General features: G+C 69.5%; 51 protein-coding genes and 1 riboswitch (1 of these 52 running past the window's edge). Of the genes, 28 read left to right on the top strand and 23 right to left on the bottom strand.

The features are described from left to right. From ABD259_RS08400 to ABD259_RS08380, 5 genes are all read left to right on the top strand, one after another. On the top strand, positions 1-749 hold the 3' portion of the coding sequence (locus tag ABD259_RS08400; RefSeq protein WP_344161332.1) for a family 2B encapsulin nanocompartment shell protein. It extends 643 nt beyond the left edge of the window; 749 of the gene's 1,392 nt are visible here — the last part of the coding sequence; its start codon lies off the left edge, out of view; its stop codon occupies positions 747-749. Then, on the top strand, positions 750-1,802 hold the full coding sequence (locus tag ABD259_RS08395) for a family 2 encapsulin nanocompartment cargo protein polyprenyl transferase (protein ID WP_344161329.1): 1,053 nt from the start codon (positions 750-752) through the stop codon (positions 1,800-1,802). A 300-nt stretch (positions 1,803-2,102) separates the two neighbouring features. Continuing rightward, positions 2,103-3,935 carry an SGNH/GDSL hydrolase family protein gene (locus ABD259_RS08390; RefSeq protein ID WP_344161326.1) on the top strand — a complete coding sequence of 611 codons (1,833 nt, stop codon included), beginning with the start codon at positions 2,103-2,105 and terminating at the stop codon, positions 3,933-3,935. Between the two features lie 180 nt (positions 3,936-4,115). After that, positions 4,116-5,072 carry a chymotrypsin family serine protease gene (locus tag ABD259_RS08385; RefSeq protein ID WP_344108130.1) on the top strand — a complete coding sequence of 319 codons (957 nt, stop codon included), beginning with the start codon at positions 4,116-4,118 and terminating at the stop codon, positions 5,070-5,072. Continuing rightward, a complete protein-coding gene (locus ABD259_RS08380; protein ID WP_344108132.1) occupies positions 5,069-5,326 on the top strand; it encodes a hypothetical protein in 258 nt (85 codons plus the stop codon). Before ABD259_RS08385 ends, ABD259_RS08380 begins: the two co-directional genes overlap by 4 nt. Positions 5,327-5,366: 40 nt before the next feature. On the opposite strand, the gene ABD259_RS08375 is transcribed toward ABD259_RS08380, so the two are convergent. Next, entirely contained in the window at positions 5,367-6,275 is a 909-nt protein-coding gene (locus ABD259_RS08375; RefSeq protein ID WP_344108134.1) for a helix-turn-helix domain-containing protein, read from the bottom strand. Between the two features lie 63 nt (positions 6,276-6,338). After that, positions 6,339-6,590 (bottom strand): DUF397 domain-containing protein, encoded by a 252-nt coding sequence (locus ABD259_RS08370; protein WP_344108136.1) that lies wholly within the window; start codon positions 6,588-6,590, stop codon positions 6,339-6,341. A 528-nt stretch (positions 6,591-7,118) separates the two neighbouring features. Between ABD259_RS08370 and ABD259_RS08365 the strand changes: the two genes are divergently transcribed. The 4 genes from ABD259_RS08365 to ABD259_RS08350 all read left to right on the top strand — a co-directional run bounded on the left by ABD259_RS08365 (position 7,119) and on the right by ABD259_RS08350 (position 10,813). Beyond that, entirely contained in the window at positions 7,119-7,679 is a 561-nt protein-coding gene (locus tag ABD259_RS08365; RefSeq protein WP_344161323.1) for an ATP-binding protein, read from the top strand. Positions 7,680-7,843: 164 nt separating this feature from the next. Then, positions 7,844-9,082: an NAD(P) transhydrogenase subunit alpha gene (locus tag ABD259_RS08360; RefSeq protein WP_344105667.1), complete on the top strand. Its 1,239-nt coding sequence runs from the start codon at positions 7,844-7,846 to the stop codon at positions 9,080-9,082. Next, on the top strand, positions 9,063-9,401 hold the full coding sequence (locus tag ABD259_RS08355) for an NAD(P) transhydrogenase subunit alpha part 2 (protein WP_344105665.1): 339 nt from the start codon (positions 9,063-9,065) through the stop codon (positions 9,399-9,401). The genes ABD259_RS08360 and ABD259_RS08355 overlap by 20 nt, the downstream gene beginning before the upstream one ends. Next, entirely contained in the window at positions 9,398-10,813 is a 1,416-nt protein-coding gene (locus tag ABD259_RS08350; protein ID WP_344105663.1) for an NAD(P)(+) transhydrogenase (Re/Si-specific) subunit beta, read from the top strand. The genes ABD259_RS08355 and ABD259_RS08350 overlap by 4 nt, the downstream gene beginning before the upstream one ends. 73 nt (positions 10,814-10,886) lie before the next feature. Here ABD259_RS08350 and ABD259_RS08345 read toward each other — a convergent pair whose 3' ends face one another. Both ABD259_RS08345 and ABD259_RS08340 read right to left on the bottom strand, forming a co-directional pair. Then, complete coding sequence (locus tag ABD259_RS08345; RefSeq protein WP_344105661.1) at positions 10,887-11,510, bottom strand: TetR/AcrR family transcriptional regulator; 624 nt, start codon at positions 11,508-11,510, stop codon at positions 10,887-10,889. Positions 11,511-11,613: 103 nt separating this feature from the next. Next, positions 11,614-12,486 carry a glycerophosphodiester phosphodiesterase gene (locus ABD259_RS08340; RefSeq protein ID WP_344105659.1) on the bottom strand — a complete coding sequence of 291 codons (873 nt, stop codon included), beginning with the start codon at positions 12,484-12,486 and terminating at the stop codon, positions 11,614-11,616. Between the two features lie 268 nt (positions 12,487-12,754). Here ABD259_RS08340 and ABD259_RS08335 point away from each other — a divergent pair, with 268 nt between their 5' ends. Beyond that, positions 12,755-13,525 (top strand): DeoR/GlpR family DNA-binding transcription regulator, encoded by a 771-nt coding sequence (locus tag ABD259_RS08335; protein ID WP_344105657.1) that lies wholly within the window; start codon positions 12,755-12,757, stop codon positions 13,523-13,525. Positions 13,526-13,579: 54 nt separating this feature from the next. On the opposite strand, the gene ABD259_RS08330 is transcribed toward ABD259_RS08335, so the two are convergent. Both ABD259_RS08330 and ABD259_RS08325 read right to left on the bottom strand, forming a co-directional pair. Then, entirely contained in the window at positions 13,580-13,990 is a 411-nt protein-coding gene (locus ABD259_RS08330; RefSeq protein ID WP_344105655.1) for a VOC family protein, read from the bottom strand. Between the two features lie 324 nt (positions 13,991-14,314). Next, positions 14,315-15,538 carry an MFS transporter gene (locus ABD259_RS08325; RefSeq protein WP_344105653.1) on the bottom strand — a complete coding sequence of 408 codons (1,224 nt, stop codon included), beginning with the start codon at positions 15,536-15,538 and terminating at the stop codon, positions 14,315-14,317. Positions 15,539-15,913: 375 nt separating this feature from the next. Here ABD259_RS08325 and ABD259_RS08320 point away from each other — a divergent pair, with 375 nt between their 5' ends. From ABD259_RS08320 to ABD259_RS08305, 4 genes are all read left to right on the top strand, one after another. Beyond that, complete coding sequence (locus ABD259_RS08320) at positions 15,914-16,597, top strand: PhzF family phenazine biosynthesis protein (protein WP_344105651.1); 684 nt, start codon at positions 15,914-15,916, stop codon at positions 16,595-16,597. Positions 16,598-16,712: 115 nt separating this feature from the next. Continuing rightward, positions 16,713-17,327, top strand: coding sequence for a PadR family transcriptional regulator (locus ABD259_RS08315; protein WP_344105649.1), 615 nt, complete (start codon positions 16,713-16,715; stop codon positions 17,325-17,327). 95 nt (positions 17,328-17,422) lie between these two features. Then, complete coding sequence (locus tag ABD259_RS08310; protein ID WP_344105687.1) at positions 17,423-18,391, top strand: ATP-binding cassette domain-containing protein; 969 nt, start codon at positions 17,423-17,425, stop codon at positions 18,389-18,391. After that, a complete protein-coding gene (locus ABD259_RS08305) occupies positions 18,388-19,215 on the top strand; it encodes an ABC transporter permease (protein ID WP_344105647.1) in 828 nt (275 codons plus the stop codon). Before ABD259_RS08310 ends, ABD259_RS08305 begins: the two co-directional genes overlap by 4 nt. A 47-nt stretch (positions 19,216-19,262) precedes the next feature. Here ABD259_RS08305 and ABD259_RS08300 read toward each other — a convergent pair whose 3' ends face one another. Further along, complete coding sequence (locus ABD259_RS08300) at positions 19,263-19,700, bottom strand: Lrp/AsnC family transcriptional regulator (protein WP_344105685.1); 438 nt, start codon at positions 19,698-19,700, stop codon at positions 19,263-19,265. 251 nt (positions 19,701-19,951) lie between these two features. Between ABD259_RS08300 and ABD259_RS08295 the strand changes: the two genes are divergently transcribed. The 3 genes from ABD259_RS08295 to ABD259_RS08285 all read left to right on the top strand — a co-directional run bounded on the left by ABD259_RS08295 (position 19,952) and on the right by ABD259_RS08285 (position 23,654). Then, positions 19,952-20,824: a tryptophan 2,3-dioxygenase gene (locus ABD259_RS08295; protein ID WP_344105645.1), complete on the top strand. Its 873-nt coding sequence runs from the start codon at positions 19,952-19,954 to the stop codon at positions 20,822-20,824. A 79-nt stretch (positions 20,825-20,903) separates the two neighbouring features. Beyond that, entirely contained in the window at positions 20,904-22,145 is a 1,242-nt protein-coding gene (gene kynU / locus ABD259_RS08290; protein WP_344105643.1) for a kynureninase, read from the top strand. Positions 22,146-22,694: 549 nt separating this feature from the next. Next, positions 22,695-23,654, top strand: a complete 960-nt coding sequence (locus tag ABD259_RS08285) for a hypothetical protein (protein WP_344105641.1) — start codon at positions 22,695-22,697, stop codon at positions 23,652-23,654. A gap of 109 nt (positions 23,655-23,763) precedes the next feature. Here ABD259_RS08285 and ABD259_RS08280 read toward each other — a convergent pair whose 3' ends face one another. Genes ABD259_RS08280 through ABD259_RS08270 form a run of 3 tightly spaced genes read right to left on the bottom strand, consistent with a single transcriptional unit; the run spans position 23,764 to position 27,339 of the window. Next, positions 23,764-25,203 (bottom strand): dihydrolipoamide acetyltransferase family protein, encoded by a 1,440-nt coding sequence (locus tag ABD259_RS08280; RefSeq protein WP_344161319.1) that lies wholly within the window; start codon positions 25,201-25,203, stop codon positions 23,764-23,766. After that, a complete protein-coding gene (locus tag ABD259_RS08275) occupies positions 25,200-26,237 on the bottom strand; it encodes an alpha-ketoacid dehydrogenase subunit beta (RefSeq protein WP_344105637.1) in 1,038 nt (345 codons plus the stop codon). Before ABD259_RS08275 ends, ABD259_RS08280 begins: the two co-directional genes overlap by 4 nt. Before the next feature lie 4 nt (positions 26,238-26,241). Beyond that, positions 26,242-27,339, bottom strand: coding sequence for a thiamine pyrophosphate-dependent dehydrogenase E1 component subunit alpha (locus ABD259_RS08270; protein WP_344105635.1), 1,098 nt, complete (start codon positions 27,337-27,339; stop codon positions 26,242-26,244). A 133-nt stretch (positions 27,340-27,472) separates the two neighbouring features. Between ABD259_RS08270 and ABD259_RS08265 the strand changes: the two genes are divergently transcribed. Next, positions 27,473-27,922: an Lrp/AsnC family transcriptional regulator gene (locus tag ABD259_RS08265; protein WP_344105633.1), complete on the top strand. Its 450-nt coding sequence runs from the start codon at positions 27,473-27,475 to the stop codon at positions 27,920-27,922. Positions 27,923-28,092: 170 nt separating this feature from the next. Beyond that, positions 28,093-28,264: riboswitch (M-box (ykoK) riboswitch) on the top strand. Positions 28,265-28,630: 366 nt separating this feature from the next. Continuing rightward, on the top strand, positions 28,631-29,968 hold the full coding sequence (gene mgtE / locus ABD259_RS08260; RefSeq protein ID WP_344105631.1) for a magnesium transporter: 1,338 nt from the start codon (positions 28,631-28,633) through the stop codon (positions 29,966-29,968). A 69-nt stretch (positions 29,969-30,037) separates the two neighbouring features. Here the strand turns inward: mgtE and ABD259_RS08255 are convergent, their stop codons facing one another. The 3 genes from ABD259_RS08255 to ABD259_RS08245 form a co-directional block, all read right to left on the bottom strand. Beyond that, positions 30,038-30,799: an SDR family NAD(P)-dependent oxidoreductase gene (locus ABD259_RS08255; protein WP_344105629.1), complete on the bottom strand. Its 762-nt coding sequence runs from the start codon at positions 30,797-30,799 to the stop codon at positions 30,038-30,040. A 195-nt stretch (positions 30,800-30,994) separates the two neighbouring features. Beyond that, the gene (locus ABD259_RS08250; RefSeq protein ID WP_344105627.1) at positions 30,995-31,576 is read right to left on the bottom strand and encodes a TetR/AcrR family transcriptional regulator; all 582 of its coding nucleotides are present in this window, start codon (positions 31,574-31,576) and stop codon (positions 30,995-30,997) included. A 29-nt stretch (positions 31,577-31,605) separates the two neighbouring features. Further along, a complete protein-coding gene (locus ABD259_RS08245) occupies positions 31,606-32,304 on the bottom strand; it encodes an esterase/lipase family protein (protein ID WP_344105625.1) in 699 nt (232 codons plus the stop codon). Between the two features lie 117 nt (positions 32,305-32,421). Here ABD259_RS08245 and ABD259_RS08240 point away from each other — a divergent pair, with 117 nt between their 5' ends. Further along, a complete protein-coding gene (locus ABD259_RS08240; protein ID WP_344161316.1) occupies positions 32,422-35,211 on the top strand; it encodes an AAA family ATPase in 2,790 nt (929 codons plus the stop codon). Between the two features lie 472 nt (positions 35,212-35,683). Next, the gene (locus tag ABD259_RS08235) at positions 35,684-36,073 is read left to right on the top strand and encodes a VOC family protein (protein WP_344161313.1); all 390 of its coding nucleotides are present in this window, start codon (positions 35,684-35,686) and stop codon (positions 36,071-36,073) included. Between the two features lie 61 nt (positions 36,074-36,134). Here ABD259_RS08235 and ABD259_RS08230 read toward each other — a convergent pair whose 3' ends face one another. Continuing rightward, positions 36,135-36,821: a TetR/AcrR family transcriptional regulator gene (locus ABD259_RS08230; protein ID WP_344161310.1), complete on the bottom strand. Its 687-nt coding sequence runs from the start codon at positions 36,819-36,821 to the stop codon at positions 36,135-36,137. A gap of 138 nt (positions 36,822-36,959) precedes the next feature. Here ABD259_RS08230 and ABD259_RS08225 point away from each other — a divergent pair, with 138 nt between their 5' ends. Beyond that, positions 36,960-37,418 carry a nuclear transport factor 2 family protein gene (locus ABD259_RS08225; protein ID WP_344161306.1) on the top strand — a complete coding sequence of 153 codons (459 nt, stop codon included), beginning with the start codon at positions 36,960-36,962 and terminating at the stop codon, positions 37,416-37,418. Positions 37,419-37,465: 47 nt separating this feature from the next. Here the strand turns inward: ABD259_RS08225 and ABD259_RS08220 are convergent, their stop codons facing one another. Further along, on the bottom strand, positions 37,466-38,362 hold the full coding sequence (locus tag ABD259_RS08220; RefSeq protein WP_344105615.1) for a hypothetical protein: 897 nt from the start codon (positions 38,360-38,362) through the stop codon (positions 37,466-37,468). A gap of 836 nt (positions 38,363-39,198) precedes the next feature. Between ABD259_RS08220 and ABD259_RS08215 the strand changes: the two genes are divergently transcribed. Further along, entirely contained in the window at positions 39,199-40,731 is a 1,533-nt protein-coding gene (locus ABD259_RS08215) for a sodium/proline symporter (protein ID WP_344161303.1), read from the top strand. Positions 40,732-40,852: 121 nt separating this feature from the next. On the opposite strand, the gene ABD259_RS08210 is transcribed toward ABD259_RS08215, so the two are convergent. After that, entirely contained in the window at positions 40,853-41,344 is a 492-nt protein-coding gene (locus tag ABD259_RS08210; protein ID WP_344161300.1) for an ATP-binding protein, read from the bottom strand. Positions 41,345-41,429: 85 nt separating this feature from the next. On the opposite strand from ABD259_RS08210, the gene ABD259_RS08205 reads away from it, so the two are divergent. Beyond that, positions 41,430-42,269, top strand: coding sequence for a DUF5753 domain-containing protein (locus tag ABD259_RS08205; RefSeq protein ID WP_344161489.1), 840 nt, complete (start codon positions 41,430-41,432; stop codon positions 42,267-42,269). A 16-nt stretch (positions 42,270-42,285) separates the two neighbouring features. Continuing rightward, entirely contained in the window at positions 42,286-42,570 is a 285-nt protein-coding gene (locus ABD259_RS08200; protein ID WP_344105609.1) for a DUF397 domain-containing protein, read from the top strand. 47 nt (positions 42,571-42,617) lie between these two features. On the opposite strand, the gene cas6e is transcribed toward ABD259_RS08200, so the two are convergent. From cas6e to ABD259_RS08165, 7 genes are all read right to left on the bottom strand, one after another. Further along, entirely contained in the window at positions 42,618-43,358 is a 741-nt protein-coding gene (gene cas6e / locus ABD259_RS08195; RefSeq protein ID WP_344161297.1) for a type I-E CRISPR-associated protein Cas6/Cse3/CasE, read from the bottom strand. A 2-nt stretch (positions 43,359-43,360) separates the two neighbouring features. Then, positions 43,361-44,182: a type I-E CRISPR-associated protein Cas5/CasD gene (gene cas5e, locus ABD259_RS08190; protein ID WP_344161294.1), complete on the bottom strand. Its 822-nt coding sequence runs from the start codon at positions 44,180-44,182 to the stop codon at positions 43,361-43,363. Next, a complete protein-coding gene (gene cas7e / locus ABD259_RS08185; RefSeq protein WP_344161291.1) occupies positions 44,175-45,338 on the bottom strand; it encodes a type I-E CRISPR-associated protein Cas7/Cse4/CasC in 1,164 nt (387 codons plus the stop codon). The genes cas5e and cas7e overlap by 8 nt, the downstream gene beginning before the upstream one ends. A 22-nt stretch (positions 45,339-45,360) precedes the next feature. After that, positions 45,361-45,984, bottom strand: coding sequence for a type I-E CRISPR-associated protein Cse2/CasB (casB, locus tag ABD259_RS08180; RefSeq protein WP_344161288.1), 624 nt, complete (start codon positions 45,982-45,984; stop codon positions 45,361-45,363). A 62-nt stretch (positions 45,985-46,046) separates the two neighbouring features. Next, complete coding sequence (gene casA, locus ABD259_RS08175) at positions 46,047-47,789, bottom strand: type I-E CRISPR-associated protein Cse1/CasA (RefSeq protein ID WP_344161285.1); 1,743 nt, start codon at positions 47,787-47,789, stop codon at positions 46,047-46,049. Then, positions 47,786-50,647 carry a CRISPR-associated helicase Cas3' gene (cas3, locus tag ABD259_RS08170; RefSeq protein WP_344161282.1) on the bottom strand — a complete coding sequence of 954 codons (2,862 nt, stop codon included), beginning with the start codon at positions 50,645-50,647 and terminating at the stop codon, positions 47,786-47,788. The genes casA and cas3 overlap by 4 nt, the downstream gene beginning before the upstream one ends. 133 nt (positions 50,648-50,780) lie before the next feature. Next, positions 50,781-52,094, bottom strand: a complete 1,314-nt coding sequence (locus ABD259_RS08165; RefSeq protein ID WP_344161279.1) for a TrkH family potassium uptake protein — start codon at positions 52,092-52,094, stop codon at positions 50,781-50,783. Positions 52,095-52,691: 597 nt separating this feature from the next. On the opposite strand from ABD259_RS08165, the gene ABD259_RS08160 reads away from it, so the two are divergent. From ABD259_RS08160 to ABD259_RS08150, 3 genes are all read left to right on the top strand, one after another. Further along, positions 52,692-54,488, top strand: a complete 1,797-nt coding sequence (locus tag ABD259_RS08160) for an ABC-ATPase domain-containing protein (protein ID WP_344161276.1) — start codon at positions 52,692-52,694, stop codon at positions 54,486-54,488. 229 nt (positions 54,489-54,717) lie between these two features. Further along, the gene (locus ABD259_RS08155) at positions 54,718-55,638 is read left to right on the top strand and encodes a proteasome assembly chaperone family protein (RefSeq protein WP_344161273.1); all 921 of its coding nucleotides are present in this window, start codon (positions 54,718-54,720) and stop codon (positions 55,636-55,638) included. A gap of 4 nt (positions 55,639-55,642) precedes the next feature. After that, positions 55,643-56,776, top strand: coding sequence for a quinone-dependent dihydroorotate dehydrogenase (locus tag ABD259_RS08150; protein WP_344161270.1), 1,134 nt, complete (start codon positions 55,643-55,645; stop codon positions 56,774-56,776). Positions 56,777-56,871: the final 95 nt, after the last annotated feature.

Here is a 56,871-nt window from a genome sequence, read left to right as displayed (position 1 = left end):
GTCCGCACAACAGGTTCGGCGAGGCCGACATCGAACTCGCCTCGGGGCACACGGGCGAGCCCGACCTTCCCGGCACCTTCGTCGACTACGAGCTGAAGCCCCGCGAGTACGAGCTGGGCGTGGCCCAGACCGTGCTGCGGGTGCATAGCAGGGTGATCGACCTGTACAACCAGCCGATGAACCAGCTGCACCAGCAGCTGCGCCTGACGGTCGAGGCGCTGCGCGAGCGGCAGGAGCACGACCTGTTCAACAACCCGGAGTTCGGTCTGCTGCACAACGCCGACCTGCGCCAGCGCATCCCCACCCGCCACGGTCCGCCCACCCCCGACGACCTCGACGAGCTCGTCTCGCGGCGGCGGAAGACCCGCTACATCATGGCGCATCCGCGCGCCATCGCCGCCTTCGGCCGCGAGTGCAGCCGCCGCGGCCTCTACCCCGGCACCGCCGACATGGGCGGGCAGGCGGTCACTACCTGGCGCGGTATTCCCATGCTGCCCTGCGACAAGATCCCGATCTCGGCTACGGGGTCCACCTCCATCCTGGCGATGCGTGTCGGAGAAGAGGACGAGGGCGTGGTCGGCCTGCACCAGACCGGCCTTCCCGACGAATGCGAACCGGGTGTGTCGGTCCGCTTCATGCAAATCAGCGAGAAAGCGATCGTCTCCTACCTGGTCAGCACGTACTACTCAGCGGCGATCCTGGTCCCCGACGCGCTCGGGGTCCTGGAGAACGTCGAGATCGGGCGCTGAATGGGGAGCACACCCGCGACCGGCGACGCACGGGCCACCGACCGGCCGGTACGCGAGATCCTGGGGTGGAGCCGCGGCATCGTCGACCCCGCCCTGCGGGACGCCGTCGAGACGCTCCCCGCCTCGATGCGGCGCGTGGCCGGCTACCACTTCGGCTGGATCGACGAACACGGGCGGCCCGACGGCGCCCCCGCCGGAAAGGCGCTGCGCCCGGCGCTCGCCCTCCTGTCGGCCCGGGCCGTCGGCGGCAGCGCTAAGGACGCGGTACCGGCGGCCGTGGCGGTAGAGCTGGTTCACAACTTCTCCCTGCTGCACGACGACGTCATGGACCGCGACACCACCCGGCGGCACCGACCCACCGCCTGGACCGTCTTCGGCTCCGGGGCGGCGATCCTCGCCGGGGACGCGCTGCTGACCCTCGCCCTCGACGTCCTCGCGGCGGCCGCCCACCCCGAGGCCCCGAGATGCGTACGGACGCTCAGCGCGGCCGTGCAGTCCCTGGTGGGTGGGCAGAGCGCCGATGTGTCCTTCGAACAGCGTGTCGACGTCGGCCTCGCCGAATGCCTGACCATGGCCGAGCAGAAGACCGCCGCCCTGCTGGGCTGCGCGTGCGAGCTGGGCGCGGTGTTCGGGAACGGCGCCCCCGAGCGGGTCGGCCGCCTGCGCGGCTTCGGCGAGCGCATCGGACTGGCCTTCCAGCACGTCGACGACCTGCTGGGAATCTGGGGGGAGCCGGAGATGACCGGAAAACCCGCCCACAGTGACCTGGCCAACCGGAAGAAGTCGCTGCCGGTAGTCGCCGCCCTGACCTCCGACACCGCCGCCGGGCGCGAACTGTCCCAGCTGTACCGGGGCGAGGGCACCCTGTCCGGCGACGACCTGGCTCGGGCGGCCGACCTCGTTGACGTATCCGGTGGGCGGGCGTGGAGCCGCGCGCAGGCCGACCAGCTGACGTCCGATGGGCTGGCGCTGTTGGACCAAGCCGACCCGCCCGACGCTCCCGCGGCGGACCTGGCCGCGCTCGCCCGCCTGGTGGCGCTCCGGGACCGCTGACGGGCCGCGCCCGGCTGCTACCGGTCGCCCCGGCCCTTCGGCCGCCGCGGACCGCGCACCCCCGGCCTGGTGCGCAGCGGCGGGCCTGGGGCGGGGGCGAACGTCTCGCTTGCTTCCCCCGGCGGGACCCCATGGACGTCACGCACGGTGATGTATCCACTATCTTTCCGTCATTTTCCCCGCGCCCGTCCGCGTCCTGCACCATCTTGTCTCTGTGGTCATGTGCCTCCTCGGGGCGATACGCGGATGGGAAAGGCTGGTGTGGGCGTGGGCGATCAGGGCGTGGTCCGTCGATTTCGCATGGCACTCCTCTGGCCGGTGGCGCTGCCGCTCTTGCTCGTCCTCGGCGCACTGACCCCCCTCCACCTGGTCACCGCCCAGGCCGGGTCGCTCGACCGCGGTGTCCCCGCAGCGCGCCCCACACCACCACCACCACCGCTCGCCGAGCACTTCGACAACGCCGGGATCTCCGACGACACCGATACGGCGGCCGCCGACCTCGACGGCGCCGGCCGCAGCCTGTCCGCGGTCGCGCTCAAACGGGCAGGGTGGGGTCCCGGACAGCGGCTGACCCTGCACCGCACCCAGCTGACCTGGCCCGATACCGCGCCCGGAGAACCCGACAACGCCGTGGCCGATGGCCAGGAAGTCGGGGTCAGCGGGCGCGGGGACGCGCTCACCCTCCTCGCCGCGGCCACCGGCGGCACCGCTACCGGAAGCGGCCGGATCATCTACACGGACGGCACCTGGGACCGCTACACCGTCACCGTCCCCGACTGGGCCACCGGGCCGCACCCCACCAAGGCGATCGCGCTTCCGTACGCCAACGCCCCCCAGGGGCGGATCGAGCGCCCCGCCCTCCTCTACGCCCGCACCGTCCCGGCCGACCCCGCGCGCGAGGTCGCCCGGGTCGAACTGCCCCGGGCCGCCGACGACACGGCCCGCATGCACGTCTTCGCCCTCGGCCTGCGCGCTCCCACGTCGCGGTGGACCGGGACCTGGTCGACGAGCACCTCCGGGTACGCTGCGCTCGGCCCCTGGGAGGACCAGACGCTCCGCTTGGCCGTCCGGTCGACCACCGGAGGCCCGGCCGTGCGCGTCCGGCTGGACAACACCTTCGCCGCCGAGCCCGTGGCGATCGGCCGGGTGACCATCGCTCTGCGGCGGAGCGGCGCCGAGGCCGCCCACGCCCCCGTGCCGCTCACCTTCGGCGGTGCGCCCGGAACCCGGATCCCGGCGGGCGGGCAGGCGTTCAGCGACCCGGCCACGTTCCGCGTTCCCGGCGGCGGCGATCTCCTGGTCAGTATCCACCTGCCCGAGCCGGTGACGGCCGCCCCCGTGCACAGCGCAGCGACCGGTACCAACTACATCACCGACCCGGGGGCTGGCGACGCCACCCGCGCGGCCGGGGCCGGACCGTTCACCGGCACCATCGCCACCTGGCCGTTTCTCACCGGCATCGACGTCCTCGGCGGACCTGGGGCGGTGGTCGCCCTGGGCGACTCCATCACCGACGGCGTCGGCTCCACCCCCGACGCCAACCGGCGCTGGCCGGACGTGCTTTCCGAGCGACTGCGATCCCAGTCCTCGGTGCCCCATTACGGTGTGCTCAACCAGGGCATCTCGGCCAACCGGATCGTCACCGACCGCTACTCGGGCGACGGCGTCAGTACCGACACCGGCGGTGTCAGCGCCCCCCACCGGCTGGACCGCGACGTCCTGGCGCAAACCAGTGCGCACACCGTCATCGTTTTCGAGGGCGTCAACGATGTCCGGCACACCGGAACCACCCCGCGGCAGGTCACCCTGGGCCTCGCGGAGATCGCGACCCGCACGCGCGCCCACGGCAAACGCGTCCTCGTGGCCACCGTCGCTCCGTGCGGCGGGTTCCGGGACTGCACCGACGATGTCGACGCCAAGCGACGCGAGGTGAACGCGTTCATCCGCGCCAACGGGAAGCGCGGCGGGCTCTTCGACGGCGTTCTCGACTTCGACGCGGTGCTGCGCGACCCGGAAGCGCCCGAGCGGCTGCGGCCCGCCTATGACTCCGGCGATCACCTTCACCCCGGCGACGCCGGGCTGCGCGCGATCGCCGAATCGATCGATCTGGACATGCTCGGGACGCCCGCGTGAGCCGTGCTGGCGGGACGCGTGGGGTTGCGGATTACCCCTGTCGTCACGTGGAGTTTCCACCGATCACAGAATTGCCACTTCCGGCCGAGATTTTCCGGTGAATCCGGAGTTCGCGGAACTACGCTCGCACATGAGCATGGTTGTTATATCAACCGTTGATCCTTCATGTAAGGAGCCGCGATGCATCTGGATTCCTGCCGAGAACTCAAGCGGTCCCTGCGCGAACGGGCCACCAGTCTCGCGGTCGGCACGCAGGTGCCGTGGCTCGCCGTCGGTGTCGAGCGCACCGCCCCCCATACCTACGTGCTGGCGGTGCGGGTGCGCGACACAGCGTCGGCCCGCCCCCTGCTGGCGCGCATCGCCTCCGAGGCCCGCGACGAGGTCGACATTGTCGAGGTCGGCGAGATCCGGGCGCTGTCCGCGGCGCTCAGTCCCGAGGACCTCAGTCCCGAGGAGCTCCAAAAAAGCCAGCGTCCGCTGGTGCCCGGCTCCTCGGTCGGGCATCCGAGCGTCACGGCGGGGACGCTCGGGGCGTTCGTGGACGTCGGCGGCGCGGTGCACGCCCTGTCCAACAACCACGTGCTGGGTGACAGCGGGAGGGCCCGGCTCGGGGACGCGGCGCTGCAACCGGGTGTCGTGGACGGGGGGACGGACCCGCAGGACCGGTTCGGTGAGCTCGCGGCCATGAGCGAGCTCAGCACCGACCGGATCAACCTGGTCGACGCCGCCATCGCGCGGCTTGACCCGGGTGTCGGGCACGACGCGGAGCGGTATCCGGGCGGCCCCATCACCGCGACCGCCGAGGGGCCCACCGAGGACGCGGCGGTGGAGAAGCTCGGCCGGACGACCGGCCACACCCACGGTCGGATCACCGCCTTCGAGGTGGACGGACTGCGTGTCAACTTCCCCCACGGCGAACTGGTCTTCGACGACCAACTGGAGATCTCCGGCCGGGAGGGCGCCTTCAGCGACGGCGGCGACTCCGGGTCGCTGATCTGGACGCGTGAGGGCCGCGCGGCGGTGGGGCTGCTGTTCGCGGGCAGCCGGTTCGGGGGCCCCGACGGCACCGGGCTGACCTACGCCAACCCTCTTACCGCGGTGCTCGACGTCTTCAACGCCCGGCTGGTCGGCGCGTGATCACCCTCCACCAGGCCCGGCGGGCCAAACGCCTGCTGCGCGAACGGTTCGGCGCCGATCCCCGGATCCAGGGGATCGGCCTGACCGGTGGTCCCCGCACGGGCTACGCGGTGGAGGTGCTGCTGAAGCGTCCGATGGACCCGCCGGGGCCGAGTCGGCAAGAGGTCGGCTCGGCGGATGAGGGCGTGTGCGAGGTCCCCGTGTACTGGCGCGTTGTCGGTCGGGTCGGCCCGCTGGACCACCCGGAGGGGTGAGCCCCCCTTGGGGCGCGCTGTGTTGGGAGCGGTGGTCTCCTCAGCGGAAGTCGTCGAGGATCGTGGCAAGGTAGCGGGCGGACTCGGGGGCTGAGAGCGCCTCCAGGCACAGCCGGTCCATGACCTCCATGTACCGGTCGGTGTCGTCGGGCTTGTCGAAGTAGACCGCGCTGGTCAGCTGTTCGAGGTAGACAACGTCGGGCAGGTCGCTCTCGGTGAACCGGAGGATGCTGAACGGCCCGCCCGCCGCCGAGTGGCCGCCCTTGTGGAACGGGATGATCTGCAGCGTGATGTTGGGCAGGGTGGCCATCTCGATGAGGTGCTCGATCTGGGCGCGCATGGTCGCAGGGCCGCCGATGGGACGGCGCAGCGCGGCCTCGTCGACCACCGCCCAGAGCTTGGGCGGGGCGGGGCCGGTAAGGCGCTCCTTGCGGGTCATGCGCAGCCGGACCCGGTGGTCGATCTCCTCGACCGGGTCACCGCTGTGCCCGAGCAGGATGACGGCCCGCGCGTACTCCTCCGCCTGGAGGAGGCCGGGGACGAACTGGAGCTCGTAGGTGCGGATGACCGCCGCGGCCTCTTCCAGACCGATGTACACCTCGAACCAGGAGGGGAGGACGTCGCTGTACTTGTGCCACCAGCCGGGCGTGTTGGCCTGGCGGGCAAGCGCGAGCAGGGGGTCGCGCTCCTCCTGGGAGGTCACTCCGTAGAGGGTCAGCAGGTCGGCGACGTCGCGTTCCTTGAACTTGACCTGGCCGAGTTCGAGTCGGCTGATCTTGGCGTGGGAGGCCCGGATCTCGTACCCCGCGTCCTCCCGCGAGATGCCCCGGGCCTGGCGCAGGCGGCGCAGCTGGGTGCCGAGGAGGATGCGCAGCACGGTGGGTCCGCTTCGCGAGGGGGTGAGTACGTTGGCGGCAGGCGCGTCCGCCTCCGCCGGTCTGCTGTCCATCTGCCCTCCTGGCGTGGCCGAACCCCGGGTCAGTGAATCAGAAGTATGCCGGAGCGACAATGTTCAATCGATCGCGGAGGTCGCGATGAGGTGGTCGAAATCTCCCTGTTTCGCCCCTTCGACGAACGCCGCGAGCTCCGCGGGTGTGTAGATGAGGGCGGGTCCCTGAGGGTGGCGGGAGTTGCGCAGGGCGAATTCCCCGCCGGGCAGCCGGCTCAGTTCGACGCAGTTGCCGTCGGGGTTGCTGAGGCTGCTCTTGAGCCATTCCGCGCCGTTCAGTTCGGCGGCGGGGATGCCGTTGTAGACCTGCTGCATCTGTGCCTCCTCGTGGGGTGGTGACCCGGGGATCCGAGTTCGGGCTGGCCCGCGCCGAGCTCCCGGCGGCGGCGGTGGCCCGGGAGCGGTGAGTGCACGTGCATTCGTGCTTACATCGGCGGTTGCTCTTGCAAACTACGCTAACGGCGACGGAATGTGTCAAATGGTTGCATCGACAACAACTCGGGCGTGTAGCGGGGCGGCCCCGAACAGCGCGGTGGGGGCAGGTGTCAAGAAAAAGTTCGTCACGTGCGCACGTCGGGGCGCGACGGGGCCGATGTCCGGATCTAACGCGAGTGAACCAGACTGAACTGGGTAAACACGTTCATCGGTGGCGCACGGGACAACCCGAACGTATCCCCCGATCGTTGAACCACAATGAACAAAGCGCCCCCAAGTAGGATCTTGCGCTCACTGCGCACTAGACTGCGTGATGCACATGCATCCGTGCTTACACATGAAAGAACGTGCGGACGGGGTGCAAGCAGGACCATGTGGCGCGAAGAGTCCGACGATGCAAGGAACGCGATGAATGCGCACTCTGCATACTCCCGACCCGATGACCTGTTCACCGGGCTGACCCACCCCTCCGCTGGCAGCCACGCCCACGCCGCCGACCACGGACGGCGCCGCCTGCCAACCACCCCCCTGCCCATCGGCCACCACGTCGTCGACACCGCCACGGCCCAGCACGGACTCGGCTTCCACCCCGCCTCCGCCAAGGTGGCGCGGGACTTCACCGGCACCGTGCTTCGCGACTGGGGGCTCGCCACCATGGCCCCCGACGCCCGCCTGGTCGTCTCCGAACTGGTCACCAACGCCTGCCGCCACGCGGTCCCCACGGTGGGCGGCCGCCTGTCCGAGTGGTCGATCCAGTTCGGCATGGCCCGCGACGACGCCCACGTGACCTGCATGGTGTTCGACCCCAGCCGCCAACCCCCCGTACGCAACCACCCCGCCCAGTACGCGGAGGGCGGGCGCGGCCTCCCCCTCGTCGACTCCTTCAGCGCCGGCTGGGGCTGGGACATCCTCGAAGGCCAGGGCAAGGTCGTCTGGGCGGCCTTCGCCGTCCCCGAGTCCGCCGCCTGACCTCACACCCCCGGTTTCTCCGTTGATCTCGGCGATATCGACGGAATTCCCGCCAAAATTCCGTCGATATCGCCGAGATCAACGAGGGAGGGGCGGCGTCGGCCGAAAGCGGCCACGCATCCGTACCGCACACGGTGGGTACCTCTCCAGCGGAGGTAGCCGATATGGCCGTGTCGACCCTGCGGGCCGGTGTCGTCCGGCAGACCGCACCCGCGGAACGGCGGGTGGCGGTGGTGCCGACGGCCGTAGCCGGGCTGCGCGGCGCCGGGATCGAGGTGCTGGTGCAGGCCGGCGCGGGGGCGGGCGCCCGCTACAGCGACCAGGACTACACGGACGCGGGGGCGTCCGTTCTTTCCGAAGAGGACCTCTACGAGCAGGCCGACGTCCTCCTCTCGGTCACCGCCCCCGACCCCGCGGCGCTGCGGCTGCTGCGCCCCGGACAGGCCCTCATGGGTCTGCTGCGCCCCCTGTCCAACCCCCGTCTCGCCCGCGACCTCGCCGCCGCCGGGGCCACCGCCATCAGCCTCGACGGGGTGCCGCGCACGCTCAGCCGGGCCCAGACCATGGACGCCCTGAGCTCCCAGGCCAACGTCGCCGGGTACAAGGCCGTGATCGTGGCCGCCGAGGCCTACGACCGCTACCTCCCCCTGCTCATGACCGCCGCCGGGGTGGCACGCCCCGCCCAGGTCCTGGTGCTCGGTGCGGGCGTGGCCGGACTCCAGGCCATCGCCACCGCGCACCGCCTCGGCGCCGTCGTCTCCGGCTACGACGTCCGCCCCGAGGCGCAGGAGGAGATCCGCTCCCTGGGCGCCGACGCCCTGGACTTGCCGACGGTCACCGAAGCGACCGCCAGCGGCGGCTACGCCCGCGCGCTCACCAGTGACGAGCAGCGGGCCCAGCGGGAGGCGCTCGCCGCCGTCATGGGCCGTTTCGACATCGTGATCGCCACCGCCCAGGCCATCGGCGGACCACCGCCCCTGCTCGTCGACGACGACGCGCTGCGGGCCCTGCGCCCCGGCGCCGTGGCCGTGGACCTGGCCTCCGGGCCGCTGGGCGGCAACGTGTACGGCTCCCGGCCCGGCGAGACCACATACACCAAGAACGGCGTCGCCGTCATCGGCGCCGCCGAGCTGGCCGCAACCGTCCCGCGGGCCGCGTCAGAGGCCTACGCCCGCAACATCGGCGCGCTGCTTACCCACATGACCCGGGAGGGCCGGTTGCGCATCGACCTCGACGACGAGATCCAGGCCGGGGTCGTCATCACCCACGAGGGCAGCGTCGTGCACCCGGCCGCCGCCAAGGCCGTCGCCGCGCTGGCACCCGAGTCGGACGAGCCGGTCGACCAGGACATCGCGGCCGAGACGACCCTCGACGGAGGCAGGTATGGTCCCCGGAGCGCTTGACGACCTCACCGTCTTCCTGCTCAGCCTGCTGGTCGGCTTCGAGGTGATCAGCAGGGTCCCGGCGACGCTGCACACCCCGCTGATGTCGGCCGCTAACGCCATCCACGGCGTGGTCCTCGTCGGCGCCATGCTCATCGCCGTCACCGCCGACACCCCGGCCGGATACGCGCTGGCCCTGGTGGCCACCGCGTTCGCCGCCATGAACGCCGTCGGCGGCTACGTGGTCACCGACCGGATGCTGCAGATGTTCCGCGCCCCGGGCCGCGCCGACGCCCCCGACCGGACCGGGACGGACACGGGCGGGGGAGGAGACCAATGAGCGCCTTGGACATCGCCGTCCGCCTCGTCTACCTGGCCGCGGCGACCTGCTTCGTCGTGGGACTGCACCTGATGAACTCGCCGGCCACGGCCCGGCGCGGCAACATCTTCTCCGCCGCGGGCATGTGGGCGGCGGTCGTGGCGACCCTCGCGATCATCCTCGCCTCCGGCACCGTCACGCCCGTGGGCTGGACGGTGATCGCCCTCGGCACACTCATCGGGACCGGTGCCGGGCTGTACACGGCACGCAGCGTCGCCATGACGGCCATGCCGCAGCTGGTCAGCCTCTTCAACGCGGTGGGCGGCGGCGCCGCCGCCCTCATCGGCATCCACGACTACCTGCGCTTCGGTGGACCAGCGGGGGAACTCACCGGGGCGGCGACCACCGCCGTCACCCTCGACGTCGTCATCGGCACCGTGGCCTTCTCCGGATCCCTCGTCGCCTCCGCCAAGCTGCAGGGGTGGGTGGCGGGCCGCCCCCTGCTCCTGCCTCTGCGCGGCGCCGTCAACGCGCTGGTGGCGGCCGTCATCGTGGTCGCGGCGGGATTTCTTCTCGGCGGTCCCGGCGGCACGCTCGCGCTTGCGGTGATGGTGGTCGCCGCCCTCGTGCTGGGCGTGCTCGTGGTACTGGCCATCGGCGGAGCCGACATGCCGGTGGTCGTCTCCCTGCTCAACGCCTGCACCGGGGTGGCCGTCGCGATGGCCGGGTTCGTCATCGGCAACGCCATGCTCATCATCGCCGGTGCCCTCGTCGGCGCCTCCGGCGGCATCCTCACCAAGCTGATGGCCGACGCCATGAACCGGCCGATCCGCGCCATCCTCGTCGGCGGCTATGGCACCGGAGACACCGCGGCCGGGCTCCCCGCCGGCGCGGGCGAGGGCGTGCGCACCATCGACGCCGACGACGCCGCGATCCGCCTCGCCTATGCCGGGCGCGTCATTATCGTCCCGGGCTACGGGCTCGCCGCCGCCCAGGCCCAGCACGAGCTGCACGAACTCGCCGAGCTGCTGGAGGAGCGCGGGGTCCGCATCGACTACGCGATCCACCCGGTAGCGGGACGGATGCCCGGTCACATGAACGTGCTCCTCGCCGAGGCAAAGGTGCCCTACGCCCAGATGCGGGAGATGGACGAGATCAACCCCGAGTTCAACCGCGCCGACGTCGCTCTGGTCGTGGGCGCCAACGACGTGACCAACCCGGCCGCGCGTCGGCCGGGGACGCCGATCTCGGGCATGCCGATCTTGGACGTCGACCGGGCTGAGACCGTCATCGTGGTGAAGCGGTCACTCGGGCACGGCTACGCGGGAATCGACAACGAGCTCTACACCGATCCCCGGACACGGATGTACCTCGCCGATGCCAAAACTGCGCTCAGCGCGCTGGGGACGGCGGTCAAGACGCTGGTGGGCTGAGCGTCGCCGCGCTGCTCGGCGGCGACGGTGTGGGGGCCGCCCCCCACCGGGGGAGCGGGCGGCCGCACCCCCGTCACCTTCGCGGGCATCTCAGCTGGTGGTGGATGATCAGGTCAACGTAGACGTCGCCCAGCTCGGGCAGGGAGAGCCCGCCTTCGGGGTCGTACCAGTTGAGGATGGACTCCAGAGTCTCCAGCACCGTTCCGGCCGCGACTCCGGGACCGGCGACACAGAACTGGCGCTCGTCGACGCCGTCGGCGATGATCTCGCGGACGTGCTCGCGGTAGAGGCGCAATTGCTCGGAGATTTCCCGGTAGCGCACCGGGTGGATGGCCCGGAGGATGGGCAGCAGAGTGCGGCGCAGTTCCTCCTCGGTGCGGTGTTTCCAGCAGTGGTCGATATGTCGGCGGATCAGTCGGGAAAGGCGTGTTACGGGGGTGTCGGAAGCGGAGCAATCAGCAATTTGGCAGGTCACCAATTCCCGTGTGGAACGCAGGGCGACGGCGTACATGAGATCCAGCCGGGTGGGGAAGGACCGGCGGAAATCGCTGATGTCGGTTCCGGTTCGCTCGATGATCTCCCGGGTGAGTGAGGCCATGCCGAGGCCGTGCGGACCGTGGCGGGCGAAGAGGGTCGTCGCTGCGTCCAGGGTGTGATCGGCCAGGCGTGTGTCATGTGGTGAGAGGTCGGCCGTCATGATCATCTCTGGGCTGCGCCGGCCGGTGGGCGAGGCGCGGTCGAGGGGTGTGGCTGATTCGGTTACGAATCGAATTCGAGGATAGCGCCGCTCTCACGCCGATTCACTCCAGAACATGAAATCGGGGCTCGGAAATCGCGGGTCCGCCGCCCTGTGTTCCGGAAGTGAGAGATGTTCTGCGTCCGACCGTCACCCCGTTGACGCCATTCGCGCCGCGAGAGTGCTGATCATGGCCCGAGGACGGGGCGGAGGAGGCGACAGTGAACTCCTGCGAGGCACCCTGACCGTTCGCGTCGGCCGTGAGTTTCGCGAGTTCGGTCATGTGCTCGGTGATGATCGCGTCGACGCCCATGCCGATGAGCCGGGCCATTTCCGGAAAGTCGTTTACCATCCACGCGGCCACGCCGTATCCGTGCCGGTGCACCTCGGTCACCAGGTCGCGGGTGAGCAGCCGGTACTGGGTGCTGTAGTAGCGGGGCCGCAGGGTCTGCCACAGCTCCGCCGGAGGAAGCGCGTGCCGGTCCCAGGTCAGCACCAGCCCCGCTGAGGGCCGCCGCGCCCGTACCGCGCGCAGCGCCTCGACCGACCCCGCGTAGAGCACCTGGTCGGCCAGGCCGTGCTCGTGGACCAGGTCGTCGGCGGCCAGCACGGTGTCCACCGAGGTGGCCACCAGCATGAGCTGGGTCGGGCGCGGGTAGGACACCGCCGCCAGCACCTCCATCAGCGTGGGGATGCGCTGCTCGACCTCGACGCCCAGCGACGCGATCTCCGCCAGCGTCATCTCGGTGATGGGCCGTGGCAGCGCCCACAGACGTCCCTGGGCCTCCGCGTGCATCAGGACGACATGCCCGTCGGACGTGCGATCGAGGTCGATCTCGACCATGTGGGCGCCGTGGTCGATGGCCGACCTGATGGCGGGAAGAGTGTTCTCGCGGAATGCCGTGGTGTCACCGCGGTGCGCGATCGCCAGCGTCATCTCCGGACCTCCGTTACCACCGTGGCGGTGGGGGTGGACGACGGTGTCCCCCCGAGGGGACGTGCGACAAGCGTGCCAAAGTCAGTGCCCCGATGTAGGGAAGACCGGCGAAAACCACCCGGTGAAAGGTCGGCCGCGGCATCGATGCGAGCCGCGTCACCCGGGGCAGCGCCCCGCCACGCCGTCGGGACCTGGGAAACTGCTGGTGTAGGAAGTGCGTCGGTCACACTCGTGAACACGCACCACGAACCGATACCGAAGGCGAACGATGATCCCCGACCAGCGTCGCGAGCACATCCTCAAGCTCCTGCAGGAACGCCACGTTCTGAGTATCAACGAGCTCACGTCGATGCTGTCCGTCTCGCACATGACGGTGCGGCGGGACATCCAGGCGCTGGAGAACGACGGCAAGGTGCTGTCGGTCACCGGTGGCGTGCGCCTGGCCGCCCGCCTCAAGAGCGAGCCGTCCTACCTGGCCAAGGCGCAGCTGGAGGTACCGGCCAAGCGCGCCATCACCCGGGCGGCGGCGGAGCTGGTCCGGGACAACTTCACGATCTACCTGGACGCCGGCACCACCACGCTGCAGATGGTGCCGATGCTCACCGACAAGGTGGGGCTGACCGTTGTCACCAACGATTTCAACGTCGTCGGGCACCTGATGGAGTATCCGAACATCGAGCTGATCCACACCGGCGGTGTGGTCTCCCACGCCGACCACTCCTCGGTGGGGCAGTTCACCGCCGACTTCCTGAGCAAGGTCAACGTGGACATCGCGTTCGTCGCGAGCAGCTCGTGGGATGTGGAGCGCGGATCCACGACCCCCTCGGAGTCCAAGGTGGTGGCCAAGCAGCAGCTGCTGCGGATCGCGTCGAAGAGCGTGCTGACCGTCGACAGCACGAAGTATGGCAAGTTCGGCACATTCCGGGTCGCCCGCCTGGAGGAGTTCGACCTCATCGTCACCGACGACCGGCTGCCGCAGTCAGCGGTCGACGAGATGCGCGCCCGGGACGTGGAACTGAAGTTGGTGGCGCCGGAGTAGTCGGTCCTCCGGCGCGGATGTGCCGTGTTCGCGGGGTGGGCGGGGCCGGTCCGATCAGTCCTCGCCGGTGTCCAACTCGGCCGGGCAGTACAGTTCGAGCTGGATGCCGTCGGGGTCGGAGAAGCTGAGCATCGACCCGTGGTCGGAGTGCACGACCGGGGAGTGGTCGATGTCGAGCTCCGTGAGACGCTCCTCCCAGCCCTCCAACTCGCCCAGACAGCTCACCTGGAAGGAGATGTGGTCCACCCCGGCGTGCCGGTAGTCGAACCTGGCCTTGAAGTGGTCCGCGTGCTGGGTGAACCCCAGGACCACGCCGCTCGGGTGGCGGCACTCAGTGTGCAGCCACCGCTTTCCATCGCGCGTCTTGTGCTCCTTGAAACCCAGGACGGAGCGGTAGAAGGCGATGCTGGCGTCGCGGTCGCGCACGGAGAGCGTGAGGTGCGCGAGGCCGGTCACACTAGGCACAGAATCCTCTCTTCGGCGGTCCTGCATCCGAAGTTTGCGGGGAGGGAACAGCGTAAGCACAATTGCCGAGCTTACGCCTCGATTCCGGGTGGGCAGGCAGCTGTTAACGCGTGTTTAACGCGGTCGGAACGGATCGCTGTCCCGACATGGATGTGTGTACCCGCCCAGACCCTTGAAAAGCCCCGTCTACCAGGGCAATCGCGGGGGAGCCGGAGCCCGGGGCGTGTCGCGCGCAACAGTCCGGGCGGCCTGCTTATGAGGACTGTCACGCTCGGTGAGGGGCGCGGCGCGCGGCCTTCACATCGGCTCACGGCCCCCGAGCCGTCACACACCTGCCGGCTGTACGCGCCGATCGGCCTCCGCGTACCAGCGGGAGCGCACGATCCCGGTCGCGACCAGGGCGGCGGTGAAGGCGGCGCCGGTGGCGATCAGAAACGCGCCGTGGAATCCGAACTGCTCGGCGGCGTGGCCCGCGACCACGGATCCCAGGGCCTGGCCGAGGATCAGGCTGCTCACGATGAGCGTCATCGCCTGTCCGAGCCGGGCGGACGGCGCGGCGCGCTCGGCCAGCCCGAAGATCGTGACGACGTGTGGGCCGATGGCGCACCCCATCAGGAACATCGCGGCGGCGAGTGCGACCGGCCCGGGCGCGAGGAACAGCGGGAGCGACAGCAGGCCCAAACCCGTGGCGGCGACGCGTAGCCGGGTGGTCAGCGCCACCCACGCGGGCACCGACGCCATCAGCAGCCCGGCGGTCGCGCTGCTCACGCCCATGACGGCGTACATCAGGCCGGACAGGTCGGCGTGGCCCATGCCCTGGGTGTAGGCGGTGACTCCGGTAGCGGCGCCGCCGAAGAACAGCCCCTGGCAGAACATGGGGAGGATGAGTACGAGCAGGCCCGGCCGCATCAGTCCGTCCTCGCCGGGGGAGACGGGGGCGCCGGGAAGCGCGGTCGGGTGGACGGCGAACACCGAGCCGAACACGCCGATGAGGACGGCCGCGCCCAGGACGCTGACGGCGGGGTCTGCGAGCACCGCCAGCAGGCCGACGACCGCCGGCCCGATAACGAACCCCGTCTCGTCCAGGACGCCCTCGACCGAGAGGGCGGCGGCGATGGACCGCTCGCGGTCGTGGTCGCGGCGCTTGGCCAGGGCGATCCACCGGGATCGGGCCAGTGGGCCGATCTGCGGCATGCTCAGCCCGGCCAGGGCCGCCAGCGCGGCGAGCAGCCACACGGGCGCGCCGGCGAAGACGGCCGCGACCAGGACGACGAAGAGGGCGGCGTCGAGGAGGGAGGTGAGCAGCACCACCGGGCGCTGCCCGTGCCGGTCGGCGAAGCGGGAGATGATCGGCCCGCCGACGGCCTCACCGAGGGCGAGCGCCCCGGAGACCACGCCGCCCGCAGCCACGCTGTCGACCTGGGTGGTGACGAGGGTGAGCGTGCCGATGAGCGACATCGACACGGGGAGTCGGGCGAGGAACGAGGCGAGCAGGAGGGGGGCTCCGGCGATCGTGTGCATGCGTCGCAGCGTTGCCAGGGGGGACATGGAACTCCAGTTCTCTTCAGTCTTCCGGGCGCTGACGGGCGCGGCGGCACGGCGCGGTCGGCGCGTGTCGCACTCACCGGACGCTCGGGGCCGCGAGTGGCTCAGCGGGAGACGTCCAATGGGCGCGGGGACTATGAGGAGAAGGATCCGATAAAGGTCCCATCATCAGCTCAATGCTCAGAACACGATACTAGTGGCGCCGGATTCCCCCGCGATATTGGATGTTCCTCACAGTCCCTGCGGTGTCGTTTGGAGGGACGAGGCGCGGTCGCGTTGTGCACGCCCTGGTCGAGTCCTCTGTTTAACCCTGCTCAACGCAACATGCCACGAAAATTAACTGGTGCTTCAATAGTGATGCTGGTAGAAGTGTCGATCATGAGCGAGACGATCACCCTCCACATCGCGACCGTCTTCCTTGGCGACGGCGACACCGGCGGCAACGAGCTCGGCGTCTTCCTCGACCGCCCCGGCCTGCCCGCCGAAACCCGCCAGGCGATCGCGGCCGACCTCGGCTACGCCGAGACCGTCTTCCTGGAAGACCCCGCCACCGGTCGCCTGCACATCCACACCCCCGCCGTCGAACTGCCGCTGGCCGGACACCCTCTGGTCGGGACGTCGTGGCTGCTGCGCCGCGACGGCCGCGGGCTCGACACCCTCAACCCCCCGGCCGGACCCGTCGCCACCTGGACGGAGGGCGATCTGACCTGGATCCGCGCCGATCCCGACGGCGCACCGGTCTTCGACACCCGCCAGCTCGACTCCGCCGCCGACGTCGACGCGCTGGAGACCGGCGAACCCGGCACCGACCTGCACGTGTGGGCGTGGGAGGACGAGGCCGCCGGGCGCGTGCGGGTGCGGGTCTTCCCCGGCAGGATGGGCATCGTCGAGGACGAGGCGACGGGGGCGGCCGCGCTGCGCCTCGGCCAGCGGCTCAAGCGCCCGCTCATCATCCGGCAGGGCGTGGGCTCCCGCATCGACGTGCGCCCCGGCCCCGATGGCACGGTTGAGGTCGGCGGCCGCGTCGCCCTGCTGGGGCGGCGCGAATACACGCTGCCGTAGACGGCGTGTGGCCGCTCGCAGCGTCACGGCCTTCCGGGCGGCGGTGGCGCCGCAGCCTGCCGGTCGTTCTAGCCTTTCAAGCAGACGGGCGGAACAACGGGAGGACCACCGGGACATGTCGGCGACGCGGTTGCTGGTTCTAGGCGTGGTGCGGGCGTTTGGCCGGGCGCACGGGTATCAGGTGCGCCGGGAGCTGATCTCGTGGGGTGCGGAGCACTGGGCCAACATCAAACCCGGATCCATCTACCACGCGCTGCGCCAGCTCGTGAAGGCGAAGATGGTGACCGCGGCCGGTGTGGAGGACAGCGGGGAGGGGCCCGATCGGTTCCTCTACGAGATCACCGAGGACGGTGAGACCGAGTTCCGTCGGCTGCTGGGCAAGGCGCTTTCCGACGCGGACGCCAAGCCCGAGTTCTTCGGTGCCGGCATCACGTTCATGACGTGCCTGCCCCGCCGTACGGTCATCACCTACCTGCAGCACCGCCTGTCCCGACTGGAGGGCACCAACGAGCTGCTGCGCAGACTGCGCGCGAACGACGTCGCCGAGGACCAGAAGCCGGAGCACGTCTGGGAGCTGTTCGAGTGGTGGGTGGTCGAGGCGCAGGCCTCGACCGACTTCACCCGCGGCATGATCGAACGTCTGGAGCAGGGCGCCTACACGATGGCGGACGACGGGGGCGGGGCGGCCCCGTTCGGGGCGCCGCCCGCTGTACCTCCCGCCGTAGGGTGACGGGGCGCCGTTGGCGGCGATCTAATCAAGTTTGACTACCTACTCTCCCGTGTGCATTCTTGGCTAGGTAATCAAACTTGACTACCGGAGCCGAGATGATCCACACCCGAGCACTCACCCGGACCTTCCGAACCAAAGGAACCACCGTCGAGGCCGTCCGCGGCCTCGACATCGACGTCGAGGCGGGGGAGCTCCTGGCGTTCCTCGGGCCCAATGGCGCGGGCAAGAGCACGAGCCTGCGGATGCTCACGACCCTGCTGCTGCCCACGTCCGGCAGCGCGACCGTGGCGGGGTGCGACATCGTGTCCGACCCGCGGGGCGTCCGGCGCCGTATCGGCTACGTCGGCCAGGGGCGCAGCGCCGGTGTCGGCCAGCGGGTCCGCGACGAGCTCGTCACCCAGGGTCGCTGCTACGGGATGTCGCACGCCGAGGCGCGCACCCGTGCCGACGAGCTGCTGGAGGTGCTGGAGCTCGACGGAACTGCTGACCGGGAGGTCGAGAAGCTGTCCGGCGGCCAGCAGCGCCGCCTCGACATCGCGATGGGCCTCATCCACCGCCCGGCCCTGCTCTTTCTGGACGAGCCCTCGACCGGACTCGACCCGCACAGCCGCGCCAACCTGTGGGAGCACATCGCCCGGCTGCGCGCCGAGAACGGTATGACGATCGTGCTGACGACGCACTACCTGGACGAGGCCGACGCCATCGCCGACCGCGTCGTGGTCGTCGACCACGGCACCGTCATCGCCGACGGCACGTCCGACGAGCTCAAGGGCAAAGTGTCGGGGGACCAGGTCACCTTCACCACCGAAGCCGCCGAGAGCGCCCGCCGCGCCGCCGCGGCGGTCGAGCGCGTCCCCTCCGCGCACGCCATCGACACCGACGGCACCACCGTGCGGATGCGCGTCGAGCGCGGTGACGCCGTCCTGCCCGAACTCCTGCGGGTCCTCGGGGCGGCCGGGGTCGAGCCGCTGACCGTCCAGGTGCAGCGGCCGACACTGGACGACGTGTTCCTCACCCTCACCGGCCGCAGCCTGCGGGATGGCGACCAGGAAGGCGAGAAGTGAGCGCCACCTCCACCGCCACCTCCACCGTGACCCCCGCCGCCGAGACCCGCCCCGACAGGACAGGAATCATGCACGTCCTCCGCGACACCTGGATCATCTGCCTCCGCCAGCTGCGGCCCAGCCTGCGCAACCCCATCGCGATGTTCGTGTTCGGGATGCTGCAGCCGGTCCTCTACCTGGTGCTGTTCGGCCCGCTGCTCACCGCGATCCCCGGCGCCGTGGGTGACGACCCCTGGGGCTGGTTCGTCCCCGGCATCCTGGCCATGCTCGGCCTGTTCGGCACTGCGTTCGCCGGGTTCGGGCTACTTCCCGAGCTGCGCAACGGCTCGCACGAGCGGCTTCTCGCCACGCCCACGAGTCGGGTCGCGCTGCTTCTCGGCCGGGTGATGCGGGACGTCGTCGTGCTGCTGATCCAGGCGGTCGTCCTCCTCGTGGGTGTCACCGCCTTCGGATTTCGGGCATCGGTCCTCGGCGTCCTGGTCGGGCTGCTGCTCCTGGCTGTCCTGGGGGTGGGGCTGGGCACCTTCTCCTACCTGTTGGCCATGGTGCTCAAGGTGGAGCACATGTTCGCCGCGCTGCTGCAGACCGTCATCATGCCGCTGATCCTCACCTCGGGCCTGCTGCTGCCCATGGACCAGGGGCCGAGGTGGCTGTACATCGTCTCCCGGTTCAACCCGGTGACCCACGTCGTCGAGGCCGAGCGCGCACTGTTCGCCGGGCACTTCACCGACCCGTCCATCGCGATCGGGTCCCTGGTGGCCGTCGTCGTGGCCGTGCTCGCGCTGGCTCTCGGCGTCGGCTCGATGCGTCGGATCAACGCCTGACCGCGCAGGGTCCCGCCTGCCCCGTCGGCGCCGTCGACGGGGCAGGATCAATCCGGGCGGGCGACGGCGCGCCACGGCACGGGGCTGGACAGCACCATCGTGCTCGACGGTCGGCCGTGCTCGGCGAGGCGGTCGATGACCTCCTCGAAGTGGGCCATCGAGGTCACCCCGATGAACAGGACGCAGCAGGCGTCGCCGGTGACCCGGTGCAGCTGCAGGATCTCCGGGAGGGCCAGCGCCGCCTCGTCGCGCAGGAGGCACAGCGGTCCGAAGCACTCCATCCGCACCAGCGCGGTTACCGGCAGTCCGACCGCCGCGGGGTCGACGTGCGCGTGGTAGCCGGTGATCACACCGGAGTCCTGGAGGCGGCGCACGCGTTCGGCCACGGCCGGAGCCGACAGGTTCACCCGGCGGGACAGCTCGTTGAACGAGAGCCGCCCATCGGTCTGGAGCTCGGCGAGGATACGCCAGTCGACGCTCTCCATATCCGTTCCGATCATCAAGTAGGACGGAGAAATCCCTAACGATTGTTAAGCCGAACCTGCCAAATGGCAAGTACTGGCCCTTCTCTCTCTGCGCCTGTCTGCAGCATCCTGAGGTACAGGTCACATTGGAGAAGTGATCGCCGGGCGGCGCGGTCGGGCGGCCCGCCAGTCACGCCCTGGCGCACGGACGCGGCGACGCGGGACGGCGTGAGCGCACCGGTCGGTGGTCCGCGAGGATGAGGTGGCAAATCATGGTCGAGACCGCGGCACCGGCAGCCGAGCGGGAGCGCGCCGCCCGTGCGGCCCGCAACCGGGGCAGGCCCACCACCACCGTCGAGCAGGCGTGCGAGTACGTCCGCTATGGCGGGGTCGACACCCTGCACGACCTGCAGCGGCCCCGCACCGACGAACCGGCCGAAGTCTCCTTCATCATCACCACCCAGGTGATGGAGCTGCTGTTCACGCTGATCCGGCAGCGGTGGGAGCAGGCCCGTGACGCGCTGGACGCCGACGACGTTCCGGCGGCCCTTGCGGCGCTCAAGCGCGGCGCCGAGGCCCAGGACGTGCTGGCCAACTCCTGGGACCTGCTGGCATCGCTCACCCCCACCGAGTTCAATCGATTCCGCGACGCCCTCGGCGAGGCCTCCGGATTCCACTCCTTTGCCCACCGCCACCTGGAGTTCCTGCTCGGGAACAAGTCCGAGCGGATGATCGAGCCCTACTCCGCCCTGCCTCGGGTGCGCGCCGAGTTGGAGCACGCCCTGGCCGAGCCGAGCCTCTATGACGCCGCCCTGCGGCTGCTGCACCGGCGCGGCCTGCCGGTTCCCGACGAGCGGGTCGAGCGTGACTGGTCCGAGCGCTACACGCCGCATCCCGGTGTGGAACGCGCCTGGGCGGCGGTCTACGCCGACGACCGCCCCGGCAACGAGCTGCTCGCCCTGGCCGAGGCCCTGCTGGATACGGCCGAGCGCGTCACCCGGTGGCGGCACCGCCACCTGATGGCGGTGAAGCGGTCCATGGGCGCCAAACCGGGTACAGGAGGTTCCAGCGGCCTGGAGTGGCTGGCTGAGAGCGCGAACAAGGACGTGTTCCCCGAACTGTGGTCGCTGCGCACCGCCATGTGAGCCGGAGCGCAGCGCCCCTCTGAGTGACGAGCAGGACAGCGGCGGGCGCAGGGCCGGCCACAACCTTGAAAGAGCGAAGATGACGGAGATCACGCGCGAGGACTGCGCGAAGCTGGACGCAGCCGACCCCCTGGCCCCCTTCCGCGACGAGTTCGTCCTCCCCGACGGCGTCGTCTACCTCGACGGGAACTCGCTGGGCGCGCTGCCCAAGGCCACCCCGGGACGCGTGGCCGATGTCATCGAGCGGGAGTGGGGCCGCGACCTCGTCCGGAGCTGGAACACCGCCGGGTGGTGGGATAAGCCGCGCTCTCTGGGCGCCAAGCTCGCCCCGCTGGTGGGGGCGGCGTCGCACGAGGTGGTCGTCGGCGACGGCACCTCCGCCAACCTGTTCAAGGCCCTGATCGCGGCGCTGCGGCTCGTCCCCGACCGTCGCGTGGTGGTGGGGGAAACCGGAAACTTCCCCACCGATCTCTACATCACCCAGGGCGCCGTGGAGCTGATGGGCGCCACCGAGCGCCGGGTCGACCCCGACGGGCCGCGACTGGCCGAGGCACTCGCCACGGGCGACGTCGCCGCGGTCCTGCTCAGCCACGTCGACTACCGAACGGGCGCGCTGCGCGACATGGCCGGGATCACGCGGATGGTGCGGGAGAGCGGTGCCCTGATGATCTGGGACCTGTGCCACAGCGTGGGCGCGGTCCCCATCGAGCTCTCCGCGTGCGGCGCGGACTTCGCCGCGGGCTGCACCTACAAGTACCTCAATGCCGGTCCTGGCGCCCCCGCCTTCAGCTACGTGGCCGAACGCCACCACGCCACCGCCCGCCAACCGCTCAGCGGCTGGCACGGACATGCCCGTCCCTTTGACTTCACCGGCGACTACGTCCCGGTCGAGAGTGCCAGCCGCTTCCTCAGCGGCTCCCAGCCGCTGGTCGCCGACGCCGCGCTGGAAGCGAGCCTGGACCTGTTCGCCCGGGTCGACATGCGGCGGGTCCGGGAGAAGAGCGTGGCGATGACGGAGATGTTCATCGATCTGACCGCGCCGGCCGGTCTGGCCCTGGTGTCCCCGCGCGACGCGGAGCGGCGCGGCAGCCAGGTGGCGCTGTCCCACGCCGACCCTGAGGCCGGGTATCCGATCGTGCAGGCGCTGATCGCCCGAGGTGTCGTCGGCGACTTCCGCGCGCCCGACGTGCTGCGCTTCGGTTTCACCCCGCTCTACCTGCGTTACGTGGACGTCTTCGACGCCGCGATGGCGCTTGTGGATGTGGTGCGGACCGGGGAGTGGCGGGACCCCCGCTTCGCCGAACGGGCACAGGTCACGTGAATCTTGAACACTTACTTACCAGTAGGTCAAGAGTTGACCACGCGATTCTCGTGAGATGAGGGACACTCGTCCGTGTGACGAGCGTCCCTTTTTTGGTCTTTTGCGGTGCTGGATCGCCCGCGAATACGGGCGTTTTACCCTTCGTCTGACCCGTGTGGATCATGCCTGATCTGCGGTTTTACCTTTGAACCGCGTGCATTTTACCTTTTCGTTGGTTAGAGTCCTCCGTGATCGGTTCGTGATTCCGATGTGCGGTGCGGATGTGCGCCGATGGGATCACGCCGATGCCGAGCCCCGGGCCTCATGACGCCCCGGGTGATACGAGACCCCTGTTCTCCCACGGGCCTGGCCGCGCTGCTGAGCGCCTGCCCCTCGACTCGCGGTCCCCATCCGCGAGGACGGCCCCCTACGTCTGGCGATCCAGTCAGGCGGCCCCACCACAAGCACTCACGCAGCTGATTCCCGTGTTCCCACACCCGTGGGCGGAATCGGTCTCCGTCGTGCCCTCTGGTCTCTCTCGGCCCCTGTCTCCGACCTGGGTATCTATCGATGAGTTCTAATCCTGTGCAGTACGGCAAGGTCAAAGCGTCCTATTTTTGGGACGACGGATCTGGGATCAACGGCGACACGGGCGCCCCCGCATCGGGCAAACCGATGCAGAAAGGCCTGGCCGCCAGCCCCAGCTGGCCGCTCGGCACCAAGGGCTACGTTGTCTACAACGGCAAGAAAGCCGAGTTCTTCATCGGTGACCGCGGTCCCGGTGCCCCCGCCGAGGGCTGCAACGTCCTCCTCGACCTCGACGGCAAGACCTTCGCCGAGCTGACCGGCGAGTCCTGGAACACCAACAGCCTGACCGTCTCGGGCGGTAACGGCCACATCGACGTCGAGTACTACATCACCTCCTGGGGCGACGGTCACGGCACCGCTGGCCCGCCCAAGCCCATGAGCGGCTCGGAGACCTGCAACAGCGCTGTCTCTCCGATCCCCGCGTCCGCGAAGAAGGACGACGAGGCGGAGAAGAAGAAGCGCGAGGCCGAGAAAAAGAAGAAGGCCGAAGCGCAGAAGAAGCGCGAGGCCGAAAAGAAGAAGGCCGAGGCCGAGAAGAAGAAGGCCGAAGAGAAGCAGCAGGCCGAGCTCGCGAAGCGGAAGGCCGAGAAGGTCGACCAGCAGTCCACCAACGACGAGCAGGCGCACACCGCCTTCGAGACCGGCACGGCCGCCAACGACCTCTCCGGGGCGACCCTGGCCGGCAACGACCTGCCGATGGCCGCCGGCGTCCTTACCCTGGCACTGCTCCCGGCCCTCGCGGTGGCCTTCCTCGCCAAGCGCAACCGCCCGCTGGGCCTGCACGCCGCTGCCAAGGACGACGAGAACGCCGAGAACGGCACGGCTTTCAGCTGGGACTCCCTGCGCAACATGAACTGGCAGTCCCTGCGGTCCGTCGACGTCAAGAGCCTGCGGACCACCGACGGCTGGCGCAACCTCGTCTCCGAGCTGCGCCGGAAGTGATTCACCTCCGGACACGGTGACAGCAAGGGACACCCCGCCCTAGCCCCGCGGGGTCCGCGCTTCTTCCTCACCTGACCGGACCACCGGCAGGGTCTGACCGCACGCTCCGTCAGACATCGCCCAACAGCAGTGCCGGCCGCTCCACGCAGTCGGCCACGAAGCGCAGGAAGCCTCCGGCCTCCTCGCCATCGCACACACGGTGGTCGAACGCCAAGGTCAGCTCGGTTACCGGGCGGGCCACCACCTCATCGCCCACCACCCACGGACGCTTCACGATGCGTCCCATCCCGACGATCGCCACCTCCGGGTGGTTGATGATCGCCGCCGAGCCGTCCACCCCGAACACGCCGTAGTTGTTCACCGTGAACGTGCCGCCCGTCAGCCGGGACGGCGGAAGCGACCCGGCCCGCGCCGCCGACGTGGTCGCCGACAGCTCGGCCGCCAGCTCCCGCGTCGTCATCCGATCCGCATCGCGGACCACCGGCACCATCAGCCCGCGCGGCGTCTGCGCCGCGAACCCGAGATGGACATGGCCGAATCGCACCAGCTCGGAGCGTTCGGTGTCCACTCGACCGTTGAGCGCCGGATAACGCCGCAACCCCAGCAGGCAGAATCTGGCCAACAGCGCCAGCACGCTCACCGGCCGCTGCGGGTCGGCCCCGTTCAGCGTCGCGCGCAGCTCCAGCAGACCGGTGGCGTCGGCATCCACCCACACGGTCGCCTCGGGGATCTCCCGACGTGACCGCGAGAGCCGTTCCGCCATCGTTGCCCGTGCGCCGCTCAGCGGGATCCGCTCGGCCTCCTCCGGTGCCTCTGCGGGCAGCGCCCGCAGAGGCACCGCGGCTCTTCCGGCCGCGGACGCCGACTCCGCCGCGCCGGTCGGCGCGCTCGCGGCGGCGGATTGGCGTTCCGCGATGGCCGCGAGGACGTCGCGACGCAGCACCAGACCGCCCTCGCCGCTGCCCGCCAGCGACGCGACGTCGATGCCGTGCTCGCGTGCGATGCGCCGCACCAGCGGCGAGACCACCGGAGTGCGGTGCCGCGTTCCGGGCGGCGGGGACGGGGCCGCGGACGCCGTTGTCCGCGTCCCGTCCGCCGAGAGGGCACGCCGCCGACCACCGCTCTGCCGCGCGACCCCCTCTCCTGTGCCGTAGCCCACCAGGACCGCGCCGGATCCCTGCACCGCCGCGGTGGCGCCATTGCCACCGCCGCCGGACTCCGCGGACCCGCGGGCTTCGGGCACGACGACACCGGGCTCGCCGAAACCGGCGCCTGCTCCCGATGCCGCGGTATCAATGCTGATGAGCGGCGCGCCGACAGCGATCACCTCGCCGGGGCCGCCGTGCAGCGCGGTCACCCGGCCGCTGAACGGGCAGGGGACCTCCACGCTCGCCTTGGCCGTCTCGACCTCCACGACCGGCTGGTCGACGGTGACCTCGTCGCCGACCTCCACCCGCCAGTCGACGATCTCCGCCTCGGTCAGGCCTTCACCGAGGTCGGGCAGGACGAAGTCGCGCACGGACTCCGCGGAAGACGAACGCCCCGTCACGCCCCCACCCCCGTCTGGTGCAGCGGTGAGCGGCCCCCGCTACCGCCCGGCACCCATTCGGACTCCCACTGCAGCCGGTCGACCGCGTCGAGGATCCGGTCGGCGTTGGGCAGGTGGTAGGACTCCAGCTTGGGCGGTGGGTAGGGGATGTCCAGCCCGCCGACGCGCAGCACCGGCGCCTCCAGGTAGTGGAAGCACTGCTCGGTGACGCGCGCGGCGACCTCGGCGCCGTAGCCGCCGAAGGTGGACGCCTCGTGCACCACGACCGCGCGGCCGGTCCGGCGCACTGATTCGGCCACGGTCTCCTCGTCGAACGGGGCGAGGCTGCGCAGGTCGATCACCTCGATGTCGCGGCCCTCGCGCTGCCCGGTGTCGGCCGCCTCTAGCGCCGTGGCAACCATCGGCCCGTAGGCGATCAGCGTCACGTCGCCGCCGGGGCGCCGCACCACCGCCCGGTCCATGGGCTCGGTGCGCACCGGAAGCTCGACGTCGGCCGTGGCCCAGTAGCGCCGCTTGGGCTCCAGGAACACGACGGGGTCGGGGCACTCGATCGCCTCGCGCAGCATCGAGTAGCCGTCGGCGGGGGTCGCCGGTGTCACCACGCGCAACCCGGGGGTGTGCGTGAAGTAGGCTTCCGAGGAGTCGGCGTGGTGCTCCACGGCGCCGATCCCGCCCCCGTAGGGGATGCGGATGACCAGGGGCAGCTCCACCCGCCCCCGGGTCCGGTTGCGCATCTTGGCCACGTGCGAGACGACCTGCTCGAACGCGGGCAGGGCGAACGCGTCGAACTGCATCTCCACCACCGGGCGCTGCCCGTACATGGCCATGCCGATAGCGGTGCCGACGATGCCGGCCTCGGCCAGCGGCGAATCGAAGCAGCGGTCCTCGCCGAACGCTGCGGTCAGTCCGTCGGTGACCCGGAAGACCCCGCCGAGGGCGCCCACGTCCTCTCCGTAGACGAGCACGTCGGGGTCGGCGGCCAAGGCGTCGTGCAGGGCGCGGTTGAGCGCGCGCCCCATGCTGATCTCTGCCATCGGCTCAGCCCTTCCGCGTCTCGTCGAGCAGCTCCTGGCGCTGCCGCCGCAGCATCGCCGGTGCGGCGGAGTACACGTGGGAGAAGAGCTCCTCGGGGGTGAGCCGGTCCGGTCCGGAGAGCCGCTCGCGCACATCGGCGGCCACACGCTCGGCCTCGGCGCCCATGCGCTCCGCCTCGGCATCGTCGAGCAGCCCCTCGCCGCGCAGCAGGGCCTCCAGGCGGGTGATCGGGTCGCGCGCCTTCCAGTACTCCACCTCGGTGTCGTCCCGGTAGCGCTGCGGGTCGTCGGAGTTGGTGTGCGGGTCCAGGCGGTAGGTCTGCGCCTCGACGATCGCGGGGCCGCCGCCGGCCCGGGCCTCGGCGAGGGCGTGGCTGACGACGGCGTGGACGGCCGCCGCGTCATTGCCGTCGACGTTATAGCCGCGCATCCCGTACCCGATGGCCTTGTGCGCCAGCGTCGGGGCGACGGACTGCTTGTGCACCGGGACACTGATCGCCCACCGGTTGTTCTGGATCAGGAAGACGACCGGGGTGTTCCACACCGCCGCGAAGTTGTACGCCTCGTGGGCGTCGCCCTCGCTGGTGGCGCCGTCGCCCATGAGCACCAGCGCCGCCGCGTCCTCGCCCTTGCGCCGCGCGGCGTACGTCAGGCCGACCGCGTGGGAGGCGTTGGTGGCCAGCGGGGTGCACTGCGGGGCGCAGCGGTGTCGCTCGGGGTCATAGCCGCTGTGCCAGTCGCCGCGCAGCAGCGTGAGGACCTCGATGGGGTCGACGCCGCGGGTGACCAGTGACACGCAGTCGCGATAGGTGGGGAAGAGCCAGTCGTCGTCCGCCAGCGCCAGCACGCCGCCCACCTGGCACGCCTCCTGGCCATGCGAGGAGGGGTAGACCGCGAGGCGGCCCTGCCGGGCCAGCGCGCTGGCCTGACGGTCGAAGCGCCGCCCAATGAGCATCGCCCGTAACAGCGCCAGCAAGGTGCCGGGTTCGGGAGTGGGGTATTCGGCCTCGCCGACGCGGTGGCCCTGCGGGTCCACAAGGCGAATCGGCTCCCGGGATGGGAGTGGAGGAGCCGAGCCGGCCAACTCATCGGTGCGCTTCATGTCTTGAATATGAAGTGAATCACCCCATATTGTCCATATCCGGCGGGCGACCGTGGACAGATTGCCGTTCGCTGCCGCTGTCGCTGCAGATCGTCCTACTCGATCTCCGCTCGCGCGGTGTGAGGTGAGACACATGGCCGTGGATCTGGACCCGGTGGACCGGCACATCATCGAGCTGCTCAAGGCGGACGGCCGAATGTCCATCCGCGCTGTCGCCCAGCAGGTCCACATCTCCCGGGCGAACGCCTACGCGCGGCTCGACCGGCTCCGCGACCAGGGGGTGATCCGCGGGTTCACCGCCGTCATCGACCCGGAGAAGTACGGGGCCGGCCTCGCCGCCTACGTGTCGGTGCGGATCGAACAGCACTCCTGGGAGAGGTTCCGCGACTACCTCTGCGACATCCCCGAGGTCGACCACGCCGCACTGGTCTCCGGCGACGTCGACCTGCTCCTCCTCGTCCGCGTGGCTGACGCCGCCGCCCTGCGGACCTTCGTCCTGGAGCGCTTGCAGCGGCTCCCGGAGGTGCGCAACACCCAGACGATGTTCATATTGGACGAGCCACATATCAATCGACACCCGTGACTGTGGCCCGTGGCTATCGCGTGGCTCCGCGGCTTTTCGCGGTCGCGAATACCGAGGTGATCACGGCAATGACGGACCCCTTTCACGATGACCCCTTGCCGTGTCGAGGGCGGCATTGTCGATCGGACGCGGAATTTGACGAACTGCGGGCCGGGGTCCAAACTGAAACGGCAGTACCTCGTTCGGTGAGGCTCCTGCGCGAACACAGGCCACTGGTCCGCCGGTGTCGAGAGACACCGCCGGGCTAGGACAGGCCTCCCCGGCTTAAGGGGTGGCCCGAAGTGGCTTCCGGGCACCTGGATCACGTCGCGCAGTGCCAAAGCTCTGACGTGGAGGTCTTCTTCCTCCCTCGCTCTTGTCGAGGGGTGCGACCGCAGGGCGTTGCCCGCGGCCCTCACGTCACGGGCGGCGTTCACCGATCGCGGTGGTGCCGCCGCGGCTGACCGGTCCGCGGCGCAGGGGCGCACCGGCCGGTCCGGGCGCGACTGGGGGAGGTGATGGCAGATGAGTCCGGGTCGAAGTCCGCTCTCGGCGACCCTGCGGAATGCCGTCCCCCGAATGCGCGCATTCGTGACGCGGTGATTATCCGCGGGTTTCGCGTCCGCTTCCCGTAGTACCACGCCGTCCATTGACGGACCCGTCCGTTCCCACGCCGAACGGCTATTTCCGCGTGCCTGCGCATTCTTACCGCACCTCTGAGGAGACGCCATGACCCTCGTTCGCACGTCCCTGCGCACCGTTCTCAACGAGCCCCGCCCCGACGCGCTGGAGCGCTGGTTCGGTGACGTCACCGACCCCCACGAGCGCGGCGAGGAGCTGGCCCGGCTGGACCAGGACCGCGCCGCGCGGCTGGCCTACCTCATCGGTCCGCCCGCCACCGCCCGGCTGGTCGAGTCGGTGGACCGGCACACCGCCGCCGACTTCCTCGGGCAGCTCCCGCTGCCCACCCTGATCGAGACCATCGGCCGCATCCGGCCCGACCGCGCCGCCGCGATCCTGCGCGAGATGCCCTCCCCGCTGGTCGTCGAGGTCCTGGCGCGCCTGGACCGGGAGCGCTCGGCCCCCCTGCGGACGGTGCTCGCCCACCCGCCGACGAGCGCCGGGGCGCACATGACGCCCGTATTCATCGCCCTGCCCGCCGACACCCCCGCGGGGGAGGCCATCGAGCGGGTGCGGGAGAGCGCCGCCGACGGCGCGGTGGCATTCACGCTGTATGTCACCGGCGACCACGGAGAACTGCGCGGCGTGGTCCCGTTCCGCGAGCTCGTGCTCGCCCCGTCCGACAGGCCGCTCGGCGAGCTGATGCGGACCCGCGTCATCGACGTCACCGCCGACGCCGACCGCGAGGAGGCGGCGCGGCTGCTCAACGCGCACGACCTCGCGGCCATCCCGGTGGTGGCCGACGGCCGGATCGTCGGTGTCATCACCGCCGACGGCGTCGCCGACATCGTCGAGGAGGAGGCCACCGAGGACGCCGAGCGTCAGGGCGGCTCCTCCCCGCTGGACGTGCCCTACCTGCACGCTTCTCCGTGGAAGCTGTGGAAGAAGCGGATCCTGTGGCTGCTGGTGCTCTTCGCAGCCGAGGCCTACACCGGCACCGTCCTGCGGCACTTCGAGGAGGAGCTGGAGGCGGCCATCGCGCTCGCCTTCTTCGTCCCGCTGCTGATCGGGACCGGCGGCAACACCGGAACCCAGATCACCACCACCCTCATCCGGGCGATGGCCACCGGCGAGGTGGCCCTGCGCGACATGGGCCGGGTGATCCGCAAGGAGATGGGCACCGGCATGCTGATCGCGGTGGGGATGGCCGGGGCCGCGATGATCCGCGCCTGGATGCTGGGGGTGGGGCCGCAGGTCACCCTGGTCGTGGTGCTGACGGTCGCGGCGATCGTCCTGTGGTCGGCCCTGGTCTCCTCGATCCTGCCGCTGGTGCTGCGCCGACTCGGCATAGACCCGGCGGTCGTCTCCGCCCCGTTCATCGCGACCCTGGTCGACGGAACCGGCCTGATCATCTACTTCGAGATCGCCAAGGTGGTCCTGTGGTGACGCGTGGCGTGGCGGGCCGGTTGCCGCCCGGCAACCGGCCCGCCACGTGGGCACCGTGTGCGCAGCCGGTCAGGCGCTGACGCCCCCGTCCACTGCCAGGTCGGCACCGACGGTGTAGGCCGACTCTGGGGCGGCAAGATGCAGCACCGCGGCGGCGATCTCCTCCACGGCCCCGACACGGCCGACGGGGCTCGTCTCCTTGAGGCGGTCAGCGCGGTCGGTGCCGGACTCCCCCGGTAGCAAGGACATGGGTGTCGCCACCGGCCCCGGGCTCACGGTGTTGATCCTGACCCCCTCGCCCATGTGGTCCAGCGCGGCCGTCCTCGTCAGGGCCGTGACCGCCGCCTTGGTGGCCGCGTACCCGGCGACGCCGGCATGGCGCACGTGCCAGCCGAGCGTGGAGGAGATGTTGACGATGGAGCCTCCACCATTGGCCCGCATGTGCGCGACCTCGTGCTTCATCGAGAGCAGCACGCCGGTGACATTGATGTCGAGCATTGAGCGCCACTGCTGCTCGTCGATGTCGGCGAGCGGGCCCCGGGTGGTCAGTACTCCGGCGTTGTTGACGGCGACGTCGAGCGATCCGTAGGTCGCCACGGTCGTGGAGATGAGGGAGGCCACGGAGGCGGAATCGGTGACGTCCGCGGTCACGGCCGTCGCGGTCCCGCCGCCCTGGCCGATCAGCCGGGCCGTTTCCTCGATCGGGGCGCGGGTGCGCCCGGCCACGACGACGGACGCGCCTTCGCGGGCGAAGGCCAGCGCAATACCGCGGCCGATGCCGCGCCCGCTGCCGGTAACGAGAACGGTTTTTCCGGTGAATCGTGCGGTCATGAGCGAGAACTCCTGTCGATATCGGTGGGTCGTCTTCGGTCGGGGTCGGTTAGCGGTTCGCCGGGCACGAGTGCGACGAAATTTTAGATCGATCGTTCTTGAATTTGGCCATGCGTCGCCCAGGGAAGGGCGGTGCGAGGGGATAGCCGAATAGCGGCGGGACGCCGGGGCGCTTGTCCGCGGGTCGGGTGCGGGTCAGTCCAGCAGTGCCAGCGCCTGTTCGGCCGCGGCCCGTACACGCCCCGGGTCGGTGGAGGTCTTGCCCGCGACGCGGATGCCCTGCAGGAGTACGACCAGGCAGCGGGCGAGCCCGCGGGCGTCGCGGTCCTCGGAAAGCTCGCCCTGGGCCTGCGCTCGACTCAGCGCACCGGCGATGGCGGTCTCCTGGATCAGCCACGCCGCCTCGACCCGCTGGGCGGCCTGGGCGTCGTGCGGGGCGAGTTCGACTGCGGTGTTGGTGATGAGACAGCCGCGGCGGGCGCCCTCGCCCGCTGCCTCCTCGGCGAACCTGAGGATCAGGTCCCGCACAGCAGGCAGTGCGGGTCCGGGTTGGGAGAGCCGCTGGATGAGGTCGGGGTCGGCCAGCTCCCCGTAGCGGTCGAGCGCCTTGAGGTAGAGCTCGCGCTTGCCGCCGAACGTCGCGTAGATGCTCGCCCGGGCGACTCCGAGGTGCTCGACGAGGTCGGCCATGGACGTCGCCTCGTACCCGCGCTCCCAGAACATCTCGATGGCAGCGTGCAGCGCCGCGTCCGGGTCGAACTCCTTGGTTCGTGCCATGTCGGCGACGCTACACCTATCGGGAACGATCAGTCAAAAATAAGGGGTGAGGAGATCGTCTCGCGCACCGACGTGATGACGCTGGGCGCCCACATCATGGAGATGTGCTCCAGGCAGCGGGTGCGGTGGTTGGCCGCGCCGTCGAGGGCGGTGCTGCTGATCGGCGAGATGATCAGGTCGCAGGGGGAGCGGAAGGTCACGTAGTTCACGCCGTGCGGCGTCGGGTCGTCGGCGTTGAGATCGCTCAGGAACCCCGAGCCGCGCTTCATCTCCCGGCAGGAGGTGAACAGGGAGAAGCAGGCCCCGGCGACCGCGGTTCCGTTGTTCGGCCCTCCGATGGAGACCCAGTCGTCGACACGGTCGGCTCCGCCGAGGAACCTGATGTACCAGCGCGAGGGCAGCCCGCCCATGGAATGGGTCACCAGGTCGACTCTGTCCGCGCCGGTCGTGGCGAGCACCTCGTCGACGAACCCCGCGAGGCGTTCGGCGCTGGTCTCGTTCGAGCGCAGCGAGTTGTAGGTGAAGACGTGCAGCTGGTCCTCGGTATAGCCGTTGGCCAAAAAGTCCCGCCGCATGGCCCACCACTGGCTCCCCTTCCCGGCGAATCCGTGAACGAAGACGACGGGGGTGGTCTCGGGGGCCCGGCTCTGGGCCTGGGCGGGAGCGCCGGTGGCGAACACCAGGGCGGCCGCGGCGATGCCGCACAGGCAGGTGAGAAGACGACGCATCTGTACTCCCGGGGGTGGGGGATTTGTCAGAAGTGTCGGCTATGTACGGTGTTCGGTGCATCGGCGAAATCACCGGTCCGATTTACACGTCTTTTACTGGCGAGTAACTTTGACGGTGTGTTGGATGTGCCCCCCGTCACACGTTCGATCCGTCTACGCGGCCGCGACCGCGAACAAAGCGTTGTCCGGCGCCTCCTCACGGACGCCCGCGCGGATACGAGCGGCGCCCTGGTCGTCCTCGGCGAACCCGGGATCGGCAAGACCTGCCTCCTCGACGACGCCCTGAGGGCGGCACCCGAATTCACCTCCCTGGACGCCCGCGGCGTGCCCACCGAGACCGACCTGGCCTTCGCCGGGCTGCACCGCCTGCTGCGCCCCGTCATGCACCACTCGGCCGCCCTCCCCGACCCGCAGCGCGACGCCCTCGACGCCGCCCTCGGCCAGGCCGCCGCCCCGGCACCCGAACCCTTCCTGCTCTCCGTCGCCGTGCTGAACCTGCTCACCGAAGTAGCCCATGACGGCCCCCTCCTCATCCGCGTCGACGACGCCCACTGGCTCGACACCGCCTCACTCGACGTCCTGTCCTTCGCCGCGCGTCGGTCCGGGAGCGAGGGGATGGTCCTTCTGGTCGCCGCCCGCAGCGAGGCGCGGGCCACCGCCGAGGACCGGGTGCGCCTGGCCACGGGGATCCCCCTCCACCGCCTCGACCCCCTCGACGCCGACGCCATCCACGCCATCCTGGGCGACACCGCACCGCACCCGCTGAACGATGCTGTGCGCGCGGAACTCGCCGCCCTCGCACAGGGCAACCCACTGGCGGCCGTAGAACTGGTCGCCTCCCTGAGCCCCGCCCAGCTCGCCGGAGCCGACCCCCTGCCCTGCGTGCCCGAGCCCGGGGGACGGCTGGGGCGGACCTACACCGAACGCGTCGACCGGCTGCCGGCCGCCACCCGCACACTGCTGCTGATCCTGGCAGCGGGGGAGGAGCTGGACCTCCGGGTCCTGGTGCGCGCTGCCGAGCACGCCGGCGTCGACCTGGCCGCGCTCCACCCCGCCGAAGCCGACGGACTGGTGCGGGCCCACGAGCACGCGATCACCTTCCGCCACCCCCTCGTGCGGTCCGCCGCCTACCACACGGCCGGGCTCGCCCACCGGCACAGAGCGCACCGCATCCTGACCCGCGTCTACGACGAGACCGGCGACCTCTGCCGCGGCGCCTGGCACCGCGCAGCCACCGCACCGCACCATGACGAAGAATGCGGACGCGAGCTGGAGCGGGTCGCGGTGCGGGAACGGGAGAACAGCGGCTACGCGACCTCCTCCCGGCTCTTCGAACGCGCCGCCGAACTCACCCGCGACAGCGCCGCCACGGCCGACCGGCTGATCGAGGCGGCCCGCGACGCCTGGCTCTCCGGGCGCGCCGAACGGGCGCGTACTCTGCTCGACCGCGTGCGGGTACCGGTCGACAGTCAACAGCAGGAGAGCGTGCGGGGCCGCGCCGAACTTCTGCGCGGCCGCATCGAGCTGGGCGCCGGCATCGCCATCGACGCCCACACGGCGCTCGGCGGCGCGGCGGAACGCCTGCTACCCGAGCATCGCGATCTCGCCCTGCGCACCCTGCTCCAGTCGGCCGAAGCCAGCACCCTGGCCGGTGACCACCGCCGGTTCTGCCACACCGCCCAACGCATGGCGGAACTGCGCGGACTCGACGAGCCGCCGCGCACGCGCCTCATGTTCGACTACATCGCCGGGAAGGCGGCGATGTACCGGGGGCGCCATGCCGACGCCGTGGCTCCGCTGCGGCGGGCGCTCGACGACGCCGAGGGTATCGACGAGCCGGATGCCCTCATCTGGGGCGGGATCTGCGCGCTCCTGCTCGGCGCCCCGGTCCGTGCCCATGCCCTGGAGTCCCGCGCCGTGGCCGTGGCCCGCCGGACGGGGGCGGTGTCAGCGATCCCGCGCGCCCTGGCGTACCTGACCTACGCCGAGCTGTGGACCGGGCGGTTTGAGTTGGCGTCGTCCAACGCGACCGAGGGGCTGCGGCTTGCCGAGGAGACCGGGCAGCGCAACTGCGCGAGCCACCACCGCGCAACCCTGGCCATGGTCGCGGCCCTCCACGGGGAGGAGGGCGAGTGCCATCGCCAGGCGGACGCGGCGCTGCGCCACGCCCACTCCCACGATCTCGGTCTTTCCGCGGCACTGGCGACCTGGGCGCTGGCCTACCTGGACCTGGGGATGGGGCGGATGAACGAGGCGGTGGCCCGGTTGCGTGCGCTGGCGAATGCCGGACCGGGGCGGGGGCACGCGGCGCTCCGGATGCTCAGTGCCCCGCACTACATGGAGGCTGCCATGCGCACCGACGACCTGGAGCGTGCGGAGGGCGCACTGCGCACCTTCGACCGGTGGGCCGAGGCGACCGACGGCGACGGCGTGCGCGCCCTGGCTGCGCGGTGCCGGGCGCTGCGCGCGGAGGGGAGCCGGGCCGAGGAGTACTTCCAGGAGGCGATCACCCTGCACAAGAGCGGGTACTGCGACTTCGAGCGTGCCCGTACCGAGCTCCTGTTCGGCAGCATGCTGCGCCGTTCCCGCCAGGTGCGCCGGGCACGGGAGCACCTGTACTCGGCGCTGGAGACCTTCGACGGTTTGAACGCCGCGCCGTGGTCGTGCCAGGCGCGCTCGGAGCTGCGGGCGACGGGGGAAGCGGTCCGCCCGCGCGAACGGACCGCACCGGCGGGGCTGAGCCCGCGGCAGCTGCAGGTGGCCCGCTACGTTGCGGAGGGGGCCACCAACCGCGAGGTGGCCGCGCAGTTGTTCCTCAGTCCGCGCACCGTCGACCACCACCTGCGCAACGTGTTCGTGAAACTCGGAATTCGCTCTCGCGTCGAACTAGCGCGCATGCTCTCTTGAAACGCGGTGGGAGCGAGGGCTTCCGGAGCGAACATCTACGGCATAGCGGGATCATTCCGAGTGGTCCGGGATGAGGCTGGGGAAATGCCGTTTTCGGTCGGCTGGTCCGTCGACGACACCATTACCGGGATCAGGGTCGTGGTTGAATCCGTGACTATTGAGAGAGCGACCATGCGTGCGATTCGCTACATGAGTTGATCGTTTTCTCGTTGGTCCTCGTCGATTCTCATCGCTCCCCATACGACCACTTGTGACTTTCACTTCTCTTATGCGTGCCTGACGCGGCGTTGGGGCGGTGGGCAAGCGGCGGAAGCGGCGAGGCGCGCGTTTTCTGATGAGTTCCGATGAGTCGGCCGGAACTGGCCGCAGGAGGTGGTGGGTACGTTATTGACCTCAAGTGCGGTTGACGTCTTAGGTTCGTGATTCGTACGGGGCGACGCCCCCAGGACCTCGAAGAGGACGGGAGTTCACCATGGCCATCGAGCTGAACCACACCATCGTCGCCGCGCGAGACAAGGAGGCGTCGGCGCGGTTCCTCACCGAGATCCTCGGCCTTCCACCGGCCACGCCTTTTGGTCCCTTCCTGGCCGTCGAGCTCTCCAACGCCGTCACCCTCGACTTCATGGAAGTCGAGGGTGAGATCCGCCCCCAGCACTACGCCTTCCTGGTCAGCGAGGAGGAGTTCTCGGAGAGCTTCGCCCGGATCACGGGGAGGGGCCTGGACTACTGGGCCGACCCGCGCCAGGAGCGACCCGGTGAGATCAACACCAACGACGGCGGACGCGGTGTCTACTTCACCGACCCCGACGGCCACTTCCTGGAGCTCATCACCCGGCCCTACGGGAGCGGCGCGCGGGACTGACGGCGCGGTGCGCTCCGTCTCCGTGGGCGGGGTTGGGAGTGGGGCGCGCCCGCTTGCCCGGTCATGACCGGGGAGGTGTGTCCAGCAGCGGTGGCGGTGGAGCCGCCTCGGTGGGCGTCGGGGAGGGTGGCTCGTGCGGGGCGGGAGCAGGAGTGGCCCGCGCTTCGGGGAGAGGTGTGCCGGAGGAACGGGGCGAACCCGCGAGCAGTCCGGCGGCCACCGACCTGGCGTCATCGGCGGCGTTCGGATTGCCCCCCGTCGCCGCGCAGACGATGGCGCCATCGACGAGCAGGAGCAGCTGTTCGGCGAGCCGCGCCGGCTCGGTGATGCCGTCACGGCGCAGGAAGTCCTGGAGATGGAGCAGCAGTGTCCGCTTGTGCGCGTAGACCGCGTGGGCGACCGGCTCGGACCGTGCACCGAGCTCGCCGAAGGCGTTGATGAAGGAGCAGCCGCGGAAGTCGTCGGTGGTGAACCAGGCCGCCAGGAAGTCGAAGACGGCCAGGGTGCGCGGGCTGTCGGTGTCCGCGGCGTCGACGAATCGGACCAGCGCGTCGCGCCAGTTCGTGTCGCGCTCCGCGAGGTAGTGGGTGACCAGGGATTCTTTGCTGGGGAAACACTGGTAGAGCCGTTTGAGGGAGATGCCGGACGCGGCCCGGATGGCGTCCATCCCGACGGCCTGGATGCCGTCGCGGTAGAACAGCCGACCGGCCGCTTCCAACACCCGTTCTCTGACCTCGGGCAACTCCACGTCATCCAACTTTCGGCTCAGGGGCGCTTGCGGGTGAGAACGCTCGTTCTCTAGGGTACAGATCCGGGGGAGAACGACCGTTCCCTCTGGTTCGTGACCGCATGGATCGGTCGACGCATTCTCCCGGAGGTAGTACCTATGACCGCCCGTCCGCCCCTGCCGCCCTTCGACGAGGAATCAGCGCGGCGCAAGGTCCAGGCCGCTGAAGACGCGTGGAACACCCGCGACCCGGAACGAGTGGCCCTCGCCTACACTCCCGACGCCGTCTGGCGGAACCGCGACGACTTCATCACCGGGCGCGCCGCGATCATCGACTTCCTGGCCCGCAAGTGGAAGAGGGAGCTCGACTACGCCCTGCGCAAGGAGCTGTGGAGCTTCGGCGGGAACCGGATATCGGTGCGGTTCCAGTACGAGTGGCACGACGCTGAGGGGCGCACCTGGCGCAGCTACGGCAACGAGCTGTGGCAGTTCGATGGGCACGGCCTGATGAGCCGCCGGGAGGCGAGTATCAACGACATCGCCATCCTCCCGGAGGAACGCCGCATCTACGGGCCGCGCCCGGAATCGGAGTACGGTAACGCGCTCCCGATCCGCTAGTCCTCGCCACGACGTCGGCGCCGCGGGTCGCGTGGTGGTACCGGTGCTCATCCCACCAGCAGGAGGAAAAGCCGCCCCGGCATATTGACGAATCCGATGGCGGCGGCGAAGATCGCGGCGGCGATGAGCAATGGTGTCGTGACGAAGGCCAGAACGACCTCGAATGTCGAGGAAATGTCGTGGTGGTAGAGCTCGCTGGGAACAAAGCGGATGGTGCGGGACTGCTTCGGCGCCGACCTGTCGGCGTCGCCGGGAATGTGGGTGTACTCGCGAGTGATACCGCTCGGGTCGGTGAAGGTGTAGATCTGGTAGGTGGCGGAATTGCCCGCAGAGTCCCGCCGTTGCTCGGTGTGGCTGTACCGGGCTTCGGTTCGGACTCCCTTCGTTATCACCAGCCACGCACTGCGAATTCCGTTCACGGCGAGGGTGATGAGGGCGCCGGCGGCGTACCAGCCGATGAATCCGCACCATGACATCAATGCCCAGAACCACTCACCGAAGATGATGAGCCCCAGGGAATTGAGGGTGAAGAGCATGAGCAGAACGCGCGTGGCGAGTTCCTGGGGTTCGTGGCGCTCCAGCAGTGGCGGGTCGTCGCGCCGCGGGGCGACGGTGATGGCGCGCTGGTCGGATGGCGGCGGCCTGTCGCCGTTCCGGGGAATCTGAGCGGTGATCGCGGCGGCGAAGGCGGCGGCGTCGCGTGGCGAACAAAGCAGTTCGTAGACGGACGGGTGGCCGGTCCCGGTGTCGCGAACGGTGACGCGCAGACTGCTCGCGTAGGCCGGGAAGGGGTCGGCCTCGGCATCGGTGATCGCCGTGTAGGGAATGTGGCTCACCGTAACCGCATCCTCCCAGACCAGCGCGTGCGGCGTGAGTCGGATGGTCACCCCCGCCCTGCGGATACTCAACGAGGGCGGTGGCGAGGGGTAGGTCTGTTCGGCCATGGCGAGACTTCCTTTTTCCTCTTTAGAGGCAATGATGCCTGAGAAGAGGCTAATAGGGGACACCCCTAGTCGGATCAATGAGTGAACAGCGATCTGACTCACGTTCACAGGGTCGGATTCCGGACGAACGGAGGCTTTGTCCGCTCCCCTCGTCGCAACGGGTGGATGACCGGCGGGTGTCACTCTTCGTTTCCAAGCGAATTCCCCGCGTGATCATGTGTGTCGCTCTGCGTCGCGTATGCCTCGAACATGGGGTGTCGCTAAGGAGATTCGGAGGCTTTCGGGCACCGGTATTTTGGTAGAGCGATTCTCCATAAATCCATGGTGCGACGGGCGTCGATGAAGCATTGGTTATCCAAGGGTTAGAAAAAAGCGGCGGAGTCACGGTCGGGATTGGCCAGCCTAACCTCGGATAAACCAGCGGGTAGGGAGAACGACCGGTCGACGTGGACGTCCCATGGATGGATTGGTCCGCCGCGAACCGGGGACGCCAGTAACCATGTGACCACGAAGCGAAGAGGAGGGCGGCAGCCAATCGAACGTCATTACCGTCGCGGGCTCCGACACCGATCCGCCCAACCTGCCGGAACCATATCAACCGTCCCGGCAACGGCCTAACACGTCGCCCCGGACCCACCTACCCCAAACCTCGCAGACGCGGGGCGACCCGCTCTGCGGATCCCCGACCAGAACAGAGGCGATGACGTCATCATGATCCCCGCGCACCCCGCCCTTGTGCCGTTGACACCACCATCCGCCGCTTCGGAGCCCGCCACTGTAGGCGGCACCGAAACCCCGGCCGCGAGCGGCGGCCGCCGTCCGCCACGGGAGCCGTCATGACGGTGATCGCGACGGCCGCCGAAGCTCCAGAGGCCCAGGTCGCGGTCGACGCCGACTGGGCCGTCCTGGGCTCCTTCTCCCTGTATCTCCTTCTGGTGATTGGCATTGCTGTCTACGCCACGCGCGTGGGATCGGGATCTGCGGCCGGGTTCTTCCTCGGCGGACGGAAAATGAAGCACGTCGTCGTGGCCCTGAGCGCGGTCACCTCCGGACGCAGCGCCTGGCTCCTGCTCGGCATGACGGGCCTGGCCTTCGTGAGCGGGGCATCCGCTGTGTGGTCGGTCGTCGGCTACACGCTGATGGAACTCTTCCTCTTCCTGTTCGCCGCGCCCCGGCTGCGGCGGTTCACCGGCAGGCACGGCGACATCACGCTGACCGACTACTTCGTCAGCCGCCTCGGCGGCGGACGCGCACTGCGGGCGCTCATCGCCGGCGTCATCGTCCTCTTCATGACCTCCTACATCGCCGCGCAGTTCACGGCCGGAGGCAAGGCCTTCGCCAGCAGCTTCGGGCTGCCGGACATGGCGGGCGTGTGGATCACCGCGGGAATCGTGCTGCTCTACACGGTCGTGGGCGGGTACGTCGCGGTCGCGCTGACGGACGTCGTACAGGCCATGTTCATGCTCTTCGGCCTGGTCGTCCTGCCGCTCATCGCGATGGCGAGCATCGGCTGGGGCCCGATGATCGACACCCTCCGCGCCCTGGACCCCGCCCTGCTCGACCCGTTGTCCCTGGGTGTCGGCGCCCTGATCGGCGCTCTCGGGATCGGCCTGGGCTCGCCCGGCAACCCCCACATCATCATCCGCTACATGTCCGTCGACGACCCGCGCAGCCTCCGCGGCGCCGCCGTGTGGGGGACGGTGTGGAACGTCCTGATGGGCTGGGGAGCCGTCTCCGTCGGCCTGGTCGGACGGGCGATCTACGGCAGCGTCGAAGCGCTCCCCGGAGCCGACAGCGAACAGCTCTTCCCCTTCCTCGCCGCCGAGTACCTCCCGGCCTTCATCGCCGGTCTCCTGGTGGCCGCCGTCTTCGCGGCCATCATGTCCACCGCCGACTCGCAACTCCTCGTCGGAGCCTCGGGCGTGGTCCGCGACATCTACCAGGGCCTCGTCCTGAAGAACGGCGACATCAGCGGCCCCGACGCCGTGCGCATCAGCCGCCTGGTTGTCCTGGCCATGGTCCTCCTCGCCGTCGGCCTCCTCTATGTCCCCGGCATCGAAGACGTCGTCTTCTGGCTCGTCCTATTCACCTGGGCCGGCCTCGGCGCCGCCTTCGGCCCGTCCCTGCTGCTGTCCCTCTTCTGGCGAAGAACCACAGCCGCGGGGGCCGCGGCGGGCATCATCGTCGGCGCCGTGACAACGGTGACGTGGTACTACACCCTCAAGCCGTACATGTACGAGCTGATCCCGGGCTTTATCGCCTCGACACTCGCGGTATGGATCGTCAGCCTCCTTACCCGGAGGCCGACCGACACCGACGCGCTCATGCGGGACATGCGGGCCGCGAGCGACGAGCGCCCCACGACCTGAGGGTTCCTCCCCGCCCCTCCTCGCGGGGAGGAACTTCTCCTGGGGTGGTCTCTGGGATAATCGGAGCCGCCGTTCCGGCCCTGCTACGACCAGGGCCGGAACGGTTTCGTCGGTCTTCGGGTCACGTCTCCGGGGTGCCTTCGAGATCGAACCAGACTTCACGGCCGAGGTAGTTGCCGCGATGGCCGAACCCGTCGGCCATCGCCCGCACAAGCGCCAGCCCGCGCCCGCCGACGGCATCCGCGTCCACACTGTTGACGGTGGGCGTCTTCTCCGACCCGTTATCGCGGACGACCACCCGCACCAGCGAGGGATAGAACTCGACCCGCACCCACACCACCCCGCCGATCCAGCTGGACCGGGTGTGCGCGATGGCGTTGGTGACGAGCTCGCTGAGGCACAGCTCGGCGGTCCAGAGGAGGTCGCTGCTGTAGTCGCAGAGGATCATGCGCAGCCAGGCGCGGGTGTTCGGGACCTGGCTGACATCTCCCTCAAAGCAGCCGCACTTGATGCTGAGGAGTGAGAGGGACGAGGAGGAAGAGGACGTGAGTTGTCCGGTCACAGGAATCACCTGCTTGGAGTAGGGGTCCACACCCCGTGTGGGTGTGCTCACACTCCTAAAGTAGCTCCCAAATTTGCAGCCTGCAGTTGAATGAAGCACATGGGGACAACTTTTGTGGAGGGCTGCGGTGGCCGCCATGATTGACGCCATGGCGAATCCGACGATCGGGCACTGGCAGCTCGCCTACGAGCTGCGCAAACTCAGGGGCAATCGCACGCTGGAGACCGTTGGGCGGGACATCGAAGTGGCCCCGACCAGTGTCGGCCGCTGGGAGGATCCGACCCGGACATTGCCTCGGCTACGGGATCTCAAGGCACTACTCACGTACTACGAAGTGACTTCAGGGGAGACAGAGCGGCTTCTTGGGCTGTACACGCAGGCGAAGAAGCGCGGATGGTGGCAGAGCTATGGAGTCGGGAAGCGCTATGGCACCTATATCGGGCTGGAGGCCGCCGCGACACGTCTGGAGTTCTTTGAGAGCGAGCTGATCCCGGGCCTGTTTCAGACAGAGGAGTATGCCCGTGCGGTGTTCGACAAGAGTGCGCACAGCCGGTCGCCTGAGGAAGTGGATGGTCTCATCCGTGCTCGGCTGGACCGTCAGTCACTGTGGAGGGAACGGGCTCCGGAGACCTGGGCGATCGTCGCGGAGTCATCCCTGCGGCATCACATCGGTGGGGCTGAGGGGATGAAGCGCCAGCTTAAGCACTTGATCGAGTTGTCGGAGGACTCGAACGTCGAGTTTCTGGTCATCCCCTTCAGCTCCGGTGGCCACGCAGCTCTGGAACGAGGTTCATTCGTGCTTCTCCACCTGGAGCACATCACGGTCGTCTACACAGAGGGCGTCGCGAGCAATCTGTTCGAAGACCGCCCAGAAGACATCGAAGACCACCGAAGGATGATGGATAGGCTTCGAGCGGACGCGCTCGGCCCGGATCAAAGTCGTCAGATCATCCGGGCTGTGGCCCAGGAGATGTGATCACTTAGGAGAATCAGTGCAGTCCCCGAGCCCTTCTATCTCCATCTGGTACAAGTCCAGCTACAGCGGGACCGGAGGTCAGTGCGTGGAGGTGGCCGCTTTCGCCGACCAGCCGTCCATCCTTCAGGAGAACTGGCGCAAGTCGAGCTACAGCCAACCCCACGGTCAGTGCGTCGAGGTAGCAGCATTCCCGGGCCATCGCGCCATGCGCGACTCGAAGCAGCCGGACTCAGGCCACCTCACCTTCGCCGCTCAAGAATGGACCGCCTTCCTTCACGCAGCCAGGGGCGACGAGCTCTAGAATCTGGCCCGTCGCCCCTCAACGGCTCTCGTCGGCGTTGTGCTGGGTCAGCGTGAGGCGGCCAAGCTGATCAGGCCGCAGCCATACCCCTTGGCTCGGCCGATGCCGTGGGTGAGGGAACGCCGGAACACCTCCACGTCCTTCACCCGCAGCTTTCCCTCCAGAGTCACGGCGAGCAAAGTTACCCGTTCGCCCCGCCCCTCGCCCTTCCAGAACTTGAGCTTCCGGCTATCGCGGATCTCCACCGCATAGGCCGGTGGCGTGTTCTCCGGATCGTCGGTCTCCGGCATGGGAACCGATCCAGGCAGCAGCTCGAATCCCCATTTCGGGGCACGGTCGGCGAACCATGCGATCTGGTTGTTCGCACCGACCAGCGGGACAACCGTGCCGCGCTTCAGCTTGCCGTCACTGTCCCACTTCTCCTCTGAGCTGGGAACCTTGGCCTTGGCCGGATTCACCGTCACCCGGAAGACATACTCCTGGCCCTCGGCAATCCGATCCAGCAGTGGGGCATACTCCCTGGTTTCGGCCGGGGTACCGGAATTCGGCCATCCGTAGGGCTCCACCACGTGGCTGAAATCGGGACGCTCCGGTGACAGCGTCCACAGCACCGGCCGTCGCCAGTCGTCAGTGTCCAGCCGCCACAACACCCGCGGCCCCTCGGCTGCATCCGTCGGCGGGGTCTGCGGGAAGGCCTGAAGCACTGCCGCGTGGATCTTCTGGGGGTTTCCCAGGAACGGCACAGCTCCCTTCCGGCGCGGATTGATGAAGGTCCTGCTCAGATACATACTCATCCCTCCGCCCGGTCGAGCAGGCTCATGGCGTCGTCGCCGTCGAAAAGGGCGTCGGACTGTTCAGCGGTAAAGGAGAGAGCGGCGTGCCGGTGCCGTACCAACCGCTGGGAGAACGTCGGGTTGGATGCCCGCCCGCCCTCCGGCTGGTCCGGCAGCAGCTCCTCGTGTTCGCGTTCCGCACGAACCCCCTCGATGGGATGGTCCGCGGCTGCGTCGACGACGATGGCCAGCGGCTCCCGTGGCATGGCGTTCTCATCACGCCTCCGTCGCCAGGACTGCCACTCGATTCCACTTGCCAGGGCGTCGAGAAGCCGTGTCTCGTTCAGAAGCCCGATCAGAACCGGCCGGTCCGGCGGGCACGACCTTCGACCGAGGAACAGGGGGTAGCGGGGCCGACGCAGCGCGGCCTCGACCTCCCGAAGAAGAGCCCGTTCCTCCTCGCCTTCACCCGCGAACGCCGCAACGAAGACGGCATCCTGCAGGTAGTAGCGTCGGGAGATCTTGCCTTCGCCGGGTTTCAGTCGACCTCCATCGGCCGTTGGTAGCTTCTGCGCCTTCGGCTCCAGCGGTCCGTGCGAGGCCGCCGACATCGTATGGAAGTCCGTCAGCAGCGTCCCCGGCTGATCCACGCGGACGCCGAACCGAAGCGCCGCCAAGTCGGACAGATCCGCACCGCGCGGCCGTCCCAGCGCGGCGGCGCACAGCCCGATCACCCCCGACTTTGTTGGGTGGGTGAGCGTGCCCCGCGTGTTGTGCCGCGTCGCCGCGCCCCACGACTGGAGCGGGCCGCTCAGTCGCAGCGCGAGCACATCAGGCATCGGCGGCCCCCATCAGCTGGTTGATCTTCCCGCGGACCGCGTCCAAGGCGGAGGACAGGGGCTGGGATTCGGGAAGGCCGGTTCCGAACCCCGCCTCCTCGTCGGACAGCCACGCCGGGTAGGTGGCGGTACTCAGGACAGGTGCGGTCTCGTAGGCCTCATCCTGCTTCGCGTGATGCCTGAGCAGTCGTTTCACGGACGTCGCCACGTGGCCCGACTCGCCACCGACCGGTCGCTCGAACGCTCCTGCGAGGCTCACCGGCTGGTCGTCGCGCAACGACAGCAGAACGAAGTCCGGCCGGGTGTTGTTGGCGAACGTGTTGCGCTTACCGGTCGGCATGCTCAATAGGAACGCACGGGCGAACGCGATCGCGGTCTCCGTCGCGTAGTCGGTGTCCCCGCCGAGGTTGTCGGCCAGCGACCGCAGGTCGACTGTGGCGTACCGGTACATGGTCGCGGCGTTGAACTCGACGGTGCCGATCATCCCGGCGCCGGTCTCATCCGCCTCGCTGTCGATGTCGTCAACGGCCGTGTAGTAGTCGAACTCCGCCTCGACCGCGTGCGTTGAGATGGCGTGTGCGACCTGGCAGGCCGCATCGACATTCAGTGAGGGATCGTCGGCGATCATTCGCCCGAACAGGGCGACAGCTGGAGGATGGCCCGTGGCGACGGTGTCACGCAGCTTCAGGTCCTTCAGAACCTTCTCCAGGTTCTTGCTGTTTCCCGCCGCCCCGAGCAGGTCGGCTTGTGCCGCGAGGAGCTTGTCGACGAGACGTGCCTGCTGATCGACGCCCAGGAAGAGCAGGTACCCCGTGGAGACGCGCTCCCTGCCGTCCTTCTTCTTGGGTGTGCTCTTCACGCTGAAGATGTTGGAGAGAGCAGCCTGGGCGATCGCGCTGGCGTGCTCGGCGAGCGCGGGAGCGCGTGTGGCGATCTCCTCGGCGATCTCCTCAGGGAGCCGCTTGGTACGCCGCGACTCCGGGATGTCGGCGCTGCTGGACTCCATCTCCCTTCGTGCGGCTCGTTTCCAGGCCTGGGATGACACGCGCAGGCGCTGCGCGCCTCCGTACACGGCGGTCTTGGGGCTGCCGTTCTCATCCCGGTTGATGTTCGCGGGAGGGACGGACTGAATCGCGTGGATGTCCAGGAAGGGCATGGTCGAACTCCTTGCAGAGGCGTCAGGACGAGGTCGAGGAAGAAGCGTCCTCGGATTTGGGGAACGGGCGGTAGAAGTCGGTCCCCCAGCGGCGGGCGACCCGGCCGCGCCGGGTCGGGGAAGCCCACCCGTCGATATCGGCGGCCAGCCGCACATAGTCGAGCGGCAGCTCGGCCTTGCGAAGCAGCGGGACAAGTCCGCGCACGTGGCCGACGAGCTCTTTCACCGAACGGGCGCTGACGGTGGCTTCCAACCGGCGGACGACGCCTCTGCACTCGTCCGCGTACTGCGGCCCCCGTGCATCCCTCTTCGCCTTGCCGGTACCGCTCGCGTGTTCGGTCTCGATGCGTCGGCACAGTTCCCGGCACTGCGCACCGAGCGAGGGCGAGCCCTCGTTCTCGTGCATCGGCCGCGAGACGGACTGCTGATGGGCGGCGAGCAGAGCCAGAGAATGGTGGATCGCGTCCAGATTCGGTTCCCATCCGTCGTCATCGCCCGTGCCGATGATGCGGGCGATCTCCATGCTCAGGGCGGGGGATTGCTCTGCCGTCCGCCCGAGTGCACGCCGCCAGCGGGCCAGCGTTCCGGGCGCATCGTTGGTCAGGCCGCCCTCCTTGAGGTACAGCTCGTCGATGAGGTCACGCATCCTGCGCTGCCATGGCTCTTCTCGGGCCTGTCGCGCCTGCGCCGAAGGGGGTGTCGGCGTCGTCAATCCGCGTCTCCGTTCTGGTCGTCTGAGGGGCGTCGCTCAGGGGCGTTCTCCTGCCGTGGGTAGGCGTTCGGGAGCCGGTACCGCAGCCGTCGGGAGAACTCGTGCTCTGCAAGCGCGAGGTTCATCGGCAGTGGCTCTCCCTTCTGCCCTTTCGGCTTTTCCTTTCTTGGGCGGGAGCGCATGGCCCCGGGAGGGGCTTGACCGATCAGGTCGCTCGCGATCCTCCACACCGACTGCCACACAGTGCGGTGCCATGCGGCGCGGTAGTCCTCGATCCGAGACTCGTCCTGCAGGCCTGCGACCCAAGCGCGGAAGGGCTGGTCGAGTGCGACGTACAGTCGGTTCTTGGCATACTGCTCCCGTGCCTTCTGGGTGTCCTCATCGGCCCCGGACGCAAACGCGATGTCGGCTGCCAGCCTGCCCAGCGCCCAGGCCGCGTTGCTGGTGTCGGTAACGGCGGCTATCGCGAGGTTCGCGAGCTCCTGTTCGCCGTCCACCCCGAACAGAGCGACCGGCAACGGCAGTACGTCGTCGTAGGTCTCGTCGATGACCGCGTTCTGCAGGCCATAGGCGATCCCGGAGGCATGGACCCGTACGAGCTTCCGGCCGATCATGTTCCGGAACGTCCCGACCTGGCCCAACGCTTTCGGTAGGGGAGCCCCCTGGTCGCCGTGGCTCCCGTCCCTGCCGCGCCCCAGGATGCCGCCGAGACCGCGCCAGAGCTGTTGCCCCGGCTCGTGGCGGATCGGCCGGTAGGGGAGGACCGGTGCCTTCGCCGCCGACGTTGCGGATTGCGTCTTCTTGGCTGTGCTGTACCAGGCTGTGTGCGGTTCCTTGCCATGCAGCGGCTCGTCGGTTCTCAACCGGTCTCCGGCACACACCAACACCTCGCGCACCCGGACCTGGCCGTCCACCTGCTCGGGGAACAGCCGGATGCGCCGACTCGGCCAGGTGTAGAGGTCGAGAAGCCCACGCGGCGAGCGCTCCCGCCAGTTCGCGGTCAATGGAGAGTCGTGCTCCCACACCGGCACGTCGTGGTTGGGGGAAAGCGCGTCGTCGAGGACTAGCAGGTTGAACATCAGTGTCTCCCACAGGGTGTCCCCGGTGGGCACGATGACACCGAGACTGCCGAGCAGTCCGGTGCGGTTGCCGGTCGTCTTTCCGTTCTTGGCCTGGGTGTCGTGGGCGGCGCCTGTCTTGATCCCCGCCGTGTCCCACGCGTGCGCGTGGATCAGCCAACGAGCGGCTTGTGCAGGCGTCAGCGCCTCCGGTGCGGCGTCGCGGTGGGCCGAGAAGATCGGCGCGTTGTTGCCCGCCGCCGCGTAGGGGATGAGGAGGGTGGAGGGCTTTCGGTCGCCGTTGGTCGACTGCAGGTCGGACACCTGGAAGAACGGCGCCTCTGTGCTGAACAGGTCGAAGCGGTCCCGCCACGAGGCCAGGTACTCGTTGATCTGGGGAGCGGGAGGACCGCCCGTGTAGTGCTTCTTCCACCCCCGCTTGTCCCGCGGATAGGACCCGTGCTGTTTGCCGTGCGCCATCCCCATCGACCGGTGCAGCACCGCAAGCAGGAAGCGGAGGATCGCCGGGTACTGGGTAGGGGTATCGACGGTCAGGTCTTTGATGCCGGGGGAGTCGATAAGGACCTGGCGGAGGGACGCCGTACCGGTACCTCCGCCGCCGTCCACGTACGGAAGCCAGGGCTGGTCGACGAGGTTGAAAGTGGTGTGGTCGTCTCTCACGTGATGTCCGTCCATCCCGTCTCGGTCCTGTAGGTGGAGCGGCGACTGCCCTTTCGGGCCTCGCCGGTGGACGTATCGAGCAGCAGCACCTGGAGCCGCGAACACCAGGGAGCCCGCTTCCAGCCCGGTGGACTGGACAGCTTCGCGGTGTCCACCTGCCAGAGCGGTAGCCGGATGGACTGGTCGAGGATGGCGTGCTTCTCGGTATCCGATGGCATGCGGTTGAGCGGGACGCGCCGCCGTGGTGCGCCCTCCTGCGGCAGCGAGACGGTCTCAGCTGTGTGCTTGTCGACGCGGCGCAGAAGAATGACCTCGATGCTTGTCGCTCCGTGCCGAACGGGGAGCATCTGCGCGACCTTCTCCTCGTCCTCGTCGACGTTGTGGTCGCCGCCCAGGTGCTGAACCTCGCTGAGCCCGAACTCATCGAGATCAGGCCGGGCGATGAGGACGGAGCCTGCCTTTCCCGCCAGCTCCCTGACGTGCTGGTCGGCTGCCTCCGCCGCTGTACCCATGGCCTCCTGCCAGCTGGCGGGTCCGAGCGGATGGTCGCCGTAGACCGCCTCGATGAGGGAGGGGACGTCGTCGGGCACGTTCAGTTGGCCTTTGCGCTGACGATGTTCGGCGAGCCGGGCCAGCGTGCGCAGCAGTAGGTGGTGCAGGTAGGGGCGAGCGTCACCCGTCGGTAGGAGGGGAAGCGAGCCCTCAGTCGGCAGCTCGTGGTCGTGTCCCTCGGAGTCGGTGTAGCCCGTGACGATGAGGCGGGGTGTCTCCATGCCTGCTGGGCGTGGCCGCGGTCGGGCGTGGCGGTGACAGCGGCCGGCGCGCTGGAGCAGCAGGTCGATCGGGGCGAGGTCGCTGATGGCGACGTCGAAGTCGACGTCCAGCGACTGTTCTGCGACCTGGGTGGCGACCACGATGTGCCGTGTGGGTCGGTGCGGGTTCTCTGTGGCGGCGCCGGATTCGCCGTCGCGGTCCGGTGGCCCGAACCGGCGGGTTAGGTCGGCGTCCATGCGCCGCCGGTCTGCCGTGGTGAAGCGGGCGTGGGCAAGCGTGACCTCGCCGGGGAATCGCTCCTTGAGTGCGGCGAAGGTCGCTTGCGCGCGGGCCACGGTGTTCCTGAGGATGAGCACGGTCCCTGTCCCCGAACTCGGTGACGCGTCACCGACCATCTCGTCGACGAGAGCGGTGACGGCTTCCGGGGTGTCGGCGGGCTCGGGGTGGAACTCGATAGCGAGTTCACCGCCACGCGATGACGTCGTGGCCTGCGCCTGCAGTGGAAGAGACGGGTGGCTCTCCGCCTCGAAGGGGTCCGACGGATCGCCGAAGCGCTCCCGTTCACTGATGTCCAGGGCGGGAGCCCAGGTGATCTGGGGGTAGCCCGCCCCGGAGACCGCTACCTTGTGGGCGCCGGTGTAGGCGCGGAGCAGCGCGTCGCGCTGGGTCCTTGGAAGTGTGGCGGACAGCAGCACGACCGGGACGCCGTGCCAACCGAGCCAGTGCAGGACGCGGTGCAGGATCTCCGACATGTACGCGTCGTAAGCGTGGACCTCGTCAATCACCACGACCTTGTTGGCCAAGCCAGTGTGGCGGAGCATCACATGCTTGGCCGAGACCCCGGCGAACAGCAGCTGGTCGATGGTGCCGATCACGATGGGGGAGAGGAGCGCGCGCTTGGCGCCGCGCATCCACTGGGAGGCGGTGAGCGCCTCGTCGGTGTCCTCGCCGATGCCCTCCAGCAGTTTCTCGTAGCGTGCGTGCCGCTGGGCCTTGCCGTGCGCCAGGCCAATGGTGGGCTTCGGGGTCTGGGAGTGGATCCAGCCGTCGACTACCCGGTCGAAGATCTGGTTGGTCGTGGCCTGGGTGGGAAGCGCGAAGAAGAGCCCGTTGAACCCGAACCGGGCCGCCAGGATCTCGGCGGCGGCCAGTGCGGCCTCGGTCTTGCCCTCGCCGGTGGGTGCTTCGACGACCATGAGCCCTGGGCGCTCGGCGGCACGCGCCACCTCGTCGGCAAGGAGCTGGGTGCCGCGCGGCGCGGCGATACCGAAGCGGGTGGCGTACAGCTCCTCGGTGTTTTCGGGAGGGGCGGGGTGCCAGACCTCGCCCAGCTCCATGAAGGATCGAAACCCCGCGGCGGTCTTCTCCGAGGCCGCCTGGTACCCCTGCGGCCAGCCGCTTTGGTAGCCGAACATGTCGTCGTTGCTGGCCAGCCAGTCGGCCAGGATGACCGCTCCGGACAGCGCCATTTGCGCGCCGATGCCCGGTACGTGCTTGGCGAGTTCGCTGAGGTCGACCCCGGAAGCGCGCGTGGCGAACAGGAACAGCTCACGTTGCTGGGCACGCCAGGCGGCGTCGCCCAGACTCGCGATGTTCTTTGTCGCTGTGCGGAAGGCGGGCTTCGGGAAAACCCCATGATGCCCACCGACGATGTCGGCAACCCAGTCGATCGATTCGTCCGGCCACCGCAGCTCGCTGAGGAAGGTCCGCACCAGCTGCGCGGACATCAACTCGTGGCGCATGTGCCGGGGGGACGCCGAGCATGGCAGAAAGCGTCTCACCTGCTGAAAGTGCAGTTGACTGAGGTACTGGAACCCCGGGGCCGCCTTGCCCAGGTCGTGGAGGGACGCCAGCCAGCGAAACGCCTCCCGACCGAGCTCTCCTCCGTCCGTGTGGGGCAGGAAGCTCCGCTTGAGAGCGGACGAGAGGTAGTGCTCCCAGAGCTGGTCGGCGACATGCAGGGTGTCGACCATGTGCGCAGCGAGCGGATGCCAGTCGGAGGGCGTATACGTCCGGCTGCCTCTGCCGGTCTTGCCCCAAAAAACAGTCTGGTCGAGGGGAAGTTCAGGTGTCTCGCGGACCATGTGGATACGTATACCGCTGCGCTACGACACGTTCCGTGATTATGTCGGTATTGGCCATTTGTGGCCCAGTGTGAAGATGCACGCCTAGCGAGGCGGTACGATCACCCGCCGCTCGCCTTGGGTTCGTGTGCGTTCAGCCCACGATCGGGCGTTCCTCCGGCAGTTCGAAGCGGCGGACGTGGCGGCGCAGGGCCAGGGCCGAGGCGAGGGTGATGGGGCCGACGCGGCCGATGAACATCAGGGCGACGAGGATGAGTTCACCGGTCGTGCCCAGGTGGGACGTGATGCCCGTGGACAGGCCGACCGTGGAGAAGGCGGAGATGGCCTCGAAGAGGATCTCGTCCAGGGTGAACGGGGTGAGGGTCATCAGGGCCAGAGTCGAGGAGAACACCAGGCCGATGGCGAGCAGAACCACCGTGATGGCCTGCTGGGCCACTCCGACGGCCAGGCGGCGGTTGCCGACGTGGACGGTGGTTTCGCCGCGGATGTTGGCGTAGATGACGAAGGCGAGCAGGGCAAAGGTCGTGACCTTGATGCCCCCGGCGGTTCCCGCGCTGCTGCCCCCGATGAACATCAGCATGTCGGTGACCAGCAGCGTCTGGGTGTTCATCTCGCCGAACGGCAGCGAATTGAATCCGGCCGTGCGGGGCATCACCGACTGGAAGAAGCCGGTCAGGATCTTGTCGCCGACGCTGAGGCGGCCCATGGTCGCCGGGTTGCCCCACTCCAGCAGCAGGAAGGCCGCCCACCCCACCACCAGCAGGGCGGCGGTCGTTGCCAGGGTGATCCGGGTGTGCACCGTCCAGCTGTGGTGCTCCCTCCGGCGGCGGAAGTGGCGCCACAATTCCACCCAGACCGGGAAGCCTAGACCGCCCGCGATCACCGCTACTGCGATCGGGATGTTGATCCACGGGTCGGTCGCGAATCCCTCAAGGCTGTCGGAGTACAGCGCGAACCCGGCGTTGTTGAACGCCGACACCGCGTGGAACACTCCGAGGTAGGCGGCGCGCTCCGCCGAGGCGTCGTAGGCGCCCCAGAATCGGAGGGCCAGGATGAGCGCCAGGGCCCCTTCGAAGATCACGGTGACCCGCACGATGCCCGACACCAGCTGCCGGACGTTGCCCAGCGTCACGCTCTTGGTCTCCGCGCCCGCTGTCAGCTGCATCCGTAGCCGCAGGCGCCGCGTCACGACCAGGCTCAAGACGGTCGCCAGCGACATGATTCCCAGGCCGCCGACCTGGATGAGCGCCAGGACTACCAGCTCGCCGAACGCCGACCAGTGCCCAGCGGTGTCCACGATCACCAGGCCGGTCACACACACCGCTGACGTCGAGGTGAACAGCGCCGCCACGAATCCCGCCGACCGGCTGTCCGCTGATGCCTCCGGCAGTGCCAGCAGCACCGTTCCCACCGCGATGATCGCCGCGAACGCGAGGACGACCGACAAAGCGGGACGCCTCCAGGCGGAGAGGTCGCGCCTCCGGAAAGCGAACGTGCGGCGGGTGCGCCACACAGCCGGGGCGAACCAGGAGACAACCCTCGATGAACTGCGCGGACGCAACCGGGGACCCTCCGTGATCAAAAATTGGGTGCGCTGAGGTCGCGGGGGGATCGCCGTACGCACGGTCGGTGCACCCGAACATGAATCGGGCACGGCTAGACAAACTAAAGCACGCCCACCTCACGGGCAACGCGACGTCCCTGGTCGCAGGCGTGGCGAAAGCCCCGCATGCCACTGCGCAGGTCCAGGTGGCGGGCCACCGCTTCGACGGGAGGTGCGCAGGAGGAGGGAGGTGAATTTTATTGCGTTGTTTACGCCTCGTGGCAGCATCTGTGGGCGGCGGGCGTGTGCACCGCCCCACCAGCTTCACCCCCACCGTGCGGTGCGCTTGGCGACCCGAGCCCTCCCGTGGGAAGGCGCCCAGGGTACCGGGCACCCGCCCACCGCACGTTGCGGGGTGTGGAGGAGGGACCGGGCGGTGGGTCACGCATGGCATCCTTCGACAGGGACCTTGCAACCGGGGGAGAGAAGAGGAGCTCAGCGATGTCCGAACGGTACGGGGGTCAGGGGCGACGCTATGGAGGGCGCCCGGATCACCGTGGGCGGGCGCAGCAGGGGCGGCGCAACGACCGCGGTCCGCGGCCGGAGATCCGCGGCCGACGCGACGACGCCCGCCTCTCCGCCGAGCTGCGCGACATGTCCGGCGCCTCCTACGGGCGCTACAAGTCCCTGCAGGGCGACTGGGACTTCGGCGACTTCACCCTGACCATCGACAAGGTGCAGTCCGACCCGTTCGCCCCGCCCTCCCGCCTCTCCGTGCTCATCCCCGCCGACGTCGCCGAGCTGCCCGAGACCGCCTGGCACTCACCGGTGCGCCGCCGCGCCACCGCCGACTTCCTGGCCCGCCGCGCCTTCCGCACGCTCAAGGGCTCACGGCTGCGCATCGACGTCGGCGGACAGGAGGTCATCGACCGCGCCTCCGTGCAGATCGAGGAGGGCGACCTCCGGCTCCGCCTGGGCATCGAGATGCCCGGCCACGGCCGCCGCATCGACGGCCGCACCGCCGAGCACGAACTGTGCGAGCGCCTCCCCGACCTGGTCGACGCGCTGTGCTGGCCCGAGCTGGACACCCGCGCCGCCGTCGCCTTCGCCGACACCGTCGAGGACACCGCGGCCCTGCGCGACCAGCTGTCCGCCCTCGGCCTCGTCGCGTTCGTCGCCGACGGTTCGGTGCTGCCGCGCCGCAGCGGTGTCAGCGACCTCCCGATGGACGGCGAGGGCAAGGCCGTGCCGTTCACCGCTCCCGACAGCCTGCGGGTCACCGTCGACCTCCCGCACCGCGGCGAGGTCGAGGGCATGGGCGTGCCCGAGGGCATCACCCTGATCGTCGGCGGCGGCTTCCACGGCAAGTCCACGCTCCTGCACGCCCTGGAACGCGGCGTCTACGACCACGTCCCCGGCGACGGCCGCGAACTCGTCGCCACCCGTCCCGACGCCGTCAAGATCCGCGCCGAGGAGGGCCGCCGCGTCGAGCGCACTGACGTCGGCTCGTTCGTGCGCAACCTGCCCACCGGCGCCGACACCGGCGACTTCTCCACCGACAACGCTTCTGGCTCCACCTCCCAGGCCGCCAACATCTCCGAGGCCCTGGAGGCCGGGTCGACCACCCTGCTGGTGGACGAGGACACCACCGCGACCAACCTGATGATCCGCGACGCCCGGATGCAGAAGCTCGTCCACGGCGACCGGGAGCCGCTGACCCCCTTCGTCGACCTGGTGCGGCCCCTCCACCGCGACCACGGTGTGTCCACGGTGCTCGTCATGGGCGGCAGCGGCGACTACTTCGACGTCGCCGACACCGTCATCATGCTCGACGGCTACCGTCCCTACGACGTCACCGAGCGGGCGCGACGCCTCGCCGCGGAGCGCGTCGACGCCGACTTCACGCTCCCGGCCCACCGCGTGGTCGACCCCCGTTCCGTCAACGCCACGGCGCGCGGGCGCGCCCGGCTCAAGCGGCGCGACATGGACGTCCTCACCTTCGGTGAGAACGACATCGACGTCCGCAGCCTGGCCCAACTCGTCGACCCCGGCCAGATCATCGGCGTGGGCCTAGCGATGCGCCTGCTCGCCGAGGGCGGCCTGCTCGACGCCGGACGCACTCTGGCCGAAGCGCTCGACGCCCTCGACGAGCGGCTCGCGACGGGCGGCGTGACCGCCCTCGGCCGTGGCTACCTGGGCGACTACGCGCTGCCCCGCCGCTTCGAGATCGCCGCCACGCTCAACCGCCTGCGCTCACTGCGCATCACCCGCCTGGAGCGGCCCACCGAACACGACTGAGGCCGAGCCCCCGTCACGGCGACGGAATGAGCGACTCTCGGGCCGTGTTCGCTACGAATAAGGATGATGGAGTGGTGCCCCGCCACGGCACCGGACGGGACCGTCGCCCCGCGTCGCTATCCTGGGGCGTGGTCCCGCTGACCGCCCCGCGGGAACCGCTCCGCACACGTCGAGCCCGGGGCCACGGGCCCCGGTCCCCTTGCTCACTCGCGAATGGAGACCTGTCCAGGTGCGTGACCATGCCGACCTCTACGAGCTGCAACCCGGCTTCGACATCCGCGGCGCCGTCATGCTCGTCGTCCTCGACGGGTTCGTGGATGCGGGGTCGACCGGAAAGCAGGCCGCGAGCGCGCTCTTCGACGCGTACTCCGCCGAGGTGGTCGCGACCTTCGACATCGACCGGTTGCTGGACTACCGCTCGCGCCGTCCGCAGATGACCTTCGTCGAGAACGCCTACACCGATTACACCCCGCCCAAGCTCAACCTCTACCTCATGCACGACGACGAGGGCACCCCCTTCCTCCTGCTCTACGGCCTGGAGCCAGACGTGGAGTGGGAGGCCTTCACCACCGCGGTGCGCCGCCTCGTCGAGCACTTCTCGGTGAGCCTCACCGTGGGCATGCACGGGATCCCCATGGCCGTCCCGCACACCCGCCCCGCCACGGTCACAGCCCACGCCACCCGCCCCGAACTCGTCGCCGCGCACAGCCCCTGGATCGGCCGGGTCGAGGTGCCCGCCAGCGCCGCCGCGCTGCTGGAGTACCGGCTCGGCGAGGCTGGCCACGACGTCATCGGCTTCGGCGTGCACGTGCCCAGCTATCTCGCCCAGTCGGAGTACCCGCGCGCCGCCATCGCCGCCCTCTCCTACGTCGCCGGGGCCACCGGGCTGGCGCTGCCCGTCCAGAACCTGGAGGAGAGCGCGAAGGGCACCGACGCCGAGATCGACGAGCAGGTCGCCGCCTCCGAGGAAGTCCAGCGCGTGGTCAGCAACCTGGAGCGCCAGTACGACGACATCATGACGGCGCGCCAGTCCTCCGACAACGCGGACGGCCTGCTGGCCGGTGACGAAACCGCCCTGCCCACGGCCGATGAACTCGGCGCGGAACTCGAACGCTACCTCGCCGACCGCGAGCGTGGCTCGGAAGGTTAGACCCTTGCTGTACCAGATGCTCTTCCACGCCGTGTTGCGGCACACCGACGCGGAGGCGATCCACCGGCTGAGCTTCGCCGCGCTGCGCGGCGTCGCCGCCGTCCCCGGCGCCGCCGACGCCATGCGCCGGGTGCTCGGCCCGCGCGACCCGGAGCTGGCCGTCACCGCGCTCGGCCGCGAGTTCCGGGGGCCGCTCGGCCTGGCCGCCGGGTTCGACAAGAACGCCGAGGGCGTCGACGGCCTCACCGCGCTCGGCTTCGGCCACGTCGAGGTCGGTACGGTGACCGCGCACCCGCAGCCCGGTAACCCGGCGCCGCGGCTGTTCCGTCTGGTCGACGACCGCGCCATCGTCAACCGGATGGGCTTCAATAACCAGGGCTCCGTCGTGGTCGCCGACCGGCTGCTGGAGCGGAGCCGCAGGCGGGGCTCCCGCGGTGAGGCGATCATCGGCATCAACATCGGCAAGACCAAGGTGACCCCCGAGTCCGAGGCGGTGGGCGACTACACCACCAGCGCGCGCCGGCTCGCCCCCTTCGCCGACTACATGGTCGTCAACGTCAGCTCTCCGAACACCCCCGGCCTGCGCGACCTGCAGGCCGTGGAGCGGCTGCGCCCGCTGCTGTCCGAGGTTCGGGCCACCCTCGACAGCGAGGGGTACGAGGAGCTGCCGCTCCTGGTCAAGATCGCGCCGGACCTCGCAGACGAGGACATCGACGCCGTCGCCGACCTCGCTCTGGACCTCGGGGTCGACGGCATCATCGCCACCAACACCACCATCTTCCGCGACGGCCTGCGCTCCGATGAGGACCAGGTGCGCCAGGCCGGCAGCGGCGGGCTCTCCGGAGCGCCGCTGAAGTGGCGCTCGATGCAGGTGCTGAAGCGGTTGCGCGCCCGCGTGGGCGACCGCCTGGTGCTGATCGCGGCGGGCGGCATCGAAACGCCGCAGGACGCCTGGGAGCGCATCCGCGCCGGTGCCACCCTGGTCCAGGGCTACACCGGGCTTATCTACGGCGGCCCCCTGTGGCCCCGCTCGATGCACCGGGGGCTGGCCCGGTTGGCCCGCGCCGCGGGGTATGCCTCGATCGCCGACGCGGTGGGTGTGGACGCCGACGCGCCGGACGACCGGGTGCACGGCTGAGCACCGGCCCACGCGAGCCGATACGAACGGCGCCCCCGCCCGCGCCGATCCACTCGCTCAGGCCGCTCTCGCCGAACTGCGTGGACAGGCTCAGG

This window comes from Nocardiopsis rhodophaea, assembly GCF_039530945.1.
Classification (GTDB): domain Bacteria; phylum Actinomycetota; class Actinomycetes; order Streptosporangiales; family Streptosporangiaceae; genus Nocardiopsis_C; species Nocardiopsis_C rhodophaea.
Note: the sequence above shows the minus strand (reverse complement) of the source record. Positions and strands in the feature narration are given on the sequence as shown.

What these genes read in the sequence shown, in the direction of transcription:
- ABD259_RS08395 (WP_344161329.1), top strand. Translation starts at nt 750, where the DNA reads ATGGGGAGCACACCCGCGACCGGCGACGCACGGGCCACCGACCGGCCG.
- ABD259_RS08390 (WP_344161326.1), top strand. Translation starts at nt 2,103, where the DNA reads ATGGCACTCCTCTGGCCGGTGGCGCTGCCGCTCTTGCTCGTCCTCGGC.
- ABD259_RS08385 (WP_344108130.1), top strand. Translation starts at nt 4,116, where the DNA reads ATGCATCTGGATTCCTGCCGAGAACTCAAGCGGTCCCTGCGCGAACGG.
- ABD259_RS08375 (WP_344108134.1), bottom strand. Translation starts at nt 6,275, where the DNA reads ATGGACAGCAGACCGGCGGAGGCGGACGCGCCTGCCGCCAACGTACTC.
- ABD259_RS08370 (WP_344108136.1), bottom strand. Translation starts at nt 6,590, where the DNA reads ATGCAGCAGGTCTACAACGGCATCCCCGCCGCCGAACTGAACGGCGCG.
- ABD259_RS08365 (WP_344161323.1), top strand. Translation starts at nt 7,119, where the DNA reads ATGAATGCGCACTCTGCATACTCCCGACCCGATGACCTGTTCACCGGG.
- ABD259_RS08360 (WP_344105667.1), top strand. Translation starts at nt 7,844, where the DNA reads ATGGCCGTGTCGACCCTGCGGGCCGGTGTCGTCCGGCAGACCGCACCC.
- ABD259_RS08355 (WP_344105665.1), top strand. Translation starts at nt 9,063, where the DNA reads ATGGTCCCCGGAGCGCTTGACGACCTCACCGTCTTCCTGCTCAGCCTG.
- ABD259_RS08350 (WP_344105663.1), top strand. Translation starts at nt 9,398, where the DNA reads ATGAGCGCCTTGGACATCGCCGTCCGCCTCGTCTACCTGGCCGCGGCG.
- ABD259_RS08345 (WP_344105661.1), bottom strand. Translation starts at nt 11,510, where the DNA reads ATGACGGCCGACCTCTCACCACATGACACACGCCTGGCCGATCACACC.
- ABD259_RS08340 (WP_344105659.1), bottom strand. Translation starts at nt 12,486, where the DNA reads ATGACGCTGGCGATCGCGCACCGCGGTGACACCACGGCATTCCGCGAG.
- ABD259_RS08335 (WP_344105657.1), top strand. Translation starts at nt 12,755, where the DNA reads ATGATCCCCGACCAGCGTCGCGAGCACATCCTCAAGCTCCTGCAGGAA.
- ABD259_RS08325 (WP_344105653.1), bottom strand. Translation starts at nt 15,538, where the DNA reads ATGTCCCCCCTGGCAACGCTGCGACGCATGCACACGATCGCCGGAGCC.
- ABD259_RS08320 (WP_344105651.1), top strand. Translation starts at nt 15,914, where the DNA reads ATGAGCGAGACGATCACCCTCCACATCGCGACCGTCTTCCTTGGCGAC.
- ABD259_RS08315 (WP_344105649.1), top strand. Translation starts at nt 16,713, where the DNA reads ATGTCGGCGACGCGGTTGCTGGTTCTAGGCGTGGTGCGGGCGTTTGGC.
- ABD259_RS08310 (WP_344105687.1), top strand. Translation starts at nt 17,423, where the DNA reads ATGATCCACACCCGAGCACTCACCCGGACCTTCCGAACCAAAGGAACC.
- ABD259_RS08300 (WP_344105685.1), bottom strand. Translation starts at nt 19,700, where the DNA reads ATGGAGAGCGTCGACTGGCGTATCCTCGCCGAGCTCCAGACCGATGGG.
- ABD259_RS08295 (WP_344105645.1), top strand. Translation starts at nt 19,952, where the DNA reads ATGGTCGAGACCGCGGCACCGGCAGCCGAGCGGGAGCGCGCCGCCCGT.
- kynU (WP_344105643.1), top strand. Translation starts at nt 20,904, where the DNA reads ATGACGGAGATCACGCGCGAGGACTGCGCGAAGCTGGACGCAGCCGAC.
- ABD259_RS08285 (WP_344105641.1), top strand. Translation starts at nt 22,695, where the DNA reads ATGAGTTCTAATCCTGTGCAGTACGGCAAGGTCAAAGCGTCCTATTTT.
- ABD259_RS08275 (WP_344105637.1), bottom strand. Translation starts at nt 26,237, where the DNA reads ATGGCAGAGATCAGCATGGGGCGCGCGCTCAACCGCGCCCTGCACGAC.
- ABD259_RS08270 (WP_344105635.1), bottom strand. Translation starts at nt 27,339, where the DNA reads ATGAAGCGCACCGATGAGTTGGCCGGCTCGGCTCCTCCACTCCCATCC.
- ABD259_RS08265 (WP_344105633.1), top strand. Translation starts at nt 27,473, where the DNA reads ATGGCCGTGGATCTGGACCCGGTGGACCGGCACATCATCGAGCTGCTC.
- mgtE (WP_344105631.1), top strand. Translation starts at nt 28,631, where the DNA reads ATGACCCTCGTTCGCACGTCCCTGCGCACCGTTCTCAACGAGCCCCGC.
- ABD259_RS08255 (WP_344105629.1), bottom strand. Translation starts at nt 30,799, where the DNA reads ATGACCGCACGATTCACCGGAAAAACCGTTCTCGTTACCGGCAGCGGG.
- ABD259_RS08250 (WP_344105627.1), bottom strand. Translation starts at nt 31,576, where the DNA reads ATGGCACGAACCAAGGAGTTCGACCCGGACGCGGCGCTGCACGCTGCC.
- ABD259_RS08245 (WP_344105625.1), bottom strand. Translation starts at nt 32,304, where the DNA reads ATGCGTCGTCTTCTCACCTGCCTGTGCGGCATCGCCGCGGCCGCCCTG.
- ABD259_RS08235 (WP_344161313.1), top strand. Translation starts at nt 35,684, where the DNA reads ATGGCCATCGAGCTGAACCACACCATCGTCGCCGCGCGAGACAAGGAG.
- ABD259_RS08225 (WP_344161306.1), top strand. Translation starts at nt 36,960, where the DNA reads ATGACCGCCCGTCCGCCCCTGCCGCCCTTCGACGAGGAATCAGCGCGG.
- ABD259_RS08220 (WP_344105615.1), bottom strand. Translation starts at nt 38,362, where the DNA reads ATGGCCGAACAGACCTACCCCTCGCCACCGCCCTCGTTGAGTATCCGC.
- ABD259_RS08215 (WP_344161303.1), top strand. Translation starts at nt 39,199, where the DNA reads ATGACGGTGATCGCGACGGCCGCCGAAGCTCCAGAGGCCCAGGTCGCG.
- ABD259_RS08205 (WP_344161489.1), top strand. Translation starts at nt 41,430, where the DNA reads ATGATTGACGCCATGGCGAATCCGACGATCGGGCACTGGCAGCTCGCC.
- cas6e (WP_344161297.1), bottom strand. Translation starts at nt 43,358, where the DNA reads ATGTATCTGAGCAGGACCTTCATCAATCCGCGCCGGAAGGGAGCTGTG.
- cas5e (WP_344161294.1), bottom strand. Translation starts at nt 44,182, where the DNA reads ATGCCTGATGTGCTCGCGCTGCGACTGAGCGGCCCGCTCCAGTCGTGG.
- cas7e (WP_344161291.1), bottom strand. Translation starts at nt 45,338, where the DNA reads ATGCCCTTCCTGGACATCCACGCGATTCAGTCCGTCCCTCCCGCGAAC.
- casB (WP_344161288.1), bottom strand. Translation starts at nt 45,984, where the DNA reads ATGCGTGACCTCATCGACGAGCTGTACCTCAAGGAGGGCGGCCTGACC.
- cas3 (WP_344161282.1), bottom strand. Translation starts at nt 50,647, where the DNA reads ATGGTCCGCGAGACACCTGAACTTCCCCTCGACCAGACTGTTTTTTGG.
- ABD259_RS08160 (WP_344161276.1), top strand. Translation starts at nt 52,692, where the DNA reads ATGTCCGAACGGTACGGGGGTCAGGGGCGACGCTATGGAGGGCGCCCG.